56 protein-coding genes and 1 tRNA gene are annotated in these 55,492 nt (G+C 60.0%); 39 read left to right on the top strand and 18 right to left on the bottom strand.

Features of this window, described 5'->3' with window-relative positions; all coding sequences use genetic code 11:
* The 6 genes from ACPYOJ_RS04395 to lpxB all read left to right on the top strand — a co-directional run.
* On the top strand, positions 1–455 hold a 455-nt coding region (locus ACPYOJ_RS04395), incomplete at its 5' end, for a BamA/TamA family outer membrane protein (RefSeq protein ID WP_481415154.1).
* A 37-nt stretch (positions 456–492) separates the two neighbouring features.
* Positions 493–1,557 carry a UDP-3-O-(3-hydroxymyristoyl)glucosamine N-acyltransferase gene (gene lpxD, locus ACPYOJ_RS04400; RefSeq protein ID WP_481415155.1) on the top strand — a complete coding sequence of 355 codons (1,065 nt, stop codon included), beginning with the start codon at positions 493–495 and terminating at the stop codon, positions 1,555–1,557.
* A complete protein-coding gene (gene fabZ, locus ACPYOJ_RS04405) occupies positions 1,550–2,017 on the top strand; it encodes a 3-hydroxyacyl-ACP dehydratase FabZ (RefSeq protein ID WP_481415156.1) in 468 nt (155 codons plus the stop codon). The genes lpxD and fabZ overlap by 8 nt, the downstream gene beginning before the upstream one ends.
* Entirely contained in the window at positions 2,014–2,832 is an 819-nt protein-coding gene (gene lpxA / locus ACPYOJ_RS04410; protein ID WP_481415157.1) for an acyl-ACP--UDP-N-acetylglucosamine O-acyltransferase, read from the top strand. The genes fabZ and lpxA overlap by 4 nt, the downstream gene beginning before the upstream one ends.
* 3 nt (positions 2,833–2,835) lie before the next feature.
* A complete protein-coding gene (locus ACPYOJ_RS04415; RefSeq protein ID WP_481415158.1) occupies positions 2,836–3,717 on the top strand; it encodes an LpxI family protein in 882 nt (293 codons plus the stop codon).
* Positions 3,702–4,874 carry a lipid-A-disaccharide synthase gene (gene lpxB, locus ACPYOJ_RS04420; RefSeq protein ID WP_481415159.1) on the top strand — a complete coding sequence of 391 codons (1,173 nt, stop codon included), beginning with the start codon at positions 3,702–3,704 and terminating at the stop codon, positions 4,872–4,874. Before ACPYOJ_RS04415 ends, lpxB begins: the two co-directional genes overlap by 16 nt.
* Before the next feature lie 26 nt (positions 4,875–4,900).
* Here the strand turns inward: lpxB and gltA are convergent, their stop codons facing one another.
* Positions 4,901–6,190 (bottom strand): citrate synthase, encoded by a 1,290-nt coding sequence (gltA, locus tag ACPYOJ_RS04425; RefSeq protein ID WP_168832799.1) that lies wholly within the window; start codon positions 6,188–6,190, stop codon positions 4,901–4,903.
* A gap of 295 nt (positions 6,191–6,485) precedes the next feature.
* On the opposite strand from gltA, the gene ACPYOJ_RS04430 reads away from it, so the two are divergent.
* Positions 6,486–8,918: a ComEC/Rec2 family competence protein gene (locus tag ACPYOJ_RS04430; protein ID WP_481415160.1), complete on the top strand. Its 2,433-nt coding sequence runs from the start codon at positions 6,486–6,488 to the stop codon at positions 8,916–8,918.
* On the opposite strand, the gene lexA is transcribed toward ACPYOJ_RS04430, so the two are convergent.
* Positions 8,899–9,615, bottom strand: coding sequence for a transcriptional repressor LexA (gene lexA / locus ACPYOJ_RS04435; protein WP_481415161.1), 717 nt, complete (start codon positions 9,613–9,615; stop codon positions 8,899–8,901). The genes ACPYOJ_RS04430 and lexA overlap by 20 nt on opposite strands.
* Before the next feature lie 206 nt (positions 9,616–9,821).
* Here lexA and ACPYOJ_RS04440 point away from each other — a divergent pair, with 206 nt between their 5' ends.
* The 15 genes from ACPYOJ_RS04440 to ACPYOJ_RS04510 all read left to right on the top strand — a co-directional run bounded on the left by ACPYOJ_RS04440 (position 9,822) and on the right by ACPYOJ_RS04510 (position 22,636).
* Positions 9,822–10,700, top strand: a complete 879-nt coding sequence (locus ACPYOJ_RS04440; RefSeq protein ID WP_481415162.1) for a VOC family protein — start codon at positions 9,822–9,824, stop codon at positions 10,698–10,700.
* The gene (gene kdsA / locus ACPYOJ_RS04445; RefSeq protein ID WP_168832796.1) at positions 10,697–11,539 is read left to right on the top strand and encodes a 3-deoxy-8-phosphooctulonate synthase; all 843 of its coding nucleotides are present in this window, start codon (positions 10,697–10,699) and stop codon (positions 11,537–11,539) included. The genes ACPYOJ_RS04440 and kdsA overlap by 4 nt, the downstream gene beginning before the upstream one ends.
* A gap of 139 nt (positions 11,540–11,678) precedes the next feature.
* Positions 11,679–12,953, top strand: coding sequence for a phosphopyruvate hydratase (eno, locus tag ACPYOJ_RS04450; protein WP_481415163.1), 1,275 nt, complete (start codon positions 11,679–11,681; stop codon positions 12,951–12,953).
* A gap of 141 nt (positions 12,954–13,094) precedes the next feature.
* A complete protein-coding gene (locus ACPYOJ_RS04455) occupies positions 13,095–13,415 on the top strand; it encodes an FtsB family cell division protein (RefSeq protein WP_168832794.1) in 321 nt (106 codons plus the stop codon).
* Positions 13,416–13,561: 146 nt separating this feature from the next.
* A complete protein-coding gene (gene pdhA / locus ACPYOJ_RS04460; RefSeq protein ID WP_481415164.1) occupies positions 13,562–14,608 on the top strand; it encodes a pyruvate dehydrogenase (acetyl-transferring) E1 component subunit alpha in 1,047 nt (348 codons plus the stop codon).
* Positions 14,609–14,623: 15 nt separating this feature from the next.
* Positions 14,624–16,003, top strand: a complete 1,380-nt coding sequence (locus ACPYOJ_RS04465; protein ID WP_481415165.1) for a pyruvate dehydrogenase complex E1 component subunit beta — start codon at positions 14,624–14,626, stop codon at positions 16,001–16,003.
* 16 nt (positions 16,004–16,019) lie between these two features.
* A complete protein-coding gene (locus ACPYOJ_RS04470) occupies positions 16,020–17,366 on the top strand; it encodes a pyruvate dehydrogenase complex dihydrolipoamide acetyltransferase (protein ID WP_481415166.1) in 1,347 nt (448 codons plus the stop codon).
* A 25-nt stretch (positions 17,367–17,391) separates the two neighbouring features.
* Positions 17,392–17,634 (top strand): hypothetical protein, encoded by a 243-nt coding sequence (locus ACPYOJ_RS04475; protein WP_481415167.1) that lies wholly within the window; start codon positions 17,392–17,394, stop codon positions 17,632–17,634.
* Complete coding sequence (locus ACPYOJ_RS04480) at positions 17,631–18,272, top strand: SGNH/GDSL hydrolase family protein (protein WP_481415168.1); 642 nt, start codon at positions 17,631–17,633, stop codon at positions 18,270–18,272. The genes ACPYOJ_RS04475 and ACPYOJ_RS04480 overlap by 4 nt, the downstream gene beginning before the upstream one ends.
* A 145-nt stretch (positions 18,273–18,417) precedes the next feature.
* On the top strand, positions 18,418–19,884 hold the full coding sequence (gene lpdA / locus ACPYOJ_RS04485; protein WP_481415169.1) for a dihydrolipoyl dehydrogenase: 1,467 nt from the start codon (positions 18,418–18,420) through the stop codon (positions 19,882–19,884).
* A 53-nt stretch (positions 19,885–19,937) separates the two neighbouring features.
* Positions 19,938–20,192 (top strand): GlsB/YeaQ/YmgE family stress response membrane protein, encoded by a 255-nt coding sequence (locus ACPYOJ_RS04490; protein ID WP_481415170.1) that lies wholly within the window; start codon positions 19,938–19,940, stop codon positions 20,190–20,192.
* A 13-nt stretch (positions 20,193–20,205) separates the two neighbouring features.
* Positions 20,206–20,454, top strand: coding sequence for a GlsB/YeaQ/YmgE family stress response membrane protein (locus ACPYOJ_RS04495; RefSeq protein ID WP_481415171.1), 249 nt, complete (start codon positions 20,206–20,208; stop codon positions 20,452–20,454).
* 87 nt (positions 20,455–20,541) lie between these two features.
* Positions 20,542–21,513 carry a lipoyl synthase gene (lipA, locus tag ACPYOJ_RS04500; RefSeq protein ID WP_481415172.1) on the top strand — a complete coding sequence of 324 codons (972 nt, stop codon included), beginning with the start codon at positions 20,542–20,544 and terminating at the stop codon, positions 21,511–21,513.
* A 94-nt stretch (positions 21,514–21,607) separates the two neighbouring features.
* Positions 21,608–22,180 (top strand): P-loop NTPase family protein, encoded by a 573-nt coding sequence (locus ACPYOJ_RS04505; protein WP_481415173.1) that lies wholly within the window; start codon positions 21,608–21,610, stop codon positions 22,178–22,180.
* Between the two features lie 9 nt (positions 22,181–22,189).
* Entirely contained in the window at positions 22,190–22,636 is a 447-nt protein-coding gene (locus ACPYOJ_RS04510; protein WP_481415174.1) for a type II toxin-antitoxin system RatA family toxin, read from the top strand.
* A 14-nt stretch (positions 22,637–22,650) separates the two neighbouring features.
* On the opposite strand, the gene ACPYOJ_RS04515 is transcribed toward ACPYOJ_RS04510, so the two are convergent.
* The 3 genes from ACPYOJ_RS04515 to ACPYOJ_RS04525 form a co-directional block, all read right to left on the bottom strand.
* On the bottom strand, positions 22,651–22,953 hold the full coding sequence (locus ACPYOJ_RS04515; protein WP_481415175.1) for a hypothetical protein: 303 nt from the start codon (positions 22,951–22,953) through the stop codon (positions 22,651–22,653).
* Between the two features lie 68 nt (positions 22,954–23,021).
* A complete protein-coding gene (locus ACPYOJ_RS04520) occupies positions 23,022–23,528 on the bottom strand; it encodes a CinA family protein (protein ID WP_481415176.1) in 507 nt (168 codons plus the stop codon).
* On the bottom strand, positions 23,525–24,745 hold the full coding sequence (locus ACPYOJ_RS04525) for a bifunctional 2-C-methyl-D-erythritol 4-phosphate cytidylyltransferase/2-C-methyl-D-erythritol 2,4-cyclodiphosphate synthase (protein WP_481415177.1): 1,221 nt from the start codon (positions 24,743–24,745) through the stop codon (positions 23,525–23,527). Before ACPYOJ_RS04525 ends, ACPYOJ_RS04520 begins: the two co-directional genes overlap by 4 nt.
* A 143-nt stretch (positions 24,746–24,888) precedes the next feature.
* Here ACPYOJ_RS04525 and dusB point away from each other — a divergent pair, with 143 nt between their 5' ends.
* The 8 genes from dusB to hflX all read left to right on the top strand — a co-directional run bounded on the left by dusB (position 24,889) and on the right by hflX (position 35,027).
* A complete protein-coding gene (dusB, locus tag ACPYOJ_RS04530) occupies positions 24,889–25,911 on the top strand; it encodes a tRNA dihydrouridine synthase DusB (RefSeq protein WP_481415178.1) in 1,023 nt (340 codons plus the stop codon).
* Positions 25,908–27,050, top strand: a complete 1,143-nt coding sequence (locus ACPYOJ_RS04535) for a two-component system sensor histidine kinase NtrB (protein WP_481415179.1) — start codon at positions 25,908–25,910, stop codon at positions 27,048–27,050. The genes dusB and ACPYOJ_RS04535 overlap by 4 nt, the downstream gene beginning before the upstream one ends.
* On the top strand, positions 27,047–28,498 hold the full coding sequence (ntrC, locus tag ACPYOJ_RS04540) for a nitrogen regulation protein NR(I) (protein WP_168832779.1): 1,452 nt from the start codon (positions 27,047–27,049) through the stop codon (positions 28,496–28,498). The genes ACPYOJ_RS04535 and ntrC overlap by 4 nt, the downstream gene beginning before the upstream one ends.
* 218 nt (positions 28,499–28,716) lie before the next feature.
* Positions 28,717–30,987, top strand: a complete 2,271-nt coding sequence (locus ACPYOJ_RS04545) for a sensor histidine kinase NtrY-like (protein WP_481415180.1) — start codon at positions 28,717–28,719, stop codon at positions 30,985–30,987.
* Positions 30,977–32,341 (top strand): nitrogen assimilation response regulator NtrX, encoded by a 1,365-nt coding sequence (ntrX, locus tag ACPYOJ_RS04550; RefSeq protein ID WP_481415181.1) that lies wholly within the window; start codon positions 30,977–30,979, stop codon positions 32,339–32,341. Before ACPYOJ_RS04545 ends, ntrX begins: the two co-directional genes overlap by 11 nt.
* A gap of 63 nt (positions 32,342–32,404) precedes the next feature.
* Positions 32,405–33,268, top strand: a complete 864-nt coding sequence (locus tag ACPYOJ_RS04555) for a D-amino-acid transaminase (RefSeq protein ID WP_481415182.1) — start codon at positions 32,405–32,407, stop codon at positions 33,266–33,268.
* A gap of 110 nt (positions 33,269–33,378) precedes the next feature.
* Entirely contained in the window at positions 33,379–33,621 is a 243-nt protein-coding gene (hfq, locus tag ACPYOJ_RS04560; protein ID WP_003539403.1) for an RNA chaperone Hfq, read from the top strand.
* A gap of 77 nt (positions 33,622–33,698) precedes the next feature.
* Positions 33,699–35,027 carry a GTPase HflX gene (gene hflX / locus ACPYOJ_RS04565; protein ID WP_481415183.1) on the top strand — a complete coding sequence of 443 codons (1,329 nt, stop codon included), beginning with the start codon at positions 33,699–33,701 and terminating at the stop codon, positions 35,025–35,027.
* A gap of 7 nt (positions 35,028–35,034) precedes the next feature.
* Here the strand turns inward: hflX and ACPYOJ_RS04570 are convergent, their stop codons facing one another.
* The 3 genes from ACPYOJ_RS04570 to ACPYOJ_RS04580 all read right to left on the bottom strand — a co-directional run bounded on the left by ACPYOJ_RS04570 (position 35,035) and on the right by ACPYOJ_RS04580 (position 37,242).
* Positions 35,035–35,724: a methyltransferase family protein gene (locus ACPYOJ_RS04570; RefSeq protein WP_481415184.1), complete on the bottom strand. Its 690-nt coding sequence runs from the start codon at positions 35,722–35,724 to the stop codon at positions 35,035–35,037.
* Positions 35,725–35,814: 90 nt separating this feature from the next.
* Positions 35,815–36,648, bottom strand: coding sequence for a nucleoside triphosphate pyrophosphohydrolase (gene mazG, locus ACPYOJ_RS04575; RefSeq protein WP_481415185.1), 834 nt, complete (start codon positions 36,646–36,648; stop codon positions 35,815–35,817).
* A 6-nt stretch (positions 36,649–36,654) separates the two neighbouring features.
* Positions 36,655–37,242, bottom strand: a complete 588-nt coding sequence (locus tag ACPYOJ_RS04580; protein ID WP_481415186.1) for a deaminase — start codon at positions 37,240–37,242, stop codon at positions 36,655–36,657.
* 248 nt (positions 37,243–37,490) lie between these two features.
* On the opposite strand from ACPYOJ_RS04580, the gene cysG reads away from it, so the two are divergent.
* The 5 genes from cysG to ACPYOJ_RS04605 are packed head-to-tail and all read left to right on the top strand — an operon-like array spanning position 37,491 to position 42,695.
* Positions 37,491–38,927 carry a siroheme synthase CysG gene (gene cysG, locus ACPYOJ_RS04585; RefSeq protein WP_481415187.1) on the top strand — a complete coding sequence of 479 codons (1,437 nt, stop codon included), beginning with the start codon at positions 37,491–37,493 and terminating at the stop codon, positions 38,925–38,927.
* Between the two features lie 2 nt (positions 38,928–38,929).
* Positions 38,930–39,244 (top strand): DUF2849 domain-containing protein, encoded by a 315-nt coding sequence (locus tag ACPYOJ_RS04590; RefSeq protein WP_481415188.1) that lies wholly within the window; start codon positions 38,930–38,932, stop codon positions 39,242–39,244.
* A gap of 8 nt (positions 39,245–39,252) precedes the next feature.
* Complete coding sequence (locus tag ACPYOJ_RS04595) at positions 39,253–40,923, top strand: nitrite/sulfite reductase (RefSeq protein ID WP_481415189.1); 1,671 nt, start codon at positions 39,253–39,255, stop codon at positions 40,921–40,923.
* Between the two features lie 10 nt (positions 40,924–40,933).
* Positions 40,934–41,446: a DUF934 domain-containing protein gene (locus ACPYOJ_RS04600; protein WP_481415190.1), complete on the top strand. Its 513-nt coding sequence runs from the start codon at positions 40,934–40,936 to the stop codon at positions 41,444–41,446.
* A gap of 37 nt (positions 41,447–41,483) precedes the next feature.
* Entirely contained in the window at positions 41,484–42,695 is a 1,212-nt protein-coding gene (locus ACPYOJ_RS04605; RefSeq protein ID WP_481415191.1) for a UbiH/UbiF family hydroxylase, read from the top strand.
* On the opposite strand, the gene ACPYOJ_RS04610 is transcribed toward ACPYOJ_RS04605, so the two are convergent.
* Positions 42,675–43,625 carry an AEC family transporter gene (locus ACPYOJ_RS04610; protein WP_481415192.1) on the bottom strand — a complete coding sequence of 317 codons (951 nt, stop codon included), beginning with the start codon at positions 43,623–43,625 and terminating at the stop codon, positions 42,675–42,677. The two genes, ACPYOJ_RS04605 and ACPYOJ_RS04610, sit on opposite strands and share 21 nt — an antisense overlap.
* A gap of 45 nt (positions 43,626–43,670) precedes the next feature.
* Positions 43,671–44,420, bottom strand: a complete 750-nt coding sequence (locus ACPYOJ_RS04615) for a cytochrome c biogenesis CcdA family protein (RefSeq protein ID WP_481415193.1) — start codon at positions 44,418–44,420, stop codon at positions 43,671–43,673.
* A gap of 194 nt (positions 44,421–44,614) precedes the next feature.
* On the opposite strand from ACPYOJ_RS04615, the gene ACPYOJ_RS04620 reads away from it, so the two are divergent.
* Together ACPYOJ_RS04620 and ACPYOJ_RS04625 are read left to right on the top strand one after the other, a co-directional pair.
* Positions 44,615–44,690, top strand: a tRNA-Lys gene (locus tag ACPYOJ_RS04620).
* A 258-nt stretch (positions 44,691–44,948) separates the two neighbouring features.
* Positions 44,949–46,952: an acyltransferase family protein gene (locus ACPYOJ_RS04625; RefSeq protein WP_481415194.1), complete on the top strand. Its 2,004-nt coding sequence runs from the start codon at positions 44,949–44,951 to the stop codon at positions 46,950–46,952.
* 239 nt (positions 46,953–47,191) lie between these two features.
* Here ACPYOJ_RS04625 and ACPYOJ_RS04630 read toward each other — a convergent pair whose 3' ends face one another.
* Together ACPYOJ_RS04630 and ACPYOJ_RS04635 are read right to left on the bottom strand one after the other, a co-directional pair.
* Entirely contained in the window at positions 47,192–47,374 is a 183-nt protein-coding gene (locus ACPYOJ_RS04630) for a hypothetical protein (protein ID WP_481415195.1), read from the bottom strand.
* A 288-nt stretch (positions 47,375–47,662) separates the two neighbouring features.
* Positions 47,663–48,391 (bottom strand): hypothetical protein, encoded by a 729-nt coding sequence (locus ACPYOJ_RS04635; RefSeq protein ID WP_481415196.1) that lies wholly within the window; start codon positions 48,389–48,391, stop codon positions 47,663–47,665.
* 147 nt (positions 48,392–48,538) lie between these two features.
* Here ACPYOJ_RS04635 and ACPYOJ_RS04640 point away from each other — a divergent pair, with 147 nt between their 5' ends.
* Positions 48,539–49,294, top strand: coding sequence for a membrane-anchored protein (locus tag ACPYOJ_RS04640; protein ID WP_481415286.1), 756 nt, complete (start codon positions 48,539–48,541; stop codon positions 49,292–49,294).
* On the opposite strand, the gene ACPYOJ_RS04645 is transcribed toward ACPYOJ_RS04640, so the two are convergent.
* The 4 genes from ACPYOJ_RS04645 to ACPYOJ_RS04660 are packed head-to-tail and all read right to left on the bottom strand — an operon-like array spanning position 49,260 to position 52,789.
* Positions 49,260–50,234 (bottom strand): mitochondrial fission ELM1 family protein, encoded by a 975-nt coding sequence (locus ACPYOJ_RS04645; protein WP_481415197.1) that lies wholly within the window; start codon positions 50,232–50,234, stop codon positions 49,260–49,262. The two genes, ACPYOJ_RS04640 and ACPYOJ_RS04645, sit on opposite strands and share 35 nt — an antisense overlap.
* 25 nt (positions 50,235–50,259) lie before the next feature.
* Complete coding sequence (locus ACPYOJ_RS04650; RefSeq protein WP_481415198.1) at positions 50,260–50,952, bottom strand: glycosyltransferase; 693 nt, start codon at positions 50,950–50,952, stop codon at positions 50,260–50,262.
* Between the two features lie 51 nt (positions 50,953–51,003).
* Positions 51,004–51,855 carry a 3-deoxy-manno-octulosonate cytidylyltransferase gene (locus tag ACPYOJ_RS04655; RefSeq protein WP_481415199.1) on the bottom strand — a complete coding sequence of 284 codons (852 nt, stop codon included), beginning with the start codon at positions 51,853–51,855 and terminating at the stop codon, positions 51,004–51,006.
* A gap of 10 nt (positions 51,856–51,865) precedes the next feature.
* Positions 51,866–52,789 carry a glycosyltransferase family 8 protein gene (locus tag ACPYOJ_RS04660; protein WP_481415200.1) on the bottom strand — a complete coding sequence of 308 codons (924 nt, stop codon included), beginning with the start codon at positions 52,787–52,789 and terminating at the stop codon, positions 51,866–51,868.
* Between the two features lie 199 nt (positions 52,790–52,988).
* Here ACPYOJ_RS04660 and ACPYOJ_RS04665 point away from each other — a divergent pair, with 199 nt between their 5' ends.
* Positions 52,989–54,068 (top strand): polysaccharide pyruvyl transferase family protein, encoded by a 1,080-nt coding sequence (locus ACPYOJ_RS04665; protein WP_481415201.1) that lies wholly within the window; start codon positions 52,989–52,991, stop codon positions 54,066–54,068.
* A gap of 13 nt (positions 54,069–54,081) precedes the next feature.
* Here the strand turns inward: ACPYOJ_RS04665 and ACPYOJ_RS04670 are convergent, their stop codons facing one another.
* Both ACPYOJ_RS04670 and ACPYOJ_RS04675 read right to left on the bottom strand, forming a co-directional pair.
* Complete coding sequence (locus ACPYOJ_RS04670) at positions 54,082–55,086, bottom strand: YihY/virulence factor BrkB family protein (protein WP_481415202.1); 1,005 nt, start codon at positions 55,084–55,086, stop codon at positions 54,082–54,084.
* Positions 55,087–55,161: 75 nt separating this feature from the next.
* Complete coding sequence (locus ACPYOJ_RS04675) at positions 55,162–55,350, bottom strand: hypothetical protein (protein WP_481415203.1); 189 nt, start codon at positions 55,348–55,350, stop codon at positions 55,162–55,164.
* Positions 55,351–55,492 lie beyond the last annotated feature (142 nt).

Here is a 55,492-nt window from a genome sequence, read left to right on the forward strand (position 1 = left end):
TTGGATCGGTTGCTGCTGGCGCAGGCTATGTTGTCGGCTTCGGAAGCGATTTGAACGTCTTCGACCAGTTCACGCTCGGTAATAATGATATCCGCGGCTTCGAGAACAAGGGTATCGGCCCGCGTATTGCTGGCTCCAACGACGACCCGCTCGGCGGCACGACGTATTTCACCGTGTCGGCGGAAGCGACGTTCCCGATGCCGCTCTTCCCGCGTGACTTCGGTCTGCGCGGTGCGGTGTTTGCCGATGCCGGTACGCTTTTCGGCAACGACGTTACGCTGCGCGGCAACGATAAGTTGGAAGGCGACAATGCGGATCTCCGTGCGTCCGTGGGTCTCGGTATCGTCTGGCAGTCGCCGTTCGGCGCACTGCGCGTCGATTACGCGATCCCGGTCGTGAAGGAAGATTTCGACAAGACGCAGTACTTCAAGTTTGGCATCAACAACCAATTCTGATATCGGCAATCCAGAATCGAAAACTGGAGCTTTGCCGGTGGTGCAGAACAATTTTTTTCCGTCCGGAGATGGCGTCAGACTTTCGGAGCTGGCGCATCATCTCGGGGCGGAACTAGCCAATCCTGATAGCGGCGATGTCCTCATCCGCTCCGTAGCGCCGATCAACCGCGCGAAAGCGGGGGACCTTTGCTACATCATCTCGCGCAAGAGCCGTGCCGAGCTTGAAACCACTCAGGCCTCTGCGGTTCTTTGCGATCCTGCCATCAGTTCAGCCGTGCCGCCGCACATTCCGGTTCTGTTGTCGAAGAATCCGCATGCCGCTTTCGCCATCGCCGGCGGGCTCCTGCATCCGGAGGCGCTTCAGCCGGTCGCGCTCGTATCTTCCGCAACCGACGTTTCGCCGAGCGCAGTGGTCGATCCGACCGCGCGGCTCGAGCCGGGCGTGATCGTAGAGCCTTTTGCCGTCATCGGGGCCAACGCCGAAATCGGCCAGGGTACGCGTATCGGTGCCAGTGCCCTCATCGGCCCAGGAGTGAAGATTGGCCGCGATTGCACGATCGCGGGCGGCGCCAGCATTCTCTGCGCTCTGCTGGGCAACCGTGTGATCGTGCACAATGGCGCACGTATCGGCCAGGATGGCTTCGGCTACGCGCCAGGGCCGCAAGGCATGATCAAGATCGTTCAGATCGGCCGCGTCATTATCCAGGACAATGTTGAAATTGGCGCAAATACGACGATTGATCGCGGTACAATGGACGATACGGTGATCGGCGAAGGGACCAAGATCGACAATCAGGTCCAGATTGGCCATAACGTCAAGATCGGACGCCATTGCGCGATTGTTTCGCAGGTCGGCATAGCCGGCAGCACGATCATAGGAAACGGCGTTCAGATCGGCGGCCAGGCAGGACTTAATGGCCATATCGTGATAGGCGATGGCGCGCAGATCGCGGCAAAAAGCGGCGTCATCCAAAGCATTCCCGCCGGAGAGCGATACGGCGGCATTCCGGCGCGCCCGGTAAAAGATTTTCTTCGAGAATCTGCGGAAATAATGGCGCGCGCCGGCGCGCGGGCTCACAAGACTGGAGAGAAGAATGACTGAGGGGGCCAAAGCGTCGCTTTCGTCGGCGGACATCATGGAGATCATGAAGCTTCTGCCGCATCGCTACCCGTTTTTGCTGGTCGATAAGATCGTTGAGATCGACGGCGATGAATCCGCGATCGGCATCAAGAATGTGACGGCCAACGAGCCGCATTTCACCGGCCATTTTCCCGAATCGCCCATAATGCCCGGTGTTTTGCTGATTGAAGGCATGGCGCAGACGGCAGGCGCCATCTGTGCGCGCAAGGATGGAACGAACGGCAACCTGGTCTACTTCATGACCATCGACAATGCGCGTTTCCGCAAGCCCGTGATTCCGGGCGATCGGGTCGAGTTTCATGTGAAGAAGCAGAAGCAGCGCGGCAATATCTGGAAATTCCATTGCGACGCCAAGGTGGACGGCGGCCTGGTCGCGGAAGCCGATATCGGCGCGATGATCCTGCGCAGGGAAGATGCATGAGCACGATCGCCGCAAGCGCCCGCATCCATGCCATGGCTGTTGTCGAGGACGGCGCCGTGATAGGCGAAGGCGTGACGATCGGACCGTTCTGCCATGTTGGTCCCAAAGTCGTCCTTCACGATAACGTCGAGTTGCTGGCGCACGCTGTAGTGACCGGCAAGACCGAGATCGGCAAAGGCACGCGAATCTTTCCGATGGCGGTCATAGGCGGTGATCCGCAGAGTGTGCACCATGGCGGAGAAGAGACCACGCTCACCGTTGGTGAAAATTGCATCATCCGCGAAGGCGTGACGATGAATACCGGGACCGTCGATTTCGGCGGCAAGACGATCGTCGGCAACAACAACCTGTTCCTTGCCAATTCGCACGTCGCCCATGACTGCCAAGTCGGCAGCAACGTCATCATGTCGAATAATGTCATGCTTGCCGGGCATGTAACGATTGAGGATCGGGTTATTCTCGGCGGTGGATCGGCGGTTCATCAGTTCACGCGCGTCGGCCGTCAGGCCTTCGTCGGCGGCCTTTCCGCCGTCAGCTACGATGTCATCCCCTACGGCATGCTGAATGGAAATCCCGGCTTGCTCGGCGGTCTTAATGTCGTCGGCATGACGCGTGCCGGGATCGATCGCGCCGTCATCCATACAGTGCGGCGCGCCTACAAGGCGATCTTCGAGGGCTCCGGATCGATCCGCGACAACGCGGCGGCGATCCGCGACGAATACGCCGATTGCGAGCAAGCGATGCACATCCTCGACTTCATCGCCGCCGAGAGCGATCGCGCGTTGTCATCGCCGACACGAGGACAGAAAGGCTGACCCTTGTCTCCCGCCGGTGATACCGACAAAGGCCGTCTGGCGATCATTGCGGGGAACGGTCTTCTGCCCTCCTACGTCGCCGAGGCGGCGCGGGCAGCCGGCGAGAATCCATTTGTGATCTCGTTGAAGGGAGAGCTCGACCGGTCATGGGAGGGCTACGACCATGCGGTGATCGGCGTCGGTGATTTCGCGGCACTGGACGGACTTTTCAATCGTCACAACATCACCCGTGTGGTGATGTCGGGCGGCGTTCGCAGGCGTCCCGAATGGCGGGAGGTGCGGCCGACCTGGCGGACGATCGCGAAGATGCCGGCCGTGGTGCGGACCCTGCTTTCGGGCGGCGACGACACGGTGCTGCAGATGGTTATCAAGCTCATCGAGGATAACGGCCGCCGGGTCATTGGTGCGCAGGACATTGCGCCGGACTTGCTGGCGGCTGTTGGGTCGATCGGCGCCCTGTCGCCGGGAGAGGACGACAAAACCGATATCCTGAAGGCTGCACAAGCCGCCGAGGCGCTCGGCGCGCTCGACGTCGGGCAGGGTGCTGTCTCGGTCGGCGGGCGCATTGTGGCGCTGGAAGGCGTCGAGGGGACCGACGGCATGCTTGAGCGTGTTGCTGCGCTGCGGGCTGCCGGGCGGGTCTCGCCGCGCCGGCGCGGCGTACTGGTTAAGCTCTGCAAGCCGCAGCAGGATATTCGCGCCGACCTGCCGTCGATCGGGCTGTCGACCGTGACAAACGCGAAGAAGGCCGGGTTGGCGGGCATTGCCATTGAGGCCGGCCGCGCGCTTGTGCTAGATCGGCAGACAGTGATCAAGGCGGCCGACGAGGCGGGACTCTTTGTCTGCGGACTCGATCGCGGCTTGCCGTCATGGGGGCTGCAATGAAGCTCGCGATCGTCGCCGGTGAAGTTTCCGGAGATCTTCTCGGGGCCGATCTCGTGGCGGCGCTGAAGCGAAGACAGCCTGGAATCGAGTTGGTCGGCGTCGGCGGCGACGCGTTGGAGGCGCAGGGGTTAAGGTCGCTCTTCGACTTCTCCGAACTTTCGATCATGGGCATCACACAGGTGCTCGGTAAGCTTCCGAAGCTTGTTGCGCTCATCAGGCAGACGGCGGCTGCGATCATCGCGGCAAGGCCAGATGTTCTGGTCATCATCGACAGTCCCGATTTCACGCATCGCGTGGCTAAACGAGTCCGCGAAGCCTTGCCGGATTTGCCGGTCATCAATTATGTCTGTCCCAGTGTATGGGCGTGGAAAGAATATCGCGCGCAAGCGATGCTGGGCTATGTCGACCACGTGTTGGCCGTTCTGCCGTTCGAGCCACAAGTGATGGAGCGGCTGGGCGGGCCGCCGACGACCTATGTCGGTCACCGGTTGACGGCTGATCGGGATCTCGTCGCCGCGAGGGGCCGTCGCGTCGCGCGTGGGATTTCAGGCGACCGCCAGAAAACCATCATGCTGCTGCCCGGGTCGCGCTCGACAGAGATCACGAGGCTAATGCCCTATTTCGAGGCCGCCGTGAACGAGCTCGTTGCACGAAACGGCGGCATGCGTTTTGTCATGCCGACCGTCAGCCGCCGCGAAGCTGTCGTCCGCGAACTGGTCGGAAAGTGGAAGGTCCAGCCCGACATCCTGATCGGGAATGATGCAAAATGGCGCGCCTTTGGCGAGGCAGACGCAGCACTCGCCGCATCCGGCACAGTCGTCCTCGAGTTGGCTCTGACCGGCGTTCCGACCGTCTCGACATACAAGACGGACTGGATCATGACAATGCTGACCTCCCGGATAAAAACCTGGACGGCATCAATTCCAAATCTGATCGCCGACTACGCCGTGGTGCCGGAATATTTCAACGACGTCTTGCGCGGCGGCGGTCTTGCCCGCTGGATGGAGCAACTGTCGCAGGACACGCTGCAGCGGCGCGCGATGGTGGAGGGCTTCGACCTCGTCTGGCAGCGCATGCAGACCGAAAAACCGCCTGGCGAGCGGGCGGCGGATGTTGTTCTCGACGTTCTGGACAAGAAAAAACCCGGTCATCACTGACCGGGTTTTTTGTCGGGCGAGGCGGCTTAGCGCTTCGAAACCGGCACGTAATCGCGCTGCGGTTCACCCACATAAAGCTGGCGCGGACGGCCGATACGCTGCTGCGGATCTTCGATCATCTCGTTCCACTGGGCGATCCAGCCAACGGTGCGCGCCAGAGCGAAGAGAACGGTGAACATCGTCGTGGGGAAGCCCAGAGCCTTCAGCGTGATGCCGGAATAGAAGTCGATGTTCGGATAGAGCTTCTTCTCGATGAAGTATTCATCGGTCAGCGCAATGCGCTCGAGTTCCATCGCGACTTCGAGAAGCGGATCGTCCTTGATGCCAAGTTCGCCGAGAACTTCATGCGTCGTCTTCTGCATGATCTTGGCGCGCGGATCGTAGTGCTTGTAGACGCGGTGACCGAAGCCCATCAGGCGGAACGGATCATTCTTGTCCTTGGCACGGCCGATGTATTCCGGAATGCGGTCGACCGAGCCGATTTCCGAAAGCATGTTGAGCGCTGCTTCGTTTGCACCGCCGTGTGCCGGACCCCAAAGGCAGGCAATGCCGGCTGCGATGCAGGCAAACGGATTGGCGCCCGAGGAACCGGCGAGACGAACCGTCGAGGTCGATGCGTTCTGCTCGTGATCGGCATGCAGGATGAAGATGCGATCCATGGCGCGCGAGAGAACCGGATTGACGGTGTATTCTTCGCAAGGAACGGCAAAGCACATGCGCAGGAAGTTCGACGCATAGTCGAGATCGTTCTTCGGATAAACGAAGGGCTGGCCGATATGGTACTTGTAGGCCATGGCGGCAAGCGTCGGCATCTTTGCGATCATGCGCAGGCTTGCGACCATGCGCTGATGCGGATCGGTGATGTCGGTCGAGTCGTGATAGAAGGCCGACAGCGCGCCGACACAGCCGCACATCACAGCCATCGGATGCGCATCGCGGCGGAAGCCGGTGAAGAACCGCGACATCTGCTCATGCACCATCGTGTGATGCGTGACGCGATAATCGAAATCCTTTTTCTGAGCAGCCGTCGGCAATTCGCCGTAGAGCAGCAGATAGCAGACTTCGAGGAAGTCGCCATGTTCGGCGAGCTGTTCGATCGGATATCCGCGATGCAGCAGAACGCCTTCGTCGCCGTCGATATAGGTGATCTTTGATTCACAGGCCGCGGTCGAGGTAAAACCAGGGTCGTACGTGAAGGCACCGGTGTTTTTATAGAGTGCACCAATATCGATGACGTCCGGCCCGATCGTCCCGCTTTTCACGGAAAGATTGGCGGACTTCTCGCCGATTTTGATTGTTGCGCTTTGATCAGTCATGGTGATCCTCCAACTGGCGGGGGCGGCGCCATAAAAGCGCCACAGGGGTTAAGCGTCCTCAGCGATTGCTATATGATCGAGACGCTAATGCCAAGTTACCGTGACGTCATTTTGTGCATCGCAGTATCAACTTTTGGGCACTGCTGCGATGACAGAAATGCATAGCGGAAGCCGATGCTTGGCTCGGCTTTTTCAGGCTGCATGTGTTTGTCTTTTTTCCGTCATTTATTTATTGCTGAAACCCTCTCTAGACGGCATTCTGGTTGTATTTTAAGGCGCTGCCGGACTGGGGTACATGCCGGAGTTGAGAACGAGCGAAACGCACATCGGCTCGTCAGCAGGTGTTGCAGACAAGCTGCCGCGCGGACGTCTCCCCGCGCCGGTCGACGCTGCGCGATGGCACTTGCAGCGCACGCAAAACAATCGCCCGCGGCTAGCTGCCGTTCCCCAGATGCGCGTACATCTCCAGGCCTCTGTTCTGCGGATGGCGGGCGAGGAAACGGCGCATGGCGCACGGCTGCTGTTTGCGCCCGTCTTTCTGGGGCTGGGTGCGGCAATCTGGTTTGTCGCCGGCGGCGGCGTTTCAATGCGCTCCTCGGGCCTCTGCCTGTTTTTTATGCTTGCGGCGCTCGCCGTGACGAATCGCAACCGTGAGGTGCTGCGCGCTGTCCTGACGGCGCTTGCGCTCATCCTTTGCGGCATATTGGCCGCGCAATTCGAGACGCGGCGCGCGGCAACGCTGATGCTCGATTCCGCCGTGACCACGACGCTGACCGGCCGGGTCGAGCGGCGGGAAGGCGATGGCCGCGGCGGATGGCGTTACGTTCTATCTGTCCGGGCCACGGAGCAGCCGTTGTTGAAGCGGCCGCCGGCGCGGGTTACCGTCGTTGCACGAGGGCGGAAAGCCGAGTTCGAGACCGGCACCTGGCTGAAGGGCAGGGCGCGATTGACGCCCCCGGCCGGGCCAGCGCTCCCGGGCTTGAACGACTTTGCCGTCAAGACCTATTTTGACGGCATCGGCGCCAACGGCTTTTTCTATGGTGCGCCAGTGCCGGTGCCACCGGGGCAGGAGGACGCTCGAAATTTCGGCGAAAATTGGCTGGAATGGCTCTATCGCCTGCGCAGCAGTATTGGCGATCGCATAAGGTCGATCCTGCCCGGTGACACCGGTGCTTTTGCCGCCGCGCTGGTGACGGACGAGCGCCGGGCAATTTCCAGCGAGACGACAGAGGCACTCCGTCAGTCCGGTCTTGCCCATATCATCGCAATCTCCGGGCTCAACATGGCGCTGTCGGCGGGTATTTTCTTTGTCGGATTCCGTTCGATACTCAGCCTCTTTCCGGGTGTCGCTCAGGCCTATCCGACGAAAAAGATTGCGGCGGCGGGTGCTCTGGCGGCGGTGACGGCCTACTTCTTGATCTCAGGTTTTGCCGTTTCGGCCGAACGCGCCTTCATCATGATGGCAATCATGCTGGTTGCAGTCTTCTTCGACCGGCCCTCCATCAGCCTCCGCAATGTCGCGCTTTCGGCACTCCTCATCATCTCAATCTCGCCCTCCGAAATCATGGGTCCGAGCTTTCAGATGTCCTTTGCCGCCACTCTGGCGCTGGTCGCGGGATATGCGCTTTGGAAGGAGCGGCCGATGCGCGAAAGCCCTTTTTCAAAAATGCGATCGCTTCGGCTGTTGGTTTCCGTTTCCGGTTTTCTCGGCGGAATCCTGCTCACATCCGTCATCGGCGGCTTTTCGACAGCATTGTTCTCGATCGAGCATTTCCACCGGCTGACGGCCTACGGTCTGCCGGCCAACCTCGCGGCCATGCCGATCATTTCCTTCGTCATCATGCCTGCAGGCCTGCTTGCCATGCTGCTGATGCCCTTCGGGCTAGACGTGCTGCCGTGGAAGGTGGTGGGTTTCGGTCTCGATCTCGTAATCGCGGTTGCCAAGACGGTGTCGTCCTGGGGCGGCGACATCGGCGTGGGCAGGCTGCCCGGCTGGTATTTTCCGGCAGCGGTCGCCGGCTTCCTGCTGCTCACGCTGCTGCGCACCCGGCTTAGGCATATGGGAACAGCGATCATCGCCGGTTCAACGCTTGCCGTTGCGCTCATGCCCGGTAGAGCCGCGCCAGATGTCGTGATTGCCGAAGATGGAAGTCTTGTTGCAATCGTCAGGCAATCCGCTCTCGCCTCCAACCGCGAACGCCCGCCGGATTTCATTTTCGACCAGTGGAAACGAGCGCTGGTTATCGATGACCACCGGCCGCCAAAATTGCTTGATACCGCCTCGGCCCCGCCTTCGGCAAAAGACGGGGAGAGATTGAGGCTTTCTCCGACGCAACAGGAAGAAGCAAGAGATGCGATGCGGAACGCCGCTTCGGCAGGCCATTTCACCTGCGTCAAAAAAGCCTGGTGCACGGCAGAGCTCGAGAACGGCTCCATCCTCGCAGTGATCGAAAATGCGGCCTATTTCGGCCCGGCTTGCGACACAGCGGATATCGTCGTGACGCCGGTCAAGCTGCGGTCCGGCACCTGCCGATCCGGAGCAATGCTGTTTACCGGCGAAACCCTGAGGAAAACCGGCGCCGTCGAGTTACGCTTTGGAAACGGCGCCGCAGACGTCACAACCGCTTTCGAAACACTCGACCGCCCCTGGAGCCGGCACCGCGCCTATGATTGGCGCAGTGGCACATTTGCCGGGGATGCGTTGCCGGTTAGTGATAGCGGCGAATGAGGCCGACGAGCTTGCCTTGAACCTTGACGCGGTCCGGCCCGAAGATACGTGTCTCATATGCCGGGTTTGCGGCTTCAAGCGCGATCGAGGCTCCCTTGCGGCGGAACCGCTTGAGGGTCGCTTCCTCGTCATCGACCAGTGCGACAACGATGTCGCCGGGGTTTGCGGTATTTGAATTGCGGATAATGACCGTATCGCCGTCGAAGATGCCGGCGTCGATCATCGAATCGCCCTTGACCTCAAGTGCGTAGTGCTCGCCCGACCCCAGCATATCGGCGGGGACGGTGATGTCGTGGGTATTGTTCTGGATTGCCGAGATCGGCACGCCGGCCGCGATGCGGCCCATGACGGGAACGGAAACAGCACTGTTGTTGTCTTCGTTCGCCGGCTTCGGCGGGGCTGCTACCGGCTGCGGTTTGCCGAGGCTACCCTCGATGACGCTTGGCGAAAAGCCGCGGCGCGGCTGAATGCTCGGGCTGTAGGCCTCCGGAAGCTTGATCACCTCAAGTGCGCGAGCCCGGTTCGGTAGGCGACGAATGAAACCACGCTCCTCAAGCGCCGTAATCAGGCGGTGGATGCCGGATTTGGAGGCGAGATCCAGCGCATCCTTCATTTCGTCGAAGGATGGCGGGACGCCGGATTCTTTCATCCGCTCATGAATAAAGAGGAGAAGCTCCTGTTGTTTGCGCGTCAGCATCGAAGTTTAACCCCAGATTCGTGAAACAAAGCCAGAACAGACACTATATGTTCCATATGTGTTCCGCAAGTACCTAAATTTCGGTAAAACTTTTTCTGAAGTGCATTCATTTTGGGACTTTTTGTTTGCCGGGTCACCGCTTGCAGCTTGCATCGGGGGAACAGGCCGCGCAAATCTGGAGCACTGGAAAAATGGAGACGCGCCCGATGCCTCATCCACTGGATCACCTTGTCCTACCGGTCACGGACATCGACCTGGCGCGCGAGCGGCTGGGAAGGCTGGGATTTACCATTGCGCCAGAGGGCGGCCACCCGTTCGGAACGGAGAACGCTTGCATCTTCTTTGCCGACAAGACCTATCTCGAGCCGCTTGGTATCGAGAATGCGAAGAAATGTGAAACATCCGTGCGCGGGGGCAATGTTTTTGTGGCGCGCGACCAGGCTTTTCGCTTCCGGTGCGGCAATGACGGGTTTTCTGCGGTCGCTTTTAGCACAGAGGATGCGGACGCCGATCATTCTGCCTTCATGAATGCCAGGCAGAGCGGCGGCGACATGCTGGAGTTTTCGCGTCCGATCGAAATGCCGGATGGCTCGCAATCGACCGGCGCCTTCAAGCTCGCTTTTGCGGCCGATCTCAGGGCGCCGGATTTCTTTCTCTTTGCCTGCCAGCGCATCAATGCCTTTCCCGCCAACCATGACGCGCTGGAAAAACACGAAAATGGCGTAGCCGGTATTCGGGAGGTCGTGCTAAGCGCGCCGGAGCCAGAAGCGTTTGGCTCTTTCGTCCAACTGGCGGCGTCCGGGGCAAAGGTAGAGAGCACCAGTTTCGGCCTCGCAGTCACAACTCCCAACGTCAAAATCAGTCTGCTGTCTCAGGAGGGGATGGAAGCCTATTTCGATGTCGCACAGCCGTTGGCCGACAAGGGGCTCCGCGGCAGCGCCATCGTTTTCCGCACCCGAGATATTACCGTGACAGAGGCCCTTCTGGCTGCTAACGGGATGACCTATACACGCATCAGCAACAGAGTTCTGGTGAAGCCTGCGCCCGGCCAGGGTGCAATCTTCGCCTTTGAGGAGACCCCATGAGCAATACCAACTCCGAAGTCGCAGTCGGCGAAGGCGCCGGGCGCGTTGTGTTTTCCAACAGCGGCCGGCTGTCGCTGATTGCCGGTCCCTGCCAGATGGAAAGCCGCGAGCACGCCTTCATGGTCGCCGGCGTTTTGAGCGAACTCTGCAAGAAGCTCGGCATCGGCCTCGTTTACAAGTCGTCCTTCGACAAGGCGAACCGCACGTCGCTTTCCGCCCAGCGCGGCATCGGGCTTGAAACGTCGCTGGAAGTCTTCGCCGATCTGAAAAAGGAGTTCGGTTTTCCGGTGTTGACCGATGTCCATACGGAAGAGCAATGCGCGGAAGTCGCTACGGTGGTCGATATCCTGCAGATCCCTGCCTTCCTCAGCCGTCAGACGGACCTTCTGGTAGCCGCCGCCAAGACTGGCCGGGCAATCAACGTCAAGAAGGGCCAGTTCCTGGCGCCGTGGGATATGAAGAACGTCCTCGGCAAGCTGAATGCGACCGGCAATCCGAACATCCTGCTTTGCGAGCGCGGTGCCTCCTTCGGCTACAACACGCTGGTTTCCGACATGCGCTCACTGCCGATCATGGCGGCGATGGGCGCGCCGGTGATTTTCGACGCTACCCATTCGGTGCAGCAGCCGGGCGGGCAGGGTGGTTCGTCAGGCGGGCAGCGCGAATTCGTGGAAACGCTGGCGCGCGCCGCTGTCGCCGTCGGTGTTGCCGGCGTCTTCATCGAGACACATGAGAATCCCGACAACGCCCCGTCCGACGGCCCGAACATGGTCCATCTGAAGGACATGCCGCGGCTTCTCGAAAAGCTGCTGGCGTTCGACGCAATCGCGAAGAACTGACGTTCAAAAGTCTGACATGATCGTGTAATAGGCCACGTACGATCGCTGCAGCGGAGGACGCTCAAAGCGCCATTGTAATTTGCGCGTCTTCGATTAAGACGATTTCAAACGATTTAACCGCCACCGAGCAGGAGAAACCATGACTGCAATTACCGACATTATTGCCCGCGAGATTCTTGACAGCCGTGGCAATCCGACCGTTGAAGTCGATGTCTATCTCGAAGACGGCAGCATGGGCCGGGCGGCGGTGCCGTCGGGCGCTTCGACCGGCGCCCACGAAGCCGTTGAAGTTCGCGACGGCGGCAAGCGCTATCTCGGCAAGGGCGTGGAAAAGGCCGTCGAGGCCGCCAATACCGAAATCTTCGATGCGATCGGCGGCATCGACGCCGAGAACCAGATCCAGATCGACAACATCATGATCGAACTGGATGGCACGCCGAACAAATCGCGCCTCGGCGCCAATGCCATCCTCGGCGTATCGCTCGCCGTCGCCAAGGCCGCCGCCCAGGCTGCCGGTCTGCCGCTCTACCGCTATGTTGGCGGCGCCAGCGCCCATCTGCTGCCCGTCCCGATGATGAACATCATCAACGGCGGCGCCCATGCCGACAACCCGATCGACTTCCAGGAATTCATGATCCTGCCGGTTGGCGCCGATTCGATCCGCGAAGCTGTGCGCATGGGTTCGGAAGTGTTCCACGTCCTCAAGAGGGAACTGTCGGCTCAGGGCCACAATACCAACGTCGGCGACGAAGGCGGTTTTGCACCGGGTCTGAAGAGTGCGCCCGAAGCCCTCGATTTCATCATGAAGTCGATCGAGAAAGCCGGCTACAAGCCGGGTGAAGACATTTTCCTCGGTCTCGATTGCGCCTCGACCGAATTCTTCAAGGACGGCAAGTACGTGCTTGAAGGCGAGGGCCGCACGCTGGAATCCGGCGCCATGGCCGAATACCTCGCCGAACTCGTCGGCAAGTATCCGATCATCTCCATCGAAGACGGCATGGCTGAAGACGATTGGGACGGCTGGAAGGCTCTGACCGACCTTGCAGGCAAGACGTGCCAGCTGGTTGGCGACGATCTCTTCGTCACCAACTCGGAGCGCCTGCGTGACGGCATCCGCATGGGTGTCGCCAATTCGATCCTCGTCAAGGTGAACCAGATCGGCTCGCTGACGGAAACGCTGGATGCGGTCAACACCGCGCATAAGGCGGCTTATACCGCCGTCATGTCGCACCGCTCGGGCGAAACCGAAGATTCCACGATTGCCGATCTCGCGGTTGCCAGCAACTGCGGTCAGATCAAGACCGGCTCGCTGTCGCGCTCCGACCGTCTGGCGAAGTACAACCAGCTGATCCGCATCGAAGAGGGCCTCGGCCCGCAGGCCCGCTATGCCGGCCGTTCGATCATCCGCGGCTGATTGCGCTTAGAACTCAACGATTTGAAACCCGCGTCCGACCGGCGCGGGTTTTTCTTGTCCGGAAAATTCATAGTCAACGGACGGTTAATCTCTCGGGGGTAGGCTGATCGGACTAGGTAATGCGTCAGAGCAAGTGTGCGTATGTGGACAAAGCATCATAAGAAGAAAAAGATCGGCCGTTTGGTCGTTCCGGCGATGACCGTCGCCTTTCTCTCCTACTTCGGCTATCATTGCATTCACGGCGACTACGGTCTGCGCGCGACGGAAGTGTTCGAACAGCGCCGCATTGCCCGCGAACGCGATCTCGCGGCGCTCAAGGCGAAGCGCGAACATCTCGAGCAGCAGGTCGCGCTGTTGAGCGACGGCTCGCTGGACAAGGATATGCTGGATGAAAAAGCGCGCTACCAGCTGAATATGTCGCGCGCCGACGAGATCGTGATCTTCAATTCCTACGCCAATTAACCGAAAATCGGTTAATCGACGATTTTTGAGTATTATCAGTAGTTTACCTCAGAATACGAGCCATGCATTTATGGCATTGCTGTGGCTATATTTCTTCCCTATGGTACGCGCCACCCAATAAACGACAAACCCATAGGGAGGGTTGAATGGCGCCGCGAAAGAACGCGACCGTTTCCAGCCGTAAAGCCAGCACAAAATCCGTAGCCAAGGCCTCTAATGGTGGCCCCGTTGCTGATTTCAATCGCGACGAGGAGCTCAAAGCCTATCGCGAGATGCTTCTGATCCGCCGTTTTGAGGAAAAGGCCGGCCAGCTTTACGGCATGGGTTTTATTGGTGGTTTCTGTCACCTCTACATCGGCCAGGAAGCCGTCGTCGTCGGCATGCAGATGGCGCAGAAGGAAGGCGACCAGGTTATCACCGCGTATCGTGACCACGGCCATATGTTGGCAACCGGCATGAACGCGCGCGGCGTCATGGCGGAACTGACCGGACGCCGGGGCGGCTATTCCCGAGGGAAGGGCGGCTCCATGCACATGTTCTCCAAAGAGAAGAACTTCTACGGCGGCCACGGCATCGTCGGCGCACAGGTTTCGCTGGGCACCGGTCTCGCTTTCGCCAACAAGTATCGTGGCAACGACTCTGTGAGTGTCGCCTATTTCGGCGACGGTGCTGCAAACCAGGGCCAGGTTTACGAGAGCTTCAATATGGCAGCACTCTGGAAGCTGCCGATCATCTATATCGTCGAAAACAACCGTTATGCCATGGGCACCTCGACGGCCCGCGCGACGGCACAGTCGAACTACTCGCTGCGCGGCTCGGGCTTCGGCATTCCGGGCATCCAGGTTGACGGCATGGATGTCCGCGCCGTCAAGGCAGCTGCGGACGAGGCTCTGGAGCATTGCCGTTCCGGCAAGGGCCCGATCATCCTCGAAATGTTGACCTACCGCTATCGCGGTCACTCGATGTCCGACCCGGCGAAGTACCGCTCGAAGGAAGAAGTGCAGAAGATGCGCTCCGAGCAGGACCCGATCGAGCAGGTAAAGGCCCGTCTTATCGAGAAAGGTTGGGCTTCCGAAGACGATCTGAAGGCGATCGACAAGGACGTCCGCGATATCGTCGCCGACAGCGCCGATTTCGCCCAGAACGATCCGGAGCCGGATGCATCCGAGCTCTACACCGACATTCTGCTTTAATCGGGGAGGGAACCCATGCCTATCGATATTCTCATGCCCGCCCTCTCTCCGACGATGGAAGAAGGCACGCTTTCCAAGTGGCTCAAGAAGGAAGGTGACAAGGTCACCTCCGGCGACGTGATCGCCGAGATTGAAACCGACAAGGCGACGATGGAAGTCGAAGCCGTTGACGAGGGCGTTATCGGCAAGCTGCTGGTTCCGGCCGGCACTGAAAACGTCAAGGTCAATGCCAAAATCGCGGTCCTCCTGCAGGATGGCGAGTCGGAGTCCGACATTTCGGCCGCTCCTGCTGCCCAGCCCGCGCCGGCCGCTGCCGCTCCGCAAGTCGAAGAGAAGCCTGCCGCCGCTGCCCCGGTTCCCGCTGAGCCGAAGGCGACCGTTCCGAGCGATCCGGACATCCCGGCCGGCACCGAAATGGTGTCGATGACCGTTCGTGAAGCATTACGCGACGCGATGGCCGAGGAAATGCGCGCCGACGACAGCGTCTTTGTCATGGGTGAGGAAGTTGCCGAATACCAGGGCGCCTACAAGGTGACCCAGGGCCTTCTGCAGGAATTCGGCGCGCGCCGCGTCGTCGATACCCCGATCACCGAGCACGGCTTTGCCGGCGTAGGCGTCGGTGCTGCGATGGCCGGCCTGAAGCCGATCGTCGAGTTCATGACCTTCAACTTCGCCATGCAGGCGATCGACCAGATCATCAACTCCGCTGCCAAGACGCTTTACATGTCCGGCGGCCAGATGGGCGCTCCGATTGTCTTCCGCGGCCCGAACGGCGCCGCTGCCCGCGTTGCCGCGCAGCACAGCCAGGACTATGCCGCATGGTACAGCCATGTTCCGGGCCTCAAGGTCGTCATGCCCTACACGGCGGCAGACGCGAAGGGCTTGCTCAAGGCGGCGATCCGTGATCCGAACCCGGTCATCTTCCTTGAAAACGAAATCCTGTACGGCCAGCACTTCGACGTTCCGAAGCTCGACAACTTCGTGCTGCCGATCGGCAAGGCGCGCATCCATCGTCCAGGCAAGGACGCGACCGTCGTTTCGTGGGGCATCGGGATGACCTATGCCACGAAGGCCGCGGCTGAACTCGAAAAGCTCGGCATCGACGTCGAACTGATCGATCTTCGCACCATCCGTCCGATGGACCTGCCTGCTGTCATCGAATCGGTCAAGAAGACCGGGCGTCTGGTTACCGTCGAGGAAGGCTATCCGCAGTCGTCCGTCGGTACCGAAATCGCCACGCGCGTCATGCAGCAGGCCTTCGATTATCTCGATGCGCCGATCCTGACGATTGCCGGCAAGGACGTTCCGATGCCCTACGCCGCCAATCTCGAGAAGCTGGCCCTGCCGAACGTCGGCGAAGTCGTCGATGCCGTGAAGGCCGTTTGCTACAAATAAGGGGAGGGTATTTTCGATGCCTATCAACATCACAATGCCTGCCCTTTCTCCGACGATGGAAGAAGGCAATCTGGCTAAGTGGCTCGTCAAGGAAGGCGACACCGTCAAGTCCGGCGATGTGATCGCTGAGATCGAGACCGACAAGGCGACGATGGAAGTCGAAGCCGTCGATGAAGGCACGGTTGCCAAGATCGTCGTTCCGGCCGGCACCGAAGGCGTCAAAGTCAACGCGCTGATCGCCGTTCTTGCCGGTGAAGGCGAAGACGTTGGTGCTGCGGCGAGCGGTGCTGGTTCCGCTGCACCGGCTCCGAAGGCTGAGGCCGCTGCCGCGCCCAAGGCCGAAACCGCTCCGGCGCAGTCCGCGCCTGCGGCGGCTCCGGTACCGGCAGCAGCCCCTGCGGCAGCGTCGGTCGATGCCAATCGCACCTTCTCCTCGCCGCTCGCACGGCGCCTCGCAAAGGAAGCCGGGATCGATCTCTCCGCGGTTGCCGGCTCCGGTCCGCACGGTCGCGTCGTCAAGAGCGACGTCGAAGCCGCCGTTGCCGGTGGTGGCGCCAAGGCCGCACCGGCTGCTGCCGCTGCACCGCAGGCTGCCGCAGCGCCGGCTCCCGTCGCCAAGGGCGCTTCCGAGGAGGCTGTTCTCAAGCTCTTCGAGCCGGGCTCCTACGAGCTCGTGCCGCACGACGGCATGCGCAAGACGATCGCCCGCCGTCTGGTGGAATCGAAGCAGACTGTTCCCCACTTCTACGTCACCGTCGATTGCGAGCTCGATGCGCTGCTGGCGCTTCGTACCCAGCTCAACGACGCTGCGCCGAAGTCGAAGGACGGTGTTCCGGCCTACAAGCTCTCCGTCAACGACATGGTCATCAAGGCCATGGCGCTCGCGCTGCGCGATGTTCCGGATGCCAACGTCTCCTGGACCGAGAACAACATGGTCAAGCACAAGCATGCCGATGTCGGCGTCGCCGTGTCGATCCCGGGCGGCCTGATCACTCCGATCGTCCGCAATGCGGAAACGAAGACGCTGTCGGTCATCTCCAACGAGATGAAGGATCTCGGCAAGCGCGCCAAAGACCGCAAGCTGAAGCCCGAGGAATACCAGGGTGGTACGACCTCGGTCTCGAACATGGGCATGATGGGCGTGAAGGATTTTGCTGCCGTCATCAACCCGCCGCATGCGACCATCCTTGCCGTCGGTGCGGGCGAGCAGCGCGTCATCGTCAAGAAGGGCGAAATGGCCATTGCGACCGTCATGAGCGTCACGCTTTCGACCGATCACCGTTGCGTTGACGGTGCGCTCGGTGCCCAGCTGCTGCAGGCCTTCAAGGGCTACATCGAAAACCCGATGGGCATGCTGGTGTAACGTGTGGTCGGCGGTCGGGCTTCTGTTGGATATCACTGGATTTGTTATCCTGTTTTACAATGGAAATTTTGCGCGCAACTTTAACAGGCTGGACGGCTTTGAGGTTTGGTCGTCCGATCGCGATGGAAAAGGCGGCGGCATGAGGGCTATTGAGAGAAATGAAAAGTTGCCGAAGGTACTCGACTATCTCGGCTTTGGAATGATCTTCTTTGGCTTCTTATTTCAGCTGATCGGCACGTTGCTCAGCCTTTGGACGATCGAGATATGACGAAGACCGTTCTTTGCTATGGCGACTCGCTGACCTGGGGATACGACGCCGAGACGATCGGCCGCCACGCCTATGAGGACCGCTGGCCGAGCGTGCTTCAGGCGGCGCTCGGCGGCGAGGCGCGTATCATTCCAGAGGGCTTGAACGGGCGGACCACCGCTTTCGACGATCACCTCGCCGATTGCGACCGCAACGGTGCGCGCGTCCTGCCGACAATCCTGCAGACGCATGCACCGCTTGATCTCGTCATTATACTGCTCGGGACCAACGACATGAAGCCGGTCGTGGCAGGTTCGGCTTTTGCCGCCTGCCAAGGCATCGCGCGTCTGGTTCGGCTGATCCGCAACCACGCCTGGCCCTTCGAACTCGACGGGCCGGATATTCTGATCGTGGCACCGCCGGCGATCTGCGCGACGGGCAATGTGCCCTTCGCAGCATCGTTCCCGGGCGGTGTTGAGGAATCGGCGAAACTCGCGACGCTTTATCGTGACCTTGCCGACGAACTCGGCTGCGGCTTCTTCGACGGTAACTCCGTCGCCAAGACGACGCCGATCGACGGCATTCATCTCGATGCCGAAAATACCCGCGCTCTCGGGCGCGGCCTGGAATCGATCGTGCGGATGATGCTGGGGCTCTGATCATGGCCTCCTTCGTCGCGCTGCGGCGGGCGGAACGGCGAGCGCGGCGGAGGCGGCGCAGACGCTGTGGCGCTTTTTGAAAAACAGCAGGAAACACGAGTGGGCGCTTTTGGCCCGCCACGCCCGATAACAAAGGCAGGAAAATATGGCTGAGAACTACGACGTCATCATCATCGGCTCCGGACCGGGCGGCTATGTCGCCGCCGTGCGCGCTGGTCAGCTGGGATTGAAGACCGCGATCGTCGAACGCGAGCATCTGGGCGGCATTTGCCTGAACTGGGGCTGCATCCCGACCAGGGCGCTGCTGCGTTCGGCCGAAATTCTCGATCATTCGAACCATCTGAAGGAATACGGCCTCGTTCTCGAGGGCACCGTCAAGCCGGATACCAAGGCCGTCGTCGCCCGCTCGCGCGCCGTTTCCGCCCGCCTGAATGCCGGTGTCGGCTTCCTGATGAAGAAGAACAAGATCGACGTCATCTGGGGCGAGGCGAAAATCACCAAGGCTTCGACCGGCGCTCAGCCAGGCGAAATCGTCGTCTCGAAGTCGTCCAAGCCGGTGGTCGAGCCGCAGCATCCGCTGCCGAAGAACATCAAGAGCCAGGAAGGCACCTATACCGCCAAGCACATCATCGTCGCGACCGGTGCTCGCCCGCGTTCGCTTCCCGGTATCGAGCCGGACGGCAAGCTGATCTGGACCTATTTCGAGGCACTGAAACCGGATGTCCTGCCGAAGTCGATGATCGTCATGGGCTCTGGCGCCATCGGCATCGAATTCGCGAGCTTCTATCTGTCGATGGGCGTCGATGTGACGGTGGTCGAAATCATGCCGACAGTCATGCCGGTCGAGGATGCGGAAGTGACCGCCATCGCCCGCAAGCAGCTGGAAAAGCGCGGCATGAAGATCTTCACGAGCGCCAAGGTGGCGAAGGTCGAAAAGGGCGCCAACAGCGTCACGGCGCATGTCGAGACCGCCGACGGCAAGGTGCAGCAGATCACCGCGGATCGCATGATCTCCGCCGTCGGCGTCCAGGGCAATATCGAGAATCTCGGCCTCGAAGCGCTCGGCGTGAAGACCGATCGCGGCTGCGTCGTCGCCGATGGCTACGGCAAGACGAATGTCCCGGGTATCTACGCGATCGGCGACGTCGCCGGCCCGCCGATGCTTGCCCACAAGGCGGAGCATGAAGGCGTCGTCTGTATCGAGAAGATCGCCGGCGTTCCGGGCGTTCATCCGACCGACAAGGGCAAGGTTCCGGGCTGCACCTACTGCCAGCCGCAGGTGGCTTCCGTCGGTCTGACGGAAGCCAAGGCCAAGGAATCGGGCCGTGAGATTCGCGTCGGCCGCTTCTCCTTCGTCGCAAACGGCAAGGCGATCGCGCTCGGCGAAGACCAGGGCCTCTGCAAGGTCATCTTCGACAAGAAGACCGGCGAACTCCTGGGCGCCCACATGGTCGGCGCTGAAGTGACCGAACTGATCCAGGGCTTCGTCGTCGCCATGAACCTGGAGACGACGGAGGAAGAGTTGATGCACACGATCTTCCCGCATCCGACCGTTTCCGAGACGATGAAGGAAGCGGTGCTCGACGCCTACGGCCGGGTGCTCAACGCTTGATAATTTCCTTTTCCGCCCTCTATCCCGGGTGGAAAAAACGAAAGGAAATCATCATGTCGATTGAGACGCAGGCCCTGCTCATCTTCCTCCTGATCGGCCTCGCCGCGGGCTTTCTCGCGAGCCTGGTCGTCGGTGGGGGCGGATTGATACGGTGCCTGCTGAGCGGCATTATCGGTGCGTTCGTGGGCGGGTTTCTGTTCAATGCCTTGGGCATATCGCTCGGTATTGAAAATGCGCTGGTCGTGCAGATCATTCACGCCACGGTCGGCGCCATCATCGTGGTGCTGATCGCTAGGGCGATAGCCTGAGGGTAGGGCGACTATGGAAGGTGTGGGCTGGATAGCGGCAATCATCATCGGCGGTCTTGCGGGCTGGCTCGCTGGCAAGCTGATGGAGGCGCGGTACGGCATTCTGTTGAACATCGTGCTCGGAATCGTCGGTTCGGTCGTCGCGACCGCCATTCTGGCGCAGTTCCACATCGAAGTGGCCGGAGGACGGCTCGGTTATTTCATCACCGGCTTTCTGGGCGCTTGCCTGCTGATATTCCTCGCGCGGCTCGTCCAGCGATAATGCGCGCGGCTCAATTGTAAGAGCCGGGCAAAAAGCTTATGTGCAGACTGATGAAGCCGCATGGGGCGGCGGAAAGTTGAAACTGCAATGGTAACCATTCTCGACACGATCAATCCCGACGCCAAGCGCGTGCGGCATCCGGAAAAGGCGCATCGCCCCGATACGGAAGTCCTGCGCAAGCCGGACTGGATCCGCGTGAAGGCTCCGACCTCGAAGGGCTATGCGGAGACGCGCTCGATCGTCAAGGAACACAATCTCGTCACGGTCTGCGAGGAAGCCGGCTGCCCCAACATCGGTGAGTGCTGGGACAAGAAGCACGCGACTTTCATGATCATGGGCGAGATCTGCACGCGTGCCTGCGCTTTCTGCAACGTCTCGACCGGCAAGCCGAATGCCCTCGACATGGCCGAGCCCGAAAATGTCGCGAAGGCCGTCAAGCAGATGGGCCTTTCCCACGTCGTCATCACCTCGGTCGACCGCGACGACCTGGAAGACGGCGGCGCCGAACACTTCGAGAAGGTGATCTGGGCGATCCGTGCAGCATCGCCGGAGACGACCATCGAGATCCTGACCCCGGACTTTCTGAAGAAGCCGGGCGCGCTGGAGCGCGTCGTTGCTGCCAAGCCCGATGTCTTCAACCACAATCTGGAAACCGTGGCCGGGAACTACCTGACGGTTCGCCCAGGCGCCCGCTACTTCCACTCCATCCGCCTCTTGCAGCGCGTGAAGGAGCTCGACCCGACCATGTTCACCAAGTCCGGCATCATGGTCGGCCTGGGCGAAGAGCGCAACGAAGTCCTGCAGCTGATGGACGATCTGCGCACCGCAGATGTCGACTTCCTGACGATCGGCCAATACCTGCAGCCGACCCGCAAGCATCACCAAGTGATGAGCTTCGTGACGCCGGAGGAATTCAAGTCCTACGAGACGGTGGCCTACACCAAGGGCTTCCTGATGGTGGCTTCGAGCCCGCTCACCCGGTCTTCGCACCACGCCGGCGACGACTTCGCCCGCCTGAAGGCCGCCCGCGAAAAGAAGCTGCTTGTAGCGGCTGAATAATCAACGAAGGCTTGCGTTTTCAAAGAGCCGCGGCGATGTTGCCGCGGCTTATTTGTTTCTTGCCTAACGCAGCGCCAACGGGGAGCTATAGAGGATGCCGGCATATATCGACGATATGAGCCATGGCGCTGGCATCTTGCGCCGAGCGGATCGCATCATGGTGATCGGTTGTTCGGGCGGCGGCAAAAGTACGCTCTCGCGCCGGATCTGCGATCGCCTCGACATCCCCTATGTCTCGATGGATCGCGAGTTCTATTGGCTGCCGGGTTGGGTGAAACGCGAGAAAGCGGAAGAGAGGGCGCTAATCGCCGAAACAGTGTCGCGCGAGCGCTGGCTCATGGATGGCAGCGGATCGTCAACCTTCGATCTCAGGCTGCCGCGGGCGCAGATGGTGGTCTGGGTGCGCGTTCCCCGCTGGCGATGTCTACTCGGCGTGACAAAGCGGGCCTTCCGCTATCTGGGTAAAACCCGGCCGGACATGGCGCCAGGCTGCGTCGAGCGCGTTCCTGATCGGGAATTCCTCTCCTACATCTGGAATTTCGAGAAGCGCTTTGTGCCTCACATTCTGGCGCAATTGCAGAGACATGGAGCGAACATTCCGGTTTTGCAGCTTAAAAGCCACGCGGAAATGCGCCGCCTTCTTGATCTTCTCGGTGCTCCCGCTTAACTGCCCTTCATGCCGCAATTCGAAACCCACCACCGCGTTCCGCACTCTGCCGAGCAAATGTTCGATCTTGTTGCCGACGTAGAACGCTATCCGGAATTCTTGCCGCTCTGTGAAGCCTTGAGCATCCGCAGCCGCAAGGAGCGCGATGGGAGGATCTTGCTGATTGCCGATATGACGGTCGGCTACAAGGCGATCCGCGAGACCTTCACGACGCAGGTCTTGCTCAACAAGGCGGAGCAGCTCATCGACGTCAAATACATCGACGGGCCATTCCGATATCTCGACAACCGCTGGCGCTTCGAGGATGTCCCCGGCGACGGCTGCACGATCCACTTCTTCATCGACTACGAGTTCAAAAGCCGTGTTTTGGGCGCGCTGATGGGCTCGATGTTCGACCGCGCGTTCCGAATGTTCTCAGAGGCGTTCGAAAAACGAGCCGAAGCGATCTACCGGTAGGTCAGACGGCGCAATTACCGATCGGGGTAGTAGCGATATGCCGGATAGGCATATGCCCCTCTGTCGATAAAGCCCCGCCGAGACAGGCAACTCCTCAACGCCGCATTGTAATAAAGGCTATACGGATACGGCGAACCTCTCCACCAGGACGATGCTTCGTACTGGCAATATGGAAGCGCCCGGTTGTAGTGCGCGAGCACGACCGGGTCAGAGTCGACGCGGACCTGCCCGAAATATGTTTCGTAATTCGAAGGCGATTCGGCCGCGGATATGCAGCCCAAGCTTAAAGCAACTCCCAATGCAGCCAGATACTTCATCGACGTGATCCCTCAAGTGTGGCTCCACTGAAGAATTGGCGCCGGCGCGCATTCTTTCAAGCCCCTGACTATGCGTGGTTTTCTTGGAGGTCGATCAACATTTCGAGCGCGGTCAGGACGGTGGCAAGACGGACCTTGTCCCGGCCGATATTGCCGTAGAGCATTTTTCGATGGATGAGTGCGCCGCTGCGCGACTTGGCAGCCAGATGAACCAGTCCCACCGGCTTTTCCGGCGTGCCGCCGCTCGGTCCGGCAATACCCGTCACGGCGACGGCGAAATCGGCGCGAGAGCGGAAGAGGGCGCCATGCACCATCTGCCGCGCGGTCTGTTCGGAGACGGCGCCGAAGCCTTCGAGCGTCCGTTCCTGGACGCCGAGCAGCTCGATCTTCGCCGTATTGGTGTAGGTGACGAAGCCGCGATCGACGACCGCCGAGGAACCGGAGATTTCCGTCAGCGCCCCGGCGATCAATCCGCCGGTGCAGGATTCGGCCGTGGCGAGCATTTTCTTCGCGGCTGTGAAATCGCGAACAATCTTCTCCGCGAGCGAAAGGATGTCGTCCGTGAAGATGCTCATCCTTTGGCTCCGCGATAAACGACTGTTGCCGTTGCGATCGCCGCGATGCCTTCGCGACGGCCGACAAAGCCGATCTTCTCGTTCGTTGTCGCCTTCACCGAGCAGCGATCGATCGAGATTCGGAGAAATTCGGAAAGATTGGCGCGCATGGCCTGACGGTGCGGACCGATTTTCGGCGCTTCGACTATCAGCGAGATATCGGCATTCATGATCGTTCCGCCGTTATCCCGAACGATTGTTGCCGCATGTTCGAGGAATATGCGGGACGCAGCGCCCTTCCACTGCGGGTCTGATGGCGGAAAATGATCGCCGATATCGCCGGCGCCGCAGGTGGCCAGCAGCGCATCGGTCAGGGCATGCAGGGCGACGTCCGCATCCGAATGGCCCTTGAGCCGCTGATCATGCGGAATGAAAACCCCGCAAAGTATGACGCCGTCGCCGGGCTCCAGCTGGTGGACGTCATAGCCATTGCCGGTGCGCACATCCGGCAGCAGCGGCGACGAAAGCCTGTCGTCGGCCAAAGCGATATCCCGCTTGACCGTCAGTTTCACGTTGTCGGCAGCTCCTTCGACGATCGTGACCGGAATGCCTGCCCATTCGGCAATGGAAGCATCGTCAGTGAAATCCGTGCGGCCGATCTCGCTTGCCTTTTCATGGGCGTCGAGGATGGCGTCAAAGGCAAAGGATTGCGGCGTCTGGGCGGCAAAGAGCTGCGCACGCGAGACAGTTTCCAGGACCGTGCCGGCGCGGTCGGCGCGTTTCAGCGTGTCGGCAACGGGCATTGCAGGCAGCACCGCCGGTGCACCCTCGGCCAGCGCATCGGCTATGCGGTCGAGAAGCAGGTGATCGAAGAACGGCCGAACGGCATCATGAACGAGCACGTGGGTGATGCCCTTGTTTTTCAGATGCCTCAATCCAGCAAGAACCGACTGCTGTCGGGTTGCCCCGCCGTGAACGGTTTCGATCGGCGTGGCAGAAAGGATTTGCCGGAATGCCTTTGCAAAGAGCGCCTCGTCGTCGGGATGGATGACGACGACGATTTGAGCCGCATGTTCCCATGTCATGAAGTTTTCAAGCGTATGGGTGATAATCGGCTTTCCGCCGACCATGCGGTATTGCTTCGGGCCTTCTTCAGGCGCGCCCGCCCGCTCGCCACGCCCGGCGGCGACAATGACAATTCCGGCTGATATTGGTTGCTTCGAGTGCATCTGCGGCATAATTCCCTAAAATATGCAGAAGGCGGCTTTCAGCTCTATCGCCTCGGCGGTCCGCTTTCCAGCATCTGCCCGAAAAATATCAATTGTTACGGAAGCCCCTTGGCAAGAGCGTTGAGTATGGCTAAAAATCGTGCAGTAACATTGTGTGCCTGAAAGATAATCAATTGCATTCCATCAACCTTGCCGCGCCCTTGCAGATCGGAAATGTCTCCGTGCGCAACCGCGTTGCGCTGGCACCGATGTCCGGCGTCACCGACATGCCTTTCCGCCAACTCGCCTGGCGTTATGGCGCCGGTCTCGTGGTGACCGAGATGGTAGCAAGCCGGGAGCTAGTGAACAACACGGCCGAATCCTGGTCGCGTCTGAAGGCGGCCGGCTTCAAGCCGCATATGGTGCAGCTTGCAGGGCGCGAGGCGCATTGGATGGCGGAGGCTGCAAAGATTGCCGCTGGCAGCGGCGCCGACATCATCGACATCAACATGGGCTGCCCCGCCAAGAAGGTGATCGGCGGCTATTCCGGCTCGGCGCTGATGCGCGATCCCGATCATGCGCTGGGCCTTATCGAGGCAACGGTGAAAGCGGTCGATATCCCGGTCACGCTGAAGATGCGGCTCGGCTGGGACGAAAATTCGCTCAACGCCCCTGACATCGCCAAACGCGCAGAAGATGCAGGCGTGAAACTAATCACCATCCATGGCCGAACCCGTATGCAGTTCTACGAGGGCAAGGCGGACTGGAATGCGATCCGCGCCGTTCGCGATGTGATTTCGATACCGCTGATCGCAAATGGCGATGTCGAGACGCATGACGACGCTGAGGAGATCCTTCACCGCTCGGGCGCCGATGCAGTCATGATCGGCCGGGGGTGCCAGGGGCGCCCATGGCAGGCAGGCGCGCTGGCAGGCGAAGCCGGTCCCGCGGCAAGCGCAATTCCCGACATTGTCGTCGAGCACTACGAGATGATGCTGGACTTTTACGGAGCCGCAACGGCGATCCGCCACGCGCGCAAGCATCTTGGCTGGTACCTCGAGCGTTTCGCGCCGTCGCTAGCGGCAGCAGAGAAGGCGGCAATCATGACCTCGCAAATGCCTGGAGACGTTATCGCGCGCCTGCGCGACGCACTGGCGGGCGGGTTGGAGCTTTCAGAAAGCCGGGAGGCGGCATGACGGACAAGGGCCAAGCCGATCAGACCGGCGGAGCCGTCGCGATGGCGGTGCTCAACGCAATTCAAAACCCGGTCGTGATGGTCGACGCGGCGGGCTTGATCGCCTTCGCCAACTGGGAGGCCGAAGCGTTTTTTGGCGCCAGTGCATCGCACCTCGCGCGCTACAAGATCTCCACGTTTATCCCGTTCGGCAGCCCGCTGCTGGCCTTGATCGATCAGGTGCGTGAACGCAAGGCGCCGGTCAACGAATATCGCGTCGACCTGAGCTCGCCCCGTCTTGGCCAGGACAAGCTGGTCGACCTCTATGTCGCGCCGCTGGTCAGCGAGCCGGGATCTGTCGTCATCGTCTTCCAGGAGCGCTCGATGGCCGACAAGATCGACCGCCAGTTGACGCATCGGGCAGCCGCGCGATCCGTGACGGGGCTCGCCTCGATGCTCGCACACGAGATCAAGAACCCGCTCTCCGGCATTCGAGGCGCAGCGCAACTTCTCGAGCAATCGGTCGTCGATGACGACCGCTCGCTGACGAGGCTCATCTGCGACGAGACCGATCGCATCGTATCGCTGGTGGATCGGATGGAAGTGTTCTCCGACGAACGGCCGGTCGATCGGGTGCCGGTCAATATCCATTCCGTACTCGATCATGTGAAGGCGGTGGCAAAGGCCGGGTTTGCTCGGCATATCCGCATCACCGAGAGCTACGATCCGTCGCTCCCCGCTGTTTACGCCAACCGTGATCAGCTTGTGCAGGTCTTCCTGAACCTCGTCAAAAACGCAGCCGAAGCGGTCGGAGACCGGCAGGACGGGGAAATCCTGCTGACGACCGCTTATCGCCCCGGCATCCGTCTGTCCGTCGCCGGAACCCGGGAAAAGATCTCGCTGCCGCTGGAGTTCTGCGTGCAGGACAACGGGCCTGGCGTTCCTACCGACTTGCTGCCGCATCTGTTTGATCCGTTCATCACGACGAAAACGAATGGCAGCGGACTTGGTCTTGCGCTCGTCGCCAAGATCATCGGCGATCACGGCGGCATCATCGAATGCGACAGCCAGAACAACAAGACGACGTTCCGCGTCCTCATGCCGGCATCGAAGGATGCCTCGGCCGAAGACGCGGCAAACCCCACAGGAACTTCTCGATGACAGCAACGATCCTCGTCGCAGATGATGACGCGGCCATCCGTACCGTGCTCAATCAGGCGCTCAGCCGTGCGGGTTATGATGTCCGCATCACCTCCAACGCTGCCACTCTCTGGCGTTGGGTGTCTGCAGGAGAAGGCGATCTTGTCGTGACCGACGTCGTGATGCCCGACGAGAATGCCTTCGACCTGTTGCCGAGAATCAAGAAGGCGCGCCCCGAACTGCCGGTTCTCGTCATGAGCGCGCAGAACACCTTCATGACCGCCATCAAGGCGTCCGAGAAGGGGGCCTACGACTATCTTCCGAAGCCCTTCGATCTCACGGAGCTCATCGGCATCATCGGCCGGGCGCTTGCCGAACCGAAGAAGAAGCCGGCCAAGCTCGATGAGGACATGCAGGACGGCATGCCGCTTGTCGGCCGCTCGGCGGCCATGCAGGAAATCTATCGCGTTCTCGCACGCCTGATGCAGACGGACCTGACGCTGATGATCACGGGTGAATCGGGTACCGGCAAGGAGCTCGTGGCACGCGCCTTGCACGACTACGGCAAGCGCCGCAACGGTCCGTTTGTCGCCATCAACATGGCGGCAATCCCTCGCGACCTGATCGAATCCGAGCTGTTCGGTCACGAAAAGGGTGCCTTCACCGGCGCCCAGACCCGGTCCACCGGCCGCTTCGAACAGGCCGAGGGCGGCACGCTGTTCCTCGACGAAATCGGCGACATGCCGATGGATGCACAGACCCGCCTTTTGCGCGTATTGCAGCAGGGTGAATATACGACCGTCGGCGGGCGTACGCCGATCCGCACGGACGTTCGCATTGTCGCGGCGACCAACAAGGATCTGAAGCAGGCCATCAACCAGGGTCTGTTCCGCGAGGATCTCTACTATCGTTTGAATGTCGTTCCGTTGCGGCTGCCGCCGTTGCGCGACCGCGCGGAGGATATTCCCGATCTCGTCCGGCACTTCATCCAGCAGGCGGAGAAGGAAGGGCTTGGCACCAAGCGCTTCGACCAGGAAGCTATCGAACTGATGAAGGCCTATGCCTGGCCGGGCAATGTCCGCGAGTTGGAGAACCTCATCCGCCGCCTTGTCGCACTTTATCCACAGGATGTGATCACCCGCGAAATCATTGAATCCGAGCTTCGGTCCGACGTCCCGGACAGCCCGATCGACAAGAGCCCGATCCGTGCGGGATCGATGACGATCGCGCAGGCCGTGGAGGAAAACATGCGGACCTATTTCGCAAGTTTCGGCGAGAATCTGCCGCCTTCCGGGCTTTACGACAGGGTTCTGACCGAGATGGAGTATCCGCTCATTCTTGCGGCATTGACTGCCACACGCGGCAACCAGATCAAAGCGGCAGACCTGCTCGGCCTCAATCGCAATACCTTGCGCAAGAAGATCCGGGAACTCGGTGTCTCTGTTTACCGGAGCTCCCGTACAGCTTGACAACCCAGCAGCGTGCGTTGCATTTTCGCCACAATGCGTTGCTTAAAGGCCACGCATGGGGATTGGAATCGCAGTGCTTCGAAGCCTTTGATGGCGGCGCTCGTTGTTCGGCGGAATTTCGCTGGAATGTTGAGGCATGCCGGAGCTTTGCATAGCGATCCAGAACCGCTCGATTGAATCCTGGGATGGCGGCCTGTGCCGCTTGGAGTGACGACTTGATGAAGCGGGATGCGGCACCGCCTGCGGCAGATAGCGATACGGTTTCGACCGTCACCGATCGCCGGGCGCTGTTTGCTTTGCCTGGTCTCGTCCTGGCCGGCGGCGCGTTGCTTTGCGCGACGCTGACACTCTTCATCCTGCTCGGCGTGACACCGATCGACCCGACCACCCGCGTCGTCATCACCTCCGTCGTGGTGAACTCCTTCTTCGTCCTGGGGCTGATCGCGCTGATCGGGCGCGAAGTTGTGCGGCTGCTGAAAGCCCGCTCGCGCGGCCGTGCGGCGGCCCGTCTTCATATCCGTATCGTCGTCCTGTTCTCGCTCGTCGCCATCACCCCGGCGATTCTGGTGGCGATCTTCGCCAGTATCACGCTGAACGCCGGCCTCGATCGCTGGTTTGCGCTGCGCACCCAATCCATCGTCAGTTCCTCCCGCAATATCGGTCAGGCCTACATGATGGAGAACGCCAGCTATCTGCAGGGCCAGACGATTTCCATGGCTAACGACCTGGAACGCAACAGAGTTCTCTACAATCTCGACCGCACGGGCTTTGCGGACCTGATGACGCGCCAGGCGCGCGGCCGCGGCCTGCTTGGGGCGTTCCTCGTCGAGAGTGACGGCGCGGTCATCGTTCAGGCGGATATCAAGACCGAAAAGCCCTTGCCGGCAATTCCCCCGGATGCACTGCAAAAAGCCGCGGCAGGACAGCCGACCCTCATTCCGCCGGGCGTGACCAATCTCGTCGGCGCCATTATCAAGCTGGAACAGATTCCGAGCGCGTTCCTCTACACTGTGCGTGCCGTCGACCCGAAGGTCATGGGCGCGATGCGCATGATGGAGGAGAATGCGACGGAATACCGCTCGATGGAGGCGGGACGCGTTTCCCTACAGATCGCATTCGCTGTTCTCTATATCGGCTTTGCCTTGATCGTTCTGCTCGCGGCTATCTGGACGGCCATCGCCGTTGCCGACCGGATCGTTCGCCCGATCCGCTTGCTGATCACCGCTGCTGACAGCGTGGCCTCCGGCAATATGGACATTGTCGTGCCGGTGCATGCGGTTGACGGCGACGTTGCCAGCCTGTCCCGCACATTCAACAAGATGATCTCGGAAATCCGCACGCAGCGTGATGAGATTCTGGAGGCAAAGGACGAGGTCGACGATCGCCGCCGCTTTATCGAGGCTGTTCTGTCGGGTGTGACCGCGGCGGTGATCGGTGTCGCGAGCGACCGCCGGATCACGATCGTCAATAGCTCCGCCGAGACGCTGATGACGCTGTCTGCGCCCGACATGCTCGGTAAGCAGCTGAATGAAATTGCGCCCGAGGTCGATCAGGTTCTCACGGAGGCAGCGTCGCGCTATCGCGGTGACTTCCGCAAGCAGATTGCGCTTGTACGCGGCGGAACGGTGCGGACGCTCAGCGTGCAGGTTACCCGCGAGGAAGTTCGAGACACGAGAGATTCCTACGTCATAACGCTCGACGACATCACCGATCTCGTGATTGCGCAGCGCTCGACGGCATGGGGCGACGTGGCGAGACGCATTGCCCACGAGATCAAGAATCCCCTGACGCCGATCCAGCTCTCCGCCGAACGCATCCAGCGCCGCTACGGAAAGCAGATCAATCAGGACGACCGCACCGTCTTCGACCAATGCACCGACACGATCATCAGGCAGGTCGGCGATATCGGCCGGATGGTCGATGAGTTCTCCGCGTTTGCGCGCATGCCCAAGCCGACGAAAGAGCCGAGCGACCTTCGCGAGATCCTGCGTGATGCCGTCTTCCTGCGTGAGATGGGCAATGCCCATGTGACCTTCCTTCAGGAATTCGGCGACCAGCCGCTGAAGGGGCTGTTCGACAGCCGCATGCTGGGCCAGGCCTTCGGAAACCTGATCAAGAATTCGGTCGAAGCGATTGACGCCGTGCCGAGCGGAGAACGCGAGGAGCGCAAGGTTCTGGTGCGGGCGTCGCTGGATGAGGGACGGGACCGGTTCACGGTCGACGTCATCGACAATGGCCGCGGCCTGCCGGTGGAGAACAGGCACAGCATCCTGGAGCCGTATATGACCATGCGCGACAAGGGCACCGGGCTCGGGCTCGCGATCGTTAAGAAGATCATTGAAGAGCACGGCGGGCAGCTGGAACTGCACGACGCGCCCGCAGATTTCGACCAGGGAAGGGGAGCCATGATCCGCGTGCATCTGCCGCGCATCGACCAGACCCCGACGACCCCGGCATCAAGTGACAAGGAAAGTGTTTATGGCCTCTGATATTCTCGTCGTCGATGATGAGCACGATATCCGCGAGATCGTCTCCGGCATTCTCTCGGATGAAGGACACGAGACACGGACTGCGCACGATAGCGACAGCGCGCTCGCCGCGATTTCCGATCGCGCGCCGCGGCTGATCTTTCTCGATATCTGGATGCAGGGCAGCAAGCTCGATGGTCTTTCCTTGCTGGACGAGATCAAGGTCCGTCATCCGGATATCCCAGTCGTGATGATTTCGGGCCACGGCAATATCGAGACGGCTGTTTCCGCGATAAAGCGCGGCGCCTTCGATTTCATTGAAAAGCCGTTCAAGGCTGACCGCCTCATCCTGATCGCTGAACGCGCGCTGGAAAACTTGAAGCTGAAGCGCGAAGTGTCCGAGCTGAAGCGCCGGGCCGGCGATGCGGTTGAACTGATCGGTACTTCGGTTGCCGTTTCGCAGCTTCGCCAGACGATCGAGAAAGTCTCGCCGACCAATAGCCGCATTATGATTTCCGGCGCATCCGGCTCCGGCAAGGAGCTGGTGGCGCGCATGATCCATAAGAAGTCGGCGCGCGCCAACGGGCCATTCGTTGCGCTGAACGCTGCGAATATCACGCCTGATCGCATGGAAATCGCGCTTTTCGGCACGGAAGGCTCGCCCGGTCAGGCGCGCAAGGTCGGAGCGCTGGAAGAGGCCCATCGCGGCATCCTTTACCTTGATGAAGTCGGCGAAATGCCGCGCGAGACGCAGAACAAGATCCTGCGGGTGCTCGTTGACCAGCAGTTCGAGCGTGTTGGCGGTTCGAAGCGCGTCAAGGTGGACGTCCGCATCATCTCGTCGACGGCTTACAATCTCGAAAGCCGGATTGCCGAAGGCTGGTTCCGCGAAGATCTCTACCACCGCCTTGCGGTCGTTCCCGTTCGCGTTCCCGCGCTGGCGGAGCGGCGCGAGGACATCCCCTTCCTCGTCGATCAATTGATGCGTCAGATTTCCGAGCAGGCGGGCATTCGTCTGCGTCGTATCGGTGACGATGCGATGGCGGTGCTGCAGGCACATGACTGGCCGGGCAATATCCGCCAGCTGCGCAACAATATCGAGCGTCTGATGATCCTCGCGCGCTCGGATGGTCCGGACGCGCCGATCACTGCCGACATGCTGCCGACGGACCTCGGCGATATGCTGCCGAAGGTCTCCACCAAGAATGATTACCACATCATGACCCTTCCGCTGCGTGAAGCCCGCGAGATGTTCGAAAAGGATTACCTGATCGCGCAGATCAACCGTTTCGGCGGCAACATTTCGCGCACAGCGGAATTCGTCGGCATGGAACGCTCCGCGCTCCACCGCAAGCTGAAATCGCTCGGCGTCTGACTGCTGCCGGCGCGGATATATTGCGCCGGTCCCCTCGTCCATTGCCTCACAATCAGGTTTCCCATGCCGAGAATTTCCTACGTCAATGGTCGCTACGTACCGCACGCCGACGCAGCGGTGCACATCGAAGACCGGGGCTACCAGTTTGCCGACGGCGTCTACGAGGTTTGCGAGATACGCCACGGCTACATCGTCGACATGACCCGCCATCTTGACCGGTTGAACCGCTCGCTTGGCGAGTTGCGCATCGCCTGGCCGATGAGCCGCGAGGCGATGATCCATGTCATTCGCGAAACGGCGCGGCGGAACAAGGTGCGGAACGGCCTGTTCTATATGCAGGTGACGCGCGGCGTCGCCCGCCGTGACCATGTTTTTCCGGCCGAAGGCACCAAGCCCTCATTGGTCATCACAGCCAAGAGCACCGATCCGTCGGTCATTGCAAAGAAGAATGCAAACGGCATCAGGGCAATCACCGTTCCCGAGAATCGCTGGGATCGGGTCGACATCAAGACCGTCGGCCTTCTTTCCAATGCCATGGCCCGGCAGCAGGCGAAGGAAGCCGGCGCTCAGGAGGCGATCTATGTCGATGCCGACGGCTTGGTGACAGAGGGGGCTGCGACCAACGTCTGGATCGTCGATGCGGACGGCACGCTGATCACGCGGCCGGCCGAGCATGGCATCCTGCGCGGCATCACACGCACGACGCTGATGGATGTCGGGGCGAAGCTCGGCCTCCGAATCGCCGAGCGCAACTTTACGGTTGCGGAAATGCTTGCGGCGCGGGAAGTTTTTGTTACGGCCGCCACAAGCATTTGTTTTCCCGTGGTTTCCGTCGACGGAAGCACCATTGCCAACGGCCATCCTGGCACGATCTCGCAGAATATCCGCGAAGCCTTTTTCGACGTTGCGGAAAAGATTGCGATTTGATACCAAGATTTGCTAGGCGGAAGGGATGAGGGTTACCAGCCGCCTTGCAGGAGATGTTGATCAATATTCACCGGCACGATCAAGCCGGCAATAAAGAAAGAAGCGGCGCGATGGCGGAACGTTCTCAGAATCTGCAGGACTTATTTCTCAATACTGTTCGCAAACAAAAGATTTCTCTCACAATTTTTTTGATTAATGGTGTAAAGCTCACGGGCGTTGTCACTTCTTTCGACAATTTCTGCGTTCTACTTCGCCGTGACGGGCATTCGCAACTCGTGTATAAGCATGCGATCTCGACGATCATGCCGGGCCAGCCGATGCAGATGTTCGAGAGCGAAGAAGCAGCGTCCTAACAGGATCAGCCGTCATTTCGACACGTGATACCAAGAATGATTCGATCATCCCGGAGCATCAGAAACTTCGGGATGACATGCGAGCGACCGTCGTCGTTCCTGTACTAAAGCAGGCGCGGGGCAAGGCCGCGCCCCTTGATGGCGCCGCGACCCGCTCGCCGGAGAGCCGCGTCGAGGAAGCGACGGGTCTTGCGGAAGCAATCGATCTTGATGTCGTTAGCGGCTTCATCGTGCCGATCGCCGATCCGCGCCCGGCAACGCTGCTCGGCACCGGCAAGATCGAGGAGATCAAGGCGCAGCTGGATGCGAATGATTCCGGCCTGGTGATCGTCGATCACCCGCTGACGCCGGTACAGCAGCGCAATCTGGAAAAGGAATGGAACGCCAAGGTCATCGACCGGACGGGCCTCATTCTTGAAATCTTCGGCCGGCGCGCCTCCACGAAGGAAGGCACGCTGCAGGTCGATCTTGCGCATCTGAATTATCAAAAGGGCCGTCTGGTCCGCAGCTGGACCCACCTTGAACGCCAGCGCGGCGGCGGCGGTTTCATGGGCGGCCCCGGCGAAACGCAGATCGAAGCCGACCGTCGTCTGCTGCAGGATCGAATTATCAAACTGGAGCGCGAGCTGGAGCAGGTCGTGCGCACACGCCAGCTTCACCGGGCCAAGCGCAAGAAGGTGCCGCATCCGATCGTGGCGCTGGTCGGCTATACCAACGCCGGCAAATCGACGCTCTTCAATCGGATTACGGGGGCAGGGGTTCTGGCGGAAGACATGCTCTTTGCCACGCTCGATCCCACGCTTCGCCGCATGAAGCTGCCGCATGGCCGCACCGTCATCCTGTCCGACACCGTCGGCTTCATCTCTGATCTGCCGACGCATCTTGTCGCCGCTTTCCGCGCGACGCTCGAAGAGGTGCTGGAGGCCGATCTGATCCTCCATGTGCGTGATATGTCGGATGCCGACAATCAGGCGCAGAGCGCGGACGTCCTGCGCATCCTGAACGACCTCGGCATCGACGAGGCCGAGGGCGCCAAACGCATCATCGAAGTCTGGAACAAGATCGATCGCCTGGAACCGGAAACGCACGACGCGATGGTCCAGAGGGCCACGGGCGCAGAGAACGTCGTCGCCGTTTCGGCGATCAGCGGCGAAGGTATCGATGGCCTGATGCAGGAAATCAGCAAACGGCTTTCCGGTGTCATGACCGAGACGACGATCCGGCTGCCGGTGGACAAACTGGCGCTGCTGCCATGGCTCTACGAGCATGCGATCGTTGACGGCCGCGAAGACAATGAAGACGGCACTGTTACGCTGGACCTTCGACTTTCGGAATCCGAGGCCGCGGAGCTGGAAAGGCGGATGGGCCACGGACCCAAGCCGCCGCGTGAGGATTGGGAACGGTAGGCCGCCGTCAGTAGACGAGTGGGACGAGCCTGTATCTGACCCGTTCGCAATAGGCGCCGTATCCAGAAAGATCGGCGGACAGGTACTTCTCTTCGTCCAGCAACCGCGTCACCAGCCCACCTAGCAGGAACGGCACCACGATCAGTCCCCACCATGATCCGAGGCTGAGTGGCGCGCCGAGGAAAATCAACAGGCCGGCCGTGTACATCGGGTGCCGCACGATGCCGTAGAGACCATTCGTTACGACGGTCTGACCCTTCGCGATGCCGATTGTAGCCGAGGCGAAGGAATTCTGCCGAAAGACGAACAGGCAGCCCACAAAACCGAGAGCGGTTAGAAGATTTCCGGCGATGACGAGCACGATCGGCATGGAAGAGCCCGCGAAGCGATGCTGCAATCCGGAAGCCGCATAGAGAGCCAGCATCGCGACGCTGTTGAATGCCTGAATACGCTTCTGCGCCGGCTGCTGCTCCGAAGCTGGCCCGGAGTTCAGCCGCCGTTCGGCAAGCCTGGGGTTGTACTTCGCGAGATATGCGCCGATGGCGCCGGTCCAGACCGTGAAGTTTGCGAGGTAGACCCAGGCTTGCCAGTAGTCGAACGTGCCAGAGCAGGCAAATATCAGCGCCGCCAGGAAGATTATGAATAGCGCTGTGCTCCGGGTAAGGCGGGCGCCGAGCCCGGTCGGTCTCTCCTCCATGTCACGCTCCCGATCTCTTTGTTGTCGGCAGCACCGCGGCGGGCGCGACAAGCCTTCGACCGAGCGTGATGAGGTCGATAAGGACCGACGCTAGCCGATTTGCCGCTCGATCGCCTTGGCCGCCTGCCAGATCTCCTCCATCCGCTCCAGCGATGCGGCTTCCAGCATTTCGCCTTCTGCTTCAAGAGTCGTCTCGATGTGATTGAACCTGCGTCGGAATTTCGTATTCGTGCCGCGAAGCGCCTGCTCGGGATCAGCTTTGACATGCCGGCCGATATTGGCGATGGCGAAGATCAAGTCGCCGAGCTCGTCGCTGACCTTCGCCTGATCGCCATCCTTCAGCGCCGCGCGCAGCTCTTGGATTTCCTCCTCGATCTTGTCGAGGATCGGTTCCGGCGCGGACCAGTCGAAGCCCACCGTTGCAGCGCGTTCCTGCAGTTTCAGCGCTTCGGTGAGCGCCGGAAAGCTGCGCTGCACGGAACCGAGAAAACCTGCTTTGAAATCCTCGGAGAGGCCGCGCTTTGCCCGCCGCTCCGCGCGCTCGCGTTTCTCTGCCTGCTTGATGTCGTCCCACTGCTTCTTCACAAGTTCCGGCGTATCGGCATCGGATCGCGCAAAGACATGCGGGTGGCGCCGGATCATCTTGCGGGTGATGGCTTCGACGACGTCACCGAAGGAAAATTCGCCGGCCTCCTCGGCCATGCGCGCGTGGAAGACCACCTGCAGCAGCAGGTCGCCGAGTTCCTCGCAGAGATCGTCCATGTCGTTGCGTTCGATCGCGTCGGAAACCTCGTAGGCTTCCTCGATCGTGTAGGGCTTAATGGTCTCGAAGGTCTGGACGACGTCCCAGGGGCAGCCGGCCTCGGGATCGCGCAGGGCCGCCATGATCTCGATCAGGCGCGAAATGTCTTTGGAAGCTTCCATGATGGCTCAGTTCAGTGGGATCTCGTTGGCGTTTTTCGACGCTTGATAGGTATTCGACAGGGCATCGTAGCGTGCCCTGATGCGGGCAGTCTGTGCCTTGAGGCTTTCTTTTAAGTCAGGCTCTTCGGTTTCGACAAGGTCGGCAATGGCAAAGCTGCTCCAGAAGGCATTCTGCCGCCGGTAGCCGCCTGGCTCAAGGCCGAAGACCTCTTTCAGAATCTTGAGATCGTGCGGGATGGCGAAGCTGTCGCGCGAATCTTCATGGCTGAAGAAGTAATAGAAATTGTCGAAGCCGGCCCAGGTGATTGCCGACATGCACATGGTGCACGGTTCGTGCGTCGACAGGAAGATCAGATCCCTGGTTGGCGGCTTGTCGTTCAGTTCGTAGAATCGCTTCAGCGTATGCACTTCGCCATGCCAGAGAGGGTTCTCGAGCTCGTTGTTGGTTTCCGCCACGACGAGCGAAAGATCGGATTTGCGCAGGATCGCGGCCCCGAAGACCTTGTTGCCCGAGGCGACGCCAAGCTCAGTCATCTGCAGGATATCCTGTTCCATCACGTCGAGCAGGCGCGGCGCGATCGTTTTTGACGGCATGGCTTTCTCCTTCTGCCCAAACTCTATCCCGCCCGGCCTCGAAGAAAAATGCCGAAATGCCAGGTGGACGTTTTTGACCACAAGCTTTATATTGCAGTGCAGCGACAACGGCGTCGCTCGGGCGACTTTTCTCAAATCCGTGGCATGCAGGCAAAAGAATACGCGGTCAGCGTAGGCTTTCGAATTTCTGTTTCTTCAACGTCTTGCCCCTTACGGGCATATTGGCGCAACTTCGAAGTGGAATGATAATGCCTTCCAAGAGCGAACAACTATCGGTGTTTCCCGCCTTCTTCCGTGTGGAAGGTCGCGCAGCAGCCGTTTTCGGTAACGGGGACGAGGCCTTTGCGAAGGTGCGCCTGCTCATGAACACGCAGGCGCGGATCGTTGCCTATGCCGATCGCCCGGAGGCGGATTACCACGCGTTCCTGATTGCAAACCGCATCGAGACCGTCAGGGCTTCGTTCTCGCCGGAGCAGGTCGAAGGTGCCACACTCGTTTTTGCCGCGACTGGCGATACGGCTGCGGACCGCGCCATCGTCGATGCAGCGCGCGCTGCCAGAATTCCCGCCAATGCCGTCGATCAACCCGATTACTGCGATTTCTTCACGCCGGCGCTCGTCAACCGCGCTCCGGTCGCGGTTGCGATCGGCACCGAGGGCGCGGGTCCGGTCCTTGCGCAAATGATTCGTGCGCAGATCGATCAGTTGCTTGCGCCGTCGCTCGGCCGTCTCGCCGAGTTAGCGACAAGCTACCGCAAGACAGTCGAGCAGCTCATTCCGCGCGGCGTCTCGCGCCGGGTCTTCTGGCGCCGGTTCTTCTCCGGCCCTGTCGCCGATGCGGTCGCCAACGGCAATCTGCCGGAAGCGCGCCGTGCTGCCAGCAACCTGCTGCAGGCGACGGGTAAAGTCGAAGGACGCGTCTGGCTCGTCGGCGCCGGTCCGGGCGCCGAAGATCTGCTGACGCTGCGCGCCCAGCGCGTGATGATGGAAGCCGACGTCATCGTTTTCGATGCTCTGGTGCCGCAGACGATCGTCGACATGGGCCGCCGCGACGCCGAGCGTCTTTCCGTCGGCAAGCGCAAGGGCTGCCATTCGAAGTCGCAGGAAGAGATCAACGATCTGCTGGTCCAGCTTGGCCGCGAAGGCAAGCGTGTCGTGCGCCTGAAGTCCGGCGATCCGCTGATCTATGGCCGTGCGGGCGAGGAAATGGCGGCGCTGCGAGCCGCCGGTATTGCCTATGAGGTTGTTCCGGGCATCACGTCGGCATTTGCTGCGGCGGCCGATTTCGAGCTGCCGCTGACCTTGCGCGGTGTTGCATCCTCGCTGGTCTTCACGACCGGCCATGACCTGACTGGCGACGTATTGCCCGATTGGGCAAGCCTTGCCGTGTCCGGTGCAACGATTGCCGTCTATATGGGCCGCACCGTTGCCGCGTCCGTTGCCGAACGGCTGATGACGGCGGGCATTCCGGCTGAGACCACCGTTGCCGTCATCGAAAATGCCAGCCGTCGCGATCGCCGTCTGCTGCATGGCATTCTGCGCGATCTTCCCGACCTGCAGCATCGTGACGAGTTGACGGGCCCCGTCATGGTCATTATCGGCGATGCGGTTGCAGGCGCCAATTTCGAACTGTCCGAACCGCTCGTGCGCCATGCGGCGACGGCGGCGGAATTTGCAAGGAGCTAAAGATGGTCGACAAGGTTCTGACCGCCAACAGGCTGACGGACGGCGTAGCCGTATGGCTGAACGCCGGGGGCGAATGGGTGACATCGCTGCAGGAGGCGCTGGTCGCCCGGCACGCCGAGGCCGAGGCCGCTCTGGAAGAGATCGGCAAGAAATCCTACGCGGACAACAAGGTCGTTGATGTGGCCGTCGTCGAAGTCCAGGAGACCACCGGCGTGCTCTGGCCGCTCCGCCTTCGTGAGCGCATCCGCGCCCAGGGTCCCACCATGGAATATGCGCCGGGTTACAAGCCGGCCGATCCCGAATTCATCGCAGTCTGAGGAAGCCGATGTACCGTTACGACGAATTTGACCACGCCTTTGTCACCGAGCGTGTTGCGCAATTCCGCGATCAGGTTGAGCGCCGTCTTTCCGGTGAGCTCGCCGAGGACGCATTCAAGCCGCTGCGCCTGATGAACGGCGTCTATCTGCAGCTTCATGCCTACATGCTGCGCATCGCCATCCCCTACGGCACACTGAGCTCGCGCCAGCTGCGGATGCTTGCCCACATCGCCCGCACCTATGATCGCGGCTACGGCCATTTCACGACCCGCCAGAACCTGCAGTTCAACTGGCCGAAGCTTTCCGAGATTCCGGATGCCTTGGCCGATCTCGCGACCGTCGAGATGCATGCGCTGCAGACGTCCGGCAACTGCATTCGCAACGTCACTGCCGACCATTTTGCCGGCGCTGCTGCCGACGAGGTCGCCGACCCGCGGCCCTATGCGGAGATCCTGCGCCAGTGGTCGTCGGTGCATCCTGAATTCTCCTACCTGCCGCGCAAGTTCAAGATTGCCGTCACGGGTGCCGAGCGTGACCGCGCCGCGATCCAGGTTCATGACATCGGCCTGCACCTGAAGAAGAACGACAAGGGCGAGCTCGGTTTTGCCGTATATGTCGGCGGTGGCCAAGGCCGTACGCCGATGGTTGCCAAGCTGATCCGCGATTTCCTGCCGGAAGAGGACCTGCTGTCCTACACGACCGCGATCGTGCGCGTTTACAATCTGCACGGCCGCCGCGACAACAAGTACAAGGCTCGCATCAAGATCCTGGTCCACGAAACCGGCGCCGAGGAACTGGCGCGTCAGGTTGAGGCCGAGTTCGCGCAGTTGAAGGATACCGAGCTGAAGCTGCCGGAAACAGACGTTCAGGCGATCGCGGCCTACTTTGCACCGCCCGCGCTTCCCGAACGCGCCGAGGGCTGGGAGAACCTTGCCCGCTGGAAGAAGGCCGACCCCGCTTTCGCCCGTTGGGTGCAGCAGAATGTCGCCCCGCACAAGAACCCCGACTACGGCATGGTGACGATCTCGTTGAAGCCGATCGGCGGCATCCCTGGCGACGCGTCTGATTCCCAGATGGATGCGATTGCCGATCTTGCCGAGGAATATGCCTTCGACGAGATCCGCGTCAGCCACGAACAGAACCTAATCCTGCCGCATGTGGCGCTTGCCGATCTTGAGGCCGTCTATCGCGGCCTGGTCGGCATCGGTCTTGCCGAAGCCAATGCCGGCCTCATCACCGATATCATTGCCTGTCCGGGGCTGGACTATTGCGCGCTCGCCAATGCGCGTTCGATTCCCGTCGCACAGGAAATCTCCAGGCGTTTCGGCTCGCCCGAGCGTCAGGCTGAGATCGGTGAGCTGAAGATCAAGATCTCCGGCTGCATCAATGCTTGCGGGCATCACCACGTCGGCCATATCGGCCTGCTTGGCGTCGAAAAGAAGGGTGCCGAACTTTACCAGATCACGCTTGGCGGTTCCGGTGATGAGCACACCTCGATCGGCGAAATCATCGGCCGCGGTTTCGCGCCGGATCGGGTCACCGACGCGATCGAAACGATCGTCGACACCTATCTCGGGCTCCGCCAGAGCCCATCGGAAACCTTCCTAGCCGCCTATCGCCGCGTCGGACCGCAGCCCTTCAAGGATGCGCTCTATGGTGCGGCTGCGGAAGCGGCTTGAGGAGACGACGATGACGAAGATCTGGAGAGAAACGGGTTTTGTCGCCAACGATCCGTGGGTGATCGAAACGGACGAAGTCAAGGCCACCGGCGACCAGCAGCCGCTGCTTAGCCTCGACGAGCTGATCGCGAAGGCCGAGGCGAGCAATGATGTTGGCCTCGGCGTACTGATCAAGCCGGCCGACGACGTGCGCAGGCTTGAGCCATACCTCTATCGCCTCGAGATCGTTGCGGTCGCGTTCCCGGCGTTCAACGACGGGCGTGCCTTCAGCCACGCCTCGCTGCTCCGCCAGCGGCTGGGCTACACCAATGAGCTGCGCGCCGTGGGCGACATTCTGATCGACCAAATCCCGCTGATGTTGCGCGTCGGCGTCGACAGTTTTGCCGTCACGAACGAGACTGCGCTGAAGCGGCTGGCCGAAAACCGCCTGCCGGGAATTCCGCATCATTATCAGCCGGCTGTGCGTGACGCCGAGGCTGGCAAGGGCTATAGTTGGCGCCGTCAGGCGAAGCCGGCCGCGTGAGGCCGGCTCGCCGTCATCTGATGACGGAAGCGATGCAATGAAACATTTCGAAGTGGCGGTGATCGGCGGCGGTCTCGCCGGGATGGTGGCCGCGGTCGCGCTTGCCCGCGGCGGCCGCAACGTGGCGCTGATTGCCCCGCCTTCACCACAGGAAGACCGGCGCACGACGGCGCTGATGGATCAATCGATCCGCTTCCTCGATCGTCTTGCGCTATGGGACAAGCTGCGGCCCGAGGCAACACCGCTCACCAGCATGCGTATTGTCGACGGTACGAACCGACTGCTGCGCGCGCCGACCACGACCTTCCGGGCGGCTGAAGTAGACCTCAATGCTTTCGGCTATAACCTCTCCAACAGGGCGCTGGGCCGGGTGCTCGAGGCCGCCGCAGCTGCCGAAGGCAATATCACCCGCTTCACCGCCTTTGCCGAAAGCATCGATGTCGGCGAAGACGCCATTTCCATTACACTGGCAGACGCCGAGACCGTTCCGGCTGATTTTGCCGTCGGCGCCGACGGCCGCAACTCGAAGCTCCGCGAGACGGGCGGCATCGGTGTTCGCAATTGGTCCTACCCGCAATCGGCCGTGGTGCTGAATTTCAGCCACGCCCTGCCGCATGAGAATACCTCTACCGAGTTTCACACCGAGCATGGGCCCTTCACGCAAGTGCCGCTGCCGGGTAACCGGTCGAGCCTCGTCTGGGTTCAGGACCCACAGGAAGCCGCCGCGAAGGCGGACTTGCCGCTTGAGGATCTGAGCCGCGCGGTCGAGGAGCGAATGCAGTCGATGCTCGGCAAGGTGAGCGTCGAGGAAGGGGTTCAGGTCTGGCCGCTTTCAGGCATGATGGCGCATCGTTTCGGCAAGCGGCGGATGGCGCTGATCGGCGAAGCCGCGCACGTCTTCCCGCCGATCGGCGCACAAGGCATGAACCTCAGCCTGCGCGACATCATGGCGCTGACGGATATTCTCTGCGACCGGGCCGAACTGCCCGTCCCGGCTGATTCGGGCGACCGGTTCGACCGCAAGCGCCGCGCCGATATCATGAGCCGGACGCTCAGCGTCGATCTCCTCAACCGGTCGCTGCTGTCGGATTTCCTGCCGGTGCAGATGCTGCGCGCCGCCGGTCTCCATTTCCTATCGGCGATCCCTCCGCTTCGCGGCATCGTCATGCGGGAGGGCATCGAGCCCGGCCGCGGCTTCCGCGATATTCCGGCTGCGTTCCGGGAAAAGCTACGCCGGAAGAAAGCCTGACTTGATCGCGATCAGGAACAGCGACACCGTCATGACGGAAAGCGCCGTCGTGATCAGGATCGTCGCGGAGGCGCGCTCTTGCCAGACATGGTATTGCTGGCCGATGACGAAGACATTCGTTGCCGTCGGCAGCGAGGCGAGCAGCATCGCGGCATAGATCCAGACCGGCTCGAACCCGCCGACGAGCGTCAGCGCCGAATAAACCACGAGCGGATGGACGATCAGCTTCGCCGGAACGATGTAGCCGATTTCCGCCGGAACGCGTTTCAGCGGCCTGAGCGCCAGCGTTACACCCATCGCAAAGAGAGCGCAGGGCGCCGCCGCCTGCGCCAGATAGTCGACGAGCTGCCGGAGCGCCGGAGGCTGGTCGAAGTGCAGCACGGCGGCAAGAAATCCGGCAGCAGTCGAAAGAATGAAGGGATGCAGGGAAACCTTCCTGACGATGTCGGCGGCGATCTGCCCGCGTGGACGCTGGTCGTCGCCCGCTGCCGCCATTATCGCCGGGGCGACAATGAAATGCATAGCATTTTCCACGCAGACGATCAGCGCGACCGGGACGGCGGCGCTTTCGCCGAAAGCGAGCAGCGCCAGCCCGGGCCCCATGTAGCCGATATTGCCATACGCTCCGGCGAATGCCTGGATCGTCGACTCATCCATCCGGTTCTTTCTGATCCGGCGGCCGACGATGTAGATGAGGACGAAGATGAAATAGGTAGCCGCGAGATCGGTCGCGATGAAATCGATCCTGGTGAGGTCTTCGACCGGTGTGCGCGACACGAGCTTGAAGAACAGCGCGGGCAGGGCGGCATAGATGATGAAGGTATTGAGCCAGCCCAACGCCTCGGCGGGCTGTTTGGTCACCTTGGCCGCAATATAGCCGATGAGGATCAGGCCGAAGAAGGGCAGGAGCAGGCTGATGATGTCGGTCACTGGACCGTCCAATAATGTTGCAGTGCGAAGCGAAGTGCTTTCGGATTAACCGATCTGCATCAAGATTGGAAAGGTCTCCTGGAACCAGATCGCGGCTTGACTAACAAAGCCGAACATGAATGCCAGCCCCGTCAGCACGAGAAACGCCCCCATAGCCTTTTCGACGGTGCCGAGATGCCGGCGGAAACGCGTCAGGAAGTTCATGAAAGCGCCGGAGAAGCCAGCGGCGATCCAGAAGGGAACCGCAAGCCCGAGCGAATAGACGGCGAGCAGGCCTGCGCCGGAGCCGACAGTTTCGCGCGACGCCGCGACACCAAGGATCGCGCCCAGCACCGGCCCGATGCACGGCGTCCAGCCGAAGGCAAAGGCAAGGCCCATGATATAGGCGCCCGTCAGCGTCGCCGGCTTGCCGCCGCTCTGGAAACGCGCCTCGCGGGCCAGCAGCCCGATTCGGAAGACGCCGAGGAAATTCAGTCCCATGACGATGATGATAAGCCCGCCGATCTTCGCCAGAAGGTCGAGGTGCTGGCGCAGCAGCATTCCGATGCTGGAGGCGCCGGCGCCAAGTGCGACGAAGACCGTTGCGAATCCGAGCGTGAAGAACAGCGCCGAAAAGAGCACGCCGCGGCGTATATCAGGCGCGACAGCGACAGTATTGCCGCCCCGGAACTGTTCGACGGAAATGCCGGCCATATAGCAGAGATAGGGCGGAACGAGGGGAAGCACGCACGGAGAGAGGAAGGAGAGGGCGCCCGCAAGCAGGGCACTCAACAGGGAAATATCGGCAATCGACACGCATTCTCTCCGGCTGCAATCAGGTCGATGTCGTAGCGCCGCGACCAGCCGATTGCCAATCACCTTTTCGCGCTCCGGCAAGAAATGTGCCTAACATGGCCAAAAGGAAGATTTTTCGGTTGACCGCATCAGGTCGCCTGCCTATGTTCCGCGCACTTCCAGCCAGGGCGCTTTTTTTGCCTGAGGCAACAAGGGAGAGCGTAGCTCAGCTGGTAGAGCAACTGACTTTTAATCAGTAGGTCATGGGTTCGAATCCCATCGCTCTCACCAATAAACCAACAGCTTGGCGAGTGGTCGTTTTGTTGGTGGTAAACGCCTGGCTGCACCATTCGTAAAATCCACCATGGCCATGGCCTGCCGGTTACAGTCATGGCTGGCGGTCCGCCCATCACACCATCATTCTGCCCTGGGGGTGTCTTATCAACCCGTGACCCGTAGGAGTGGCTTTCGGGTGGTCCGCGTGCGTTGTCCTTTGACGAGCCAGTCTTATCAAACATCTGCCATAGGTCCAAGCGAGATTGGTCTCCAATGTTCACAGGTGTTTCCTACAGGCCGGAGCTAGATGGCCTGCGCGCAATCAGCGTTATGGCCGTTGTTCTGTACCACGCTGGTGTGGGTGGATTTGCGGGCGGCTACGTTGGCGTCGACGCGTTTTTTGTCTTGTCAGGCTATTTCATGGCAACCATGATCCTGCGGGACCTCTCGCAGGGGACCTTTTCGATCGTCGACTTCTATGTCCGGCGGATGAGGCGAATTTTGCCTGCTCTGTTCGTCATGGTGGCGGTAATCTCCGCGCTGGCGTTCTGGCTCTTCATGCCAGAGGAACTGACTTACTATGCGCGTAGCGCACGGGCGACGGCGCTCTTCTATTCCAATATCCAGTTCGAACGAGAGAGTGGCTATTTCGACTTGGCAGCGAAGACAAAGCCTCTCTTACACACCTGGTCGCTCTCTGTAGAGGAGCAATTCTACCTCATCTTGCCCCTCGGGCTGACGCTTCTTTTTCGGATCAGGAAAGGCTTGATACTTCCGGCCTTGGTCCTTGCTCTGACAGCGTCTCTCGTCTGGAGCCAACTGGAGGTTCAGGTCGATCAGACAAAAGCATTCTACCTTTTGCCATTCCGTTTTTGGGAGTTGATCCTCGGCTCATTGATCGCGGTATACAAGCCCGCCCTGAACCCCGCTGCCGCTGAGGTGATGCCATGTCTTGGCATTGCTGGCCTGCTTTTCTCCGCGGTGGTCTACTCTGAAACGACGGCCTTTCCCGGGCTCACCGCCCTGGTTCCTTGCCTGTCGGCGGCGGCGATCGTCGCTTTCGGTCATCAATCGAAGATGGCAAAAGCATTGCTTGGCAACGCGCCGATGGCGTTCATCGGCGGGATATCCTATTCCATTTATCTTTGGCATTGGCCAATTATCATCTTCCTTCCGTACTTCTACGAACCGGCATCCACGGGAACGGCCGTCGGACTGGTCATCGTCCTTTCGCTCCTGTTCGGCTTAGTGTCTTGGCGTTTCGTAGAGCTGCCGTTCAGATTTGGTTCGCTTGCGGTCAAGAAGCCCAAATATGCTTTTGTCATTCTGACGGCCGTTGTGGCATTTTTTGTTTCAGTCAACGCTTTCATCATCAGCAAAGACGGCCTTCCTCAGCGTCTAAAGGGAGAAGCCTCGCGGCTGTACGCAGCCAAGCACGACGGCAGCCGGTTTCTCGAGCCCGGCTGTTTCGCCGATCCCGATGGGCGAGGACTTCTGACGGCGGATGTGCGAAGTGGAAAAATTTGCAGAATGGGAGCACCGACAGCTCGTCCAGAATTCATCCTTTGGGGAGACTCCCATGCTGCGGCGATCGCCCCCGGATTGGACGTCGCAGCTAGCAGAGCAGGTATCAGTGGCGTCTTTGTGGGAAGCGCCGGATGCCCGCCCTTCGCTTCAGGCGGCCTCATAAGACCCGATAGGGTCGGCCGCTGTGACGGGTTTAACAAAGCTGTGCAGGCGTTTGTACAGGAAAGCGGGATAGGTCACGTTTTACTGGCCGCTTATTGGAGAAAGTACCTTCCCAAGTCGGATTTGCCGAACCAGGGTGTCCAATCTGGGCTGCCAGCGACTTCAGCCTCCAACGAGTCTGCCGAGCCAGTAAAGGCGCGCCTGCTCGATCGCATCAGGGAACTGCAAGCAATTGGCGCTGAGGTGTCGCTAATCATGGATGTGCCAGAGATGGGATATGCGGCGCCGGAACACCTTGCGCGTCTTTCCATGCTCGGAAAAACCCCGCAGCTGGAGATACCTCGGGGGTCCGTTGATGGGCGACAGGCTGTAGCGCGGCGCCTACTTGATGAGGTTGCCAAAGAATTGGACGTCAACGTCATAGATCCTTTGCCATCTCTTTGTGACGACCATTCATGCAATGCGACAGCCGGTGGTATCGTCCGGTACAAGGATGGCGATCATCTTTCTGCATCTGGCGCGAAATCAATCTCTTTCGTCTTCGACACGGTCTTGGCAGGCATGCGCGACCGCATTGCAGCTCATTGACCGCGACCGTGTGGCGCATTCTAAGCATATCCGCAATGTCGACAGCCTCCTTATAGAAAGACGTGAATGGAGACGTATCCTAATTACGTGCAGGGGTCTGGGCATCCGGCATGGCTTCGTGCCGGACGATTTATAGACGCTAAAAGCAAAGGCCGCCGTTTCCGGCGGCCTTTGCTTTTGGGTAGCTGTTGAACTGCGGGCATGCGAGCCCGGAACTCCCATGACGGCTCCCGTTCACATCAACGCCACCTTGGCTCCCGCTTCACGTTGTGCAGCAGCTCGCAGGCCGTTGCAAATGGACCGAACAGCTTGAGCAGGCGAGCCTCTTCCGTTTCGCAGATACCTTGCCGCTTGGCGAATTCCTCCACGCACAAAACGCTCGTGGCTCCAGTGCTCGCGTTGTTCGGCTCAACTCGCTGCATATGCTACTCCTCCTCACGTTGATGGCGAGACCCTACTAAAGACTAATTTAGAAAGAAATAAAATAATACATGAAGGTATGAGAGCGTACGGTACCGGACAGAGCCCAAATCGCACTTCTCAAATAGAATGCCGCGAGTCCCGCGGCCGGATCAGGATTGGCGGGGAGTTGACTGCCGCCAGCTGACGGTCGAGTTTGCTGCGCTAAGCTCCAACATCACCGGACTGCCTTGACAGTCCTACACCCCACGGCAAGCCTACGGGAAATACGAGGAAAGGCGTCGTTGTATCTATCGCAGCTCAGACATGCCTGTCACCAGCCTTATTCCGGTCTCACGAGATAGCTCCGGCTCTGTCGTGACAACATTGGGGAAGCTACTGAGCTTCTGAAGCACATACCGATCCTCGTCTATCTGCTTCCTGAGCTTTCCGACCTCGTTGTAGGAATGCCCCATTTTCACAACCGAGATGCCGGATAGCACCACCGTTGGCACGCCCAGGAACAGCGCATAACAAACGCTAGCGACGCCATTCGTTGCCTTGCCATAGCGCCCAATGTCCTGAGGGATGGAGCCGACGATCCGGCGGACGATCGCATCACGCTCATCCTTGGTGGCCCGCTTGAGGCTGCCGACCCTGACGGCCGGCTTCAGCAACAGCCGAAGACGCATCATGAACAACGGGGCGGTGTGAAACCAAAGCAATCCGCGGGTGCGCAACCGCGGATGCTCTTTCCAGGTTTTCCTCCGCTTGCGTATTGTCAGGTCGGCTGGTCCCAGGCCCAACATTTCTGCCGTTCGGCCCGCGTTGTTAATGTCGACCCGGGCGCAGTTTCGCAGAATGTCCGATGGGAGAGTGGGCTCCGGTGCCGAACCCAGTATGAGCCAGGGCCGATCCAATATTCCCAGCTTCGTAAGCCAACGTTGATGTTCGAACTTTATAGTTTCTAGCGTGGCTTCATCGGGCGAGCGTGATTTTCTGCTGCCTTTGACGCTCTTTAGAGCCGGGTCCATCGCCATCGCAACTAATTCCGTTTTATCGTGTGCCTGACATATATTATCGAATACTACATTCAGTTTGAAAAAGGTATCGACGTTCGCTGCGGGCGGCCGTGACGGTGGCTGAAAACGATCGAATGATCGGAAGGAGATGAGCGGTTGGGGATCGTGCGCCGGAAACTGTTCGAGGCAAAACAGTGGCTTTACCGCTTCATCAAATACCAATGGCTAAGGCCAAAGCCGTGGGTGGATCCGACACTCGCGGATAAGAAGGTGGTGGTCGTCGGTTCTGCGCCTGTCGCATCCAGGCCGGTGGGCTTGGATGGCTCGTATCGCCTGATCACGATCAATGCGGCGCAGCAGGCGCTTGAGCGGTGGGGGATTTCGAAGCCCGACATCACCGTCATGATGTTCAACCAGATCGAAGGCGAAAACACCAACGCCCGCGAGGTCCGCAGGGTCCTTCAAGCCAAACGCACAGGCACGCTCTACTTGATGCTGTGGAGGCATGGCCTTTCGCGGCTGGAGGCCGGATTGAAGCGGTTTGACTACGGCTACGACGAACTTCACATCATTGACCGCTATCGGCGCGTTGCGTTGGTACGGGCGGTCAGCGGTATCCTCAACTTTGAGCTGGATGCATCAACGAAGTACTCGAATGGAGTGATTGCCGCGATGTTCGCGCTTCATAGCGGGGCGTCGTGCGTCATCCTGAGCGGCATCAATCCTCGCTCCACCGGCCACGCCTATAACAGCGAGAATCTCGTCCGGATGCATGGCGATACCGACTTTCGGATGCTCAAGACATTGATGAGCCTCCGCTGCCCAATTTATACGGCAGACCCGGAAGTCGCGGAAACGACGGGATTGCTGTTATGGCGGGGAGAGCCTAGCGAGCAGGAAGGCTCATTTCGTCGCGGATGATGGCGGACAGCCTCGCAGCTTCATTCAGCGGTTTGTAGTCGTAGGGTTCGAGGCTTCCTTCGAAAGGTCTTGTAAGCCGAAGGGTCTGCTGCAAATCGCGGTGGAAGCGCTCGAATTTCTCAAGACGCTGACCTGGGATCTTGGTGAGGTCCAATGAATAGACCGGCTTTCCGGATGCCAGTGCTTCGCACGGCATGGTGATGGAGTCCTTCGCGATGAGGTAAGCGTCCGCAGCGGCAACAAAGTCGAGATAGGGATTTGGAAGTGCGCCGTCCCAAACCTGGAGGCGGTTGCTGCGGAGCCTCAGCAGCTGTTCAAGTGTCGCCTCGCTCGACCGCCGCGACGTAGAAACCAGCACGCGCCAACCTTGCTCCTGGAGATGCGTCACGGCGCGGACGATCGAGTTGAGTGCCAACTGGTCGTACTCGTAAGCACCATTCGCCCCGCCCACAAAGACACCGGCAACCTTGCCGTCATCAGGCGAATAGGTCGCTCGCGCAGACGGACGCCGTCCTTCGATCACGTGCGGACTGAGCCGGTGCGGCACCCCAACCATCGGGAAGTAGTTGGATCTGCTCGAGAGCTCGTCGGTCCAATCATGGCGCGAAACGAAGACGTAGTCGTAGCCTTGGATCTCCGGTCTCTGTAGATGGATGGCAATCGGCCGATCGCCGAACGCACGTTTGGCCTTGAGGACCGGTTTCTCCGGCCGGTATCCGCAAGAAATCAGGATGTCCGGTTCAGGCTCGGAGCGACGGAAGATCGGCGGGGCGAGCAGCCGCTTCAGTCCATGGCGCGGAACGATAATTTTTTCCAGGGGAGTGGGGTCGAAATAACGCCCCACGCCGAGGCACTGCGAAAGAGTGCCTATCTTCTGCTCACTGACCGCCCATACCCGGAGAGGGCGCTGAAGGACGGGCGGGTCATAGGTCGATTCCATGTCTGCTCAACGCCGGACTGAGCGCTCAGTTTGCGCGCTGCTGAACGAACAATACCCGGTCCCTTGCCGCGAACCATTCGTCGGCATAGTCGTCGTTCTTGTACTCCTCGAAATAAGGACCTCCGTCGGTGAAGTGAACGAGCTTGGCGTCATTGCGCTTTTCATATTCGTTGACGAGATAGTTCCAGGTCACCGGAATACTACCGATCAGGTCATCGTTCTCAAGCCATTTGAACTGATGAAGCTGCAGCCCAGTCGCGGTGTTGACGTAATCGGGGGAGAGTGCGCGGCATTTGTCGTTGTTGAACATGAGGAGGCTCGACCAGTTCTTTTTCTCGTACTTGGTTTGCGTCTGACCCAGGAATTTGGTCTCCACCTTCGGGGTGTAATCATGCTTCACGCACATCGCGGCGTAGCGCTCGTCTCGTAGCGACCACAATTCGGCTATGTCGGCGCGAGCCAGCATGTCGCAGTCCATGAAGATGCTCCAGCCGCTAAAGCTGCTTAAATAGGGCGTCAGAAATCTCGAGAACGAAAACTCTGTTGATTGAAGAGCATTGCGCTCGCGGGTGAAAATGCCGCCGAGATTCGACAAAACAATAGGGCTGAACTCAACGGGGAGCGTGGATTTCTCCAGGATACTTTGCGATAAAACATGATAGGCGACCGCTTCCTTTGTATCGAAACCGATGAATATCCGAATCGTTTCCTGATCCATCTCAGTGCCTCTTGTTGGTTTGTCCGTTCGGTAGGCTGTTGCCAGCCCGACTCATGAATTTGGGTCCTTCTTCAGTCGGGCTTGCTCCCGCTGTTTGCGTGTCTTGGGTCTGATGCGACGGAAAAGGGTGTCCAGACCTCGCTGGACCTTCGTCACCGACATCAGCCGATCGATCTGGTCGTTCGCATTGTCCAGACGTTCCGCCAGAACTGCGGCCATCTCCATGAGCAGTTCGGCAGGGGGCATGTCTGGAAAGCTCTTCAACAAGGCAGCGGTTCGTGTGACGTCACCGTCCTGATTGAATGCCGCGATCTCTCCTCTTTTGGCACAAAGCCGGAGGAAGACCTGCTCGTAAGTCCAATCGTGAACGTTGAAGACTTTCCATGTTTCGCCCCTTGTTCCCGAAAATCCTGCAAGCACGATTTCTGAGGCAGGCTGGAGATCGCGAAGCCACAGCGTCAGGGCAAAACCGCTCGTCGGTATTTTTCCGGAGGGGTAATCGTCCGCGACCGAGGAGAGATCCAGATGATAGACTTTGGCACCTTCAAAAGCCGATTTGGGGCTGAATCGCTCTGACGGTGCTACACGAATGTTGACGATGCCTACGAGCGCCTCTTCCGGAAAGAAGCTGAGGACATCTTTCACTTCCTTGCGATGGACAATGTTGGCGCCACTTGTCCCGCTTCGCGCCACCAGCAATGAAGGCCTGTCAAAATCTTTGTTCAGTACCTTGTAGACCTTGTTGAAGAATACGAAGAGCGCTGACTGGGGAAACGCTTCCGTAAGCCGGAAAGGTTCGGTGCGGTCGCTGTTTCCGACCAGAACGATGTGCGAAAACGATGAGAAGAACTGCCGCCATTCGTCCCTCTCTCTGAAGTTCAGCGGCATTGGATTTGAATTCATCGATCAGCCACTAAGCGCCCGTGGGGCGCATGCCGCCCTTGAAATATGATTTGACCTTTTTCGCTCTCGCCAGCCCTCCGACGGTACTCCCGACGTACAAGGCGAAGTCGCCCAAATCGCGTGCGGGAGAGCGGCATTCGCAGAACTCCGACCATGGAGTTCCATTCAGAAGGTCCGAATACTGTCCCGCGAATTTGCGATGGGCCCAGTTTATGGAATGCTGCCAGGGTTTGCGCCGGCCGGTAAAATGGACAACAGCGGGATCTGAAACGAAGGGCAGCATTCCGGTCTGTACGTTCCAGCGGAATGGCAGCGGAAGCCATGTTCCCTGGAACGCAACGTTGAGAACGTCTTGATCGTTCGCGTCAAACTTCGCGTTTGGCCGTTCGATCAAAGCACGCGCACGCGCCAGCAGCCCCTCTGAACGGCATTTCTGCCAGTCAAATAACAGCACGCCGGCATTGAAGTATCTTGGCCCGAACATCAGCCCGAGCTTCTGTTCTCTCCTCCGTGCCTTTTCCGGGAAAGCCATGATGTAGTCATCAACCGCACCCAGCGCCTTGCCTTGAAGGTCCGCCGTGAGCAGGTCGCCGACAGGCGCCGCTGCGAGTATATCCGCATCGACGTAGAGTACGCGTACGAAGGAATCTGGAAGGAGCAGGTCGATGAAGAGACGGGCGAGAGTTGCCGGGGGCCAGCGTCCCGAGGTGGCTGCAAGGTCAGATGGTTCGCTGTAAGTGACGATTTCGATATCGATCCCGTTGGCTTCGTTGAATCTGCGAATATCGTCGTGGGCGCTTTGCTGTAAGTCGATGCCAATCAGAATGTACTTCGTATCGGGGCGGGAGTTTTTCTGGAAGACGGAAAGAAGTGCGCAGATCGCAGCTGGCATCATTCTCATGTCAGCGCAGGTTACCACAGCATAGCGAAACATTCAGTTCAGGCCTCAAACGGTTCCTACGTGACTCACTTATTCTAAATTAGCACATTTATATCTTCTAAATGAGAATATGTACAACTAGAACCAGGCCGGAGACATTCAAGTTCCGTGTTGGTAGTTTCTGTTTCGTGGAACTTGGGGCGCGGGCTGCCTGAGGCGTATCGCTGCTGGCGAGCCGGAGAGGGGATGGGCGATGTCTGACAGCAAGGCGATCTTGATCAACGACACATCCACGAAACCGCATCTGGGCTGCAGGCTTGTCGTATCGCAGATAGTCAAGCTTGCTGCGGCACACGGGATACAGGTCGTAGCGACGTCATCCGTTCATACGGATTGGCGCACACAATCTGCTCTTCAAGATGAAATGCGGAAGGCAGATCTCGTCATCGTTAATGGCGAGGGGACACTCCACCACTCAAGCAGGCAAGCCAAGGCACTGGCGGAGGTGGGGCCGTTCTGCCGCAGTGCCGGTGTTGCGAGCGTACTCATCAATTCGGTTTACGAGGAGAACGACGATGCCATAGCGCGCGCCTGTGAAGCATTCGACCGCATTTACGTCAGGGAGTCACTGAGCGCACACAACGCCAGGCTCGCCGGTTTGCAGGTAGAAGTCGTACCGGACCTGACATTGTCCAGTCGCGCAATGAGTTCGTATCGGTCATCCTCGAGGGGCGGATCGATGGTCGTGACTGACAACGCCAACAGCGAACGGAACAAGCAGCTGCTTGAGCATGCTCTCCGGCGCCGAGATGCCTCCTACCTGAACCTCAACACCTGTGAGCCCTCGAATCCCTTTCTCGACAAGTCGGCCCGGCCTTTCGCAGTTTTCATGCCGGATGGCGCCGCCGATGAAGCGCCGGCCCCGCGTCAACCGCAACGGATCGGATATCGCGCCTTTCGCAAGTCGGTCTTCCGGCCGCTGATGGCTTCGCGCATGGACATGATACGGGACACGACACGCTTCCGCCCGGCCCCGGAGATCCTGACCACGATAGCAGAGGCCAAAGGCCTGATTGCAGGTCGGTTTCACGCTGCCTGCCTGTCACTGATGGCAGGAACGCCCTTTGCATCCATGGCATCCAATACTTCGAAGACGCGCGGGATGCTCGAAGATGCGGGCCTTTCCAAATTCCTGGCTGGAGATCCGGCGGCCGCTTTCCAACTGGCGACGTCCTGGCGGGAGCAAGACAACATTGCGGCGGCTACCTATGTTGCCAGGGCCGAGAGAGATGCGCTCGAGATGTTCAACGACATTGCCTCGTTGGTCCGATAGGACCGCGGGGCTTTCAGTCTTCGTCGGAGGTCTTGCCGAGCGTGTCGGCTACATATGCGCCTCGTTCTCCCATCGGCCGAGGCTCGCCTGTAGTCGAGTCGTGCGCGGTCTGGTGTTCAAGTTCGGCGTTGAGCATGGCGCCGACAATCACGATGATCGTCGATATCCACATCCAGACCATGAAGCCTATCAGCGCGCCGAGCGTGCCGTAAGTGGCGTTATAGTTGGCGAAGTTTTCCAGGTAGTAGGAAAACAACATCGAAGCGCCTAGCCATAGGAGTGTGCTGCACACCGCTCCCCAACTCAGCCAGTGAAACTTCGCATGCTCGCGGCTCGGCCCATAATGATAGAGCAACGTGATGCCCGCGCCGGCAAACGCGAGGATCACCGGCCAGCGCGCAAACCTTGCCAGTTGCTCCTCCCACCCATCGAGCCAGAGATACGAGAGGACTGCGGGAACAACGCCGATGGCGGTGATCAGGATGACTGCGATCAGCAGCGCGCCGAGCGTGAACGTCAAGGACATCAGGTTCAGCCTGACAAGGCTTCGCTTCTCGGCCTCGCCATTGGCGACATTCATCGCCTCGAACAGCGCCTTGATCCCGCTGTTAGTGCTCCATAAGGCGACGACCAGCCCGACGACGAAGGCGATACTTAACGATGACGTTTTCTGCTGGGCGAGCGCGTCGAGCTGCGTGAGGATGATATCAAGGGAGCCGGGAGGCAGCAGGCTCGACAGGAAATCGATGTGACCGGCGATTGTCACCGGGTCAGCGACGAAGCCATAGAGCGAAACCAGCGCGGCGAGTGCCGGAAACAACGCCAGCAGCAGGTAGTAGGTCACCCCCGCCGCAATCAACATGACGCGATCGTCGATAATTTCAGCGACGATGCGCCAGAAGACATCTTTCAACCCCTTCAGCGGAATCTGATTCGGGGTATCGGCATCTCTTCCCCGGTCCGGTTCATGCGCGTGCGGAACACTTTTTCCTGTCGCGCCAGTCTCCCGTGCCGCCATTGGTCAACTCCCGTGACGGAACCGCTCGGGTCCCTTCCGGTGATCTGCTCGTCAGCGTTAGAAGGCGGACCCGCGTCAGAGGCGCTGCTTTGTTCCGGCGCTCTTGCCGTCTGAACTTTTCGAACGTTCCTCGAAACGCTCGGAACCTTTCGCGAGGTCTGAGCCCTTCTTGGCCTCCACTTTCTTTTCCTCCGCCGCGGTGCTTTTCCTCAATCCCCGCGCCGCTTGTTTCCCTTTTTCCGTTGGAGCTTGCTCGATACCCATGACATTTCCTCCGCTGCTACTGTGCCAAGGCTTCAACGGCTAAGCTTCCGGTTCGTTCCCTCTATTCGGCAGGCCCCTGAGCCTTGCCGGCTGCTGCTGAACAGTAGGCCCGGAACGTTCGTTCGGCATGCAAGTTTATCTG

The sequence above is a fragment of the Rhizobium sp. SVR5-9E genome (assembly GCF_056755095.1).

Excerpts from the sequence above, each read along its gene's own strand:
- fabZ (WP_481415156.1), top strand. The coding sequence starts at position 1,550 with ATGACTGAGGGGGCCAAAGCGTCGCTTTCGTCGGCGGACATCATGGAG.
- lpxA (WP_481415157.1), top strand. The coding sequence starts at position 2,014 with ATGAGCACGATCGCCGCAAGCGCCCGCATCCATGCCATGGCTGTTGTC.
- lpxB (WP_481415159.1), top strand. The coding sequence starts at position 3,702 with ATGGGGGCTGCAATGAAGCTCGCGATCGTCGCCGGTGAAGTTTCCGGA.
- gltA (WP_168832799.1), bottom strand. The coding sequence starts at position 6,190 with ATGACTGATCAAAGCGCAACAATCAAAATCGGCGAGAAGTCCGCCAAT.
- ACPYOJ_RS04430 (WP_481415160.1), top strand. The coding sequence starts at position 6,486 with ATGCCGGAGTTGAGAACGAGCGAAACGCACATCGGCTCGTCAGCAGGT.
- lexA (WP_481415161.1), bottom strand. The coding sequence starts at position 9,615 with ATGCTGACGCGCAAACAACAGGAGCTTCTCCTCTTTATTCATGAGCGG.
- ACPYOJ_RS04440 (WP_481415162.1), top strand. The coding sequence starts at position 9,822 with ATGCCTCATCCACTGGATCACCTTGTCCTACCGGTCACGGACATCGAC.
- kdsA (WP_168832796.1), top strand. The coding sequence starts at position 10,697 with ATGAGCAATACCAACTCCGAAGTCGCAGTCGGCGAAGGCGCCGGGCGC.
- eno (WP_481415163.1), top strand. The coding sequence starts at position 11,679 with ATGACTGCAATTACCGACATTATTGCCCGCGAGATTCTTGACAGCCGT.
- ACPYOJ_RS04455 (WP_168832794.1), top strand. The coding sequence starts at position 13,095 with ATGTGGACAAAGCATCATAAGAAGAAAAAGATCGGCCGTTTGGTCGTT.
- pdhA (WP_481415164.1), top strand. The coding sequence starts at position 13,562 with ATGGCGCCGCGAAAGAACGCGACCGTTTCCAGCCGTAAAGCCAGCACA.
- ACPYOJ_RS04465 (WP_481415165.1), top strand. The coding sequence starts at position 14,624 with ATGCCTATCGATATTCTCATGCCCGCCCTCTCTCCGACGATGGAAGAA.
- ACPYOJ_RS04470 (WP_481415166.1), top strand. The coding sequence starts at position 16,020 with ATGCCTATCAACATCACAATGCCTGCCCTTTCTCCGACGATGGAAGAA.
- ACPYOJ_RS04480 (WP_481415168.1), top strand. The coding sequence starts at position 17,631 with ATGACGAAGACCGTTCTTTGCTATGGCGACTCGCTGACCTGGGGATAC.
- lpdA (WP_481415169.1), top strand. The coding sequence starts at position 18,418 with ATGGCTGAGAACTACGACGTCATCATCATCGGCTCCGGACCGGGCGGC.
- ACPYOJ_RS04490 (WP_481415170.1), top strand. The coding sequence starts at position 19,938 with ATGTCGATTGAGACGCAGGCCCTGCTCATCTTCCTCCTGATCGGCCTC.
- ACPYOJ_RS04495 (WP_481415171.1), top strand. The coding sequence starts at position 20,206 with ATGGAAGGTGTGGGCTGGATAGCGGCAATCATCATCGGCGGTCTTGCG.
- lipA (WP_481415172.1), top strand. The coding sequence starts at position 20,542 with ATGGTAACCATTCTCGACACGATCAATCCCGACGCCAAGCGCGTGCGG.
- ACPYOJ_RS04505 (WP_481415173.1), top strand. The coding sequence starts at position 21,608 with ATGCCGGCATATATCGACGATATGAGCCATGGCGCTGGCATCTTGCGC.
- ACPYOJ_RS04510 (WP_481415174.1), top strand. The coding sequence starts at position 22,190 with ATGCCGCAATTCGAAACCCACCACCGCGTTCCGCACTCTGCCGAGCAA.
- ACPYOJ_RS04515 (WP_481415175.1), bottom strand. The coding sequence starts at position 22,953 with ATGAAGTATCTGGCTGCATTGGGAGTTGCTTTAAGCTTGGGCTGCATA.
- ACPYOJ_RS04520 (WP_481415176.1), bottom strand. The coding sequence starts at position 23,528 with ATGAGCATCTTCACGGACGACATCCTTTCGCTCGCGGAGAAGATTGTT.
- ACPYOJ_RS04525 (WP_481415177.1), bottom strand. The coding sequence starts at position 24,745 with ATGCCGCAGATGCACTCGAAGCAACCAATATCAGCCGGAATTGTCATT.
- ACPYOJ_RS04535 (WP_481415179.1), top strand. The coding sequence starts at position 25,908 with ATGACGGACAAGGGCCAAGCCGATCAGACCGGCGGAGCCGTCGCGATG.
- ntrC (WP_168832779.1), top strand. The coding sequence starts at position 27,047 with ATGACAGCAACGATCCTCGTCGCAGATGATGACGCGGCCATCCGTACC.
- ACPYOJ_RS04545 (WP_481415180.1), top strand. The coding sequence starts at position 28,717 with ATGAAGCGGGATGCGGCACCGCCTGCGGCAGATAGCGATACGGTTTCG.
- ntrX (WP_481415181.1), top strand. The coding sequence starts at position 30,977 with ATGGCCTCTGATATTCTCGTCGTCGATGATGAGCACGATATCCGCGAG.
- ACPYOJ_RS04555 (WP_481415182.1), top strand. The coding sequence starts at position 32,405 with ATGCCGAGAATTTCCTACGTCAATGGTCGCTACGTACCGCACGCCGAC.
- hfq (WP_003539403.1), top strand. The coding sequence starts at position 33,379 with ATGGCGGAACGTTCTCAGAATCTGCAGGACTTATTTCTCAATACTGTT.
- hflX (WP_481415183.1), top strand. The coding sequence starts at position 33,699 with ATGCGAGCGACCGTCGTCGTTCCTGTACTAAAGCAGGCGCGGGGCAAG.
- ACPYOJ_RS04570 (WP_481415184.1), bottom strand. The coding sequence starts at position 35,724 with ATGGAGGAGAGACCGACCGGGCTCGGCGCCCGCCTTACCCGGAGCACA.
- mazG (WP_481415185.1), bottom strand. The coding sequence starts at position 36,648 with ATGGAAGCTTCCAAAGACATTTCGCGCCTGATCGAGATCATGGCGGCC.
- ACPYOJ_RS04580 (WP_481415186.1), bottom strand. The coding sequence starts at position 37,242 with ATGCCGTCAAAAACGATCGCGCCGCGCCTGCTCGACGTGATGGAACAG.
- cysG (WP_481415187.1), top strand. The coding sequence starts at position 37,491 with ATGCCTTCCAAGAGCGAACAACTATCGGTGTTTCCCGCCTTCTTCCGT.
- ACPYOJ_RS04590 (WP_481415188.1), top strand. The coding sequence starts at position 38,930 with ATGGTCGACAAGGTTCTGACCGCCAACAGGCTGACGGACGGCGTAGCC.
- ACPYOJ_RS04595 (WP_481415189.1), top strand. The coding sequence starts at position 39,253 with ATGTACCGTTACGACGAATTTGACCACGCCTTTGTCACCGAGCGTGTT.
- ACPYOJ_RS04600 (WP_481415190.1), top strand. The coding sequence starts at position 40,934 with ATGACGAAGATCTGGAGAGAAACGGGTTTTGTCGCCAACGATCCGTGG.
- ACPYOJ_RS04605 (WP_481415191.1), top strand. The coding sequence starts at position 41,484 with ATGAAACATTTCGAAGTGGCGGTGATCGGCGGCGGTCTCGCCGGGATG.
- ACPYOJ_RS04625 (WP_481415194.1), top strand. The coding sequence starts at position 44,949 with ATGTTCACAGGTGTTTCCTACAGGCCGGAGCTAGATGGCCTGCGCGCA.
- ACPYOJ_RS04630 (WP_481415195.1), bottom strand. The coding sequence starts at position 47,374 with ATGCAGCGAGTTGAGCCGAACAACGCGAGCACTGGAGCCACGAGCGTT.
- ACPYOJ_RS04635 (WP_481415196.1), bottom strand. The coding sequence starts at position 48,391 with ATGGCGATGGACCCGGCTCTAAAGAGCGTCAAAGGCAGCAGAAAATCA.
- ACPYOJ_RS04645 (WP_481415197.1), bottom strand. The coding sequence starts at position 50,234 with ATGGAATCGACCTATGACCCGCCCGTCCTTCAGCGCCCTCTCCGGGTA.
- ACPYOJ_RS04650 (WP_481415198.1), bottom strand. The coding sequence starts at position 50,952 with ATGGATCAGGAAACGATTCGGATATTCATCGGTTTCGATACAAAGGAA.
- ACPYOJ_RS04655 (WP_481415199.1), bottom strand. The coding sequence starts at position 51,855 with ATGAATTCAAATCCAATGCCGCTGAACTTCAGAGAGAGGGACGAATGG.
- ACPYOJ_RS04660 (WP_481415200.1), bottom strand. The coding sequence starts at position 52,789 with ATGTTTCGCTATGCTGTGGTAACCTGCGCTGACATGAGAATGATGCCA.
- ACPYOJ_RS04665 (WP_481415201.1), top strand. The coding sequence starts at position 52,989 with ATGTCTGACAGCAAGGCGATCTTGATCAACGACACATCCACGAAACCG.
- ACPYOJ_RS04670 (WP_481415202.1), bottom strand. The coding sequence starts at position 55,086 with ATGGCGGCACGGGAGACTGGCGCGACAGGAAAAAGTGTTCCGCACGCG.
- ACPYOJ_RS04675 (WP_481415203.1), bottom strand. The coding sequence starts at position 55,350 with ATGGGTATCGAGCAAGCTCCAACGGAAAAAGGGAAACAAGCGGCGCGG.